The organism is Microbacterium sp. MYb72 (assembly GCF_002979415.1).
GTDB lineage: Bacteria > Actinomycetota > Actinomycetes > Actinomycetales > Microbacteriaceae > Microbacterium > Microbacterium natoriense.
In genome coordinates this window covers 113065-170735 of the sequence record NZ_PCOT01000003.1, presented here as the reverse complement: position 1 = coordinate 170735, position 57671 = coordinate 113065, and the positions used below count along the sequence as shown (strand labels likewise).

The following is a 57671-nucleotide window of genomic DNA, read 5'->3' as shown; positions in this document are numbered from 1 at the left end:
AAGAGCACCGGAAGGTCCTTCGACAGCATCGTGACCTCGGCGCTGAGCGCGGTCGGGTCTGAACCGAACGTGCTCGCCTCGATCAGCGCGTCGGCCTCGGGGTTGCTGTAGCTGCCCAGGTTGAAGCTGCCGCCCGTGTTGAAGGCGTTGTTGCTGGTCGGGTACGCGGTCTGCACGAAGGCGCCGAAGTCCTGCATGGCCCACTCGTCGGCGTTGTCCGGCGCGTAGCTGTTGCCGTAGTTCTCGTACATGTAGTTCAGCGACTTCGTCACGATCTTCGCCTCGATGCCGAGCTTCTTGAGCTGGGAGACGAACGCGAGATCCCGAGCGCCCACGTAGGCGGGCTCGTTGGCGGAGGCGATCGTGAAGGTGATCTTCTGCCCTTCGGGGATCCCCTCTCCGCACTCGTCGTCACCGGTGCCCGGCTTGACGCAGGTCGTGCCCTTCTCGGCATCCACCTTCCAGCCGTGATCGGTGAGGAGCTTCTCCGCCGCCTTCGGGTCGAAGGGGTACGTCGCCTCGTCGCCGAACTCCGGCGGGTACGCCGAGTTCAGACCGCCCGTGCTGTAGTTCTCCGTGGCGGTGCCGCTGTGGATGCCGCGGCTCTTGATGTACCCGGCCTGGTCGATCGAGTGCTGCAGCGCCTGGCGGATGTAGAGCTGCGCGATGACCTTGTCGAAGTTGTCGACGGTGTTCGCGAAGTTGAGGACGAGGCCGTCGAACCGGGCCGGCGACGGGGCGCCGTACACGTTGTAGCCCTTCTTCTTCAGGTCGTCGATCTTCGAGGCGTAACTGGCGTCCAGTCGGCCGACCGTGAGCGTGCCCGCCTCGTACTGGTTGTAGATCGCCGCAGCCGAGGTGAACGCCTTGAAGTCGACGCGCTCGATGGTCGAGTCCCCAGGGCCCGCGTACTCCTCGTTCGGCGTCAGGGAGAACGACCCCGTCGTCGGCTCGAACGCCGACAGCCGGTACGGGCCGTTCACGACCTGCCACAGCGGGTTCGTGGCGAACGTCGACTGGTCGGACGACTGCGCGGTGAGGTAGTGGTAGATCGCCGTGGCGTTCGCGGGGTCGCGGAAGTCGAGCACGGGCCCGCCGGTCTCGGCGATGCTCCAGTCGGCGGACGGCATGACGTAGAGCAGCTGCAGGAGCGACACCAGGTACGACGGGTTGTACGGCGTCTCGAAGGTCAGGGTGAGTGTGTGCGCATCCGCCGCCGTCGCCGTGACGCCGTCGGGGAACTGCCCCGGCGTGTAGAAGCTCCAGTTCGCGGGGCTGTCGGCGATCGCCGCCTTGAGGAGGTCGAAGGAGAACACGACGTCGTCGGCGGTGACGGGCTTGCCGTTGGACCAGGTGTAGTCCTTGAGCGTGATCGTGGCGGTGTGACCGTCGTCGCTGACGACCGGCGCCTCGGCGAGGCTGGTCGCCTCGTCGAAGGGCTCCCCCTCGAGGCTCGTGCGGTACAGCGCACGCCACATGAGGTCGTAGCCGATCACCGTTCCGCCGGCCTCGGCGGGAGGGAACGGGTAGATGTAGTTCGGGGTGAGGCCCGGCGTCAACGCGATCGTGACGACGCCCCCGTCGACGTGCGAGCTGCTCGCCTCGGGGATCTTGTCGTACGTCGCCGTATCGACCTGCGAGCTCGTGCCGGTGCAGCCGGTCAGTGCGAGCACCCCGGCCGTGGCCAGGGCGAGAAGGAGGCGTCCTCGCCTCCGCGGAACCTGCGACATGTGCGGTGCTCCTCGTTCGGGTTGAGATGATGGTCGGACCGATCGGGTGGTGCAGAGGTCCGATGCTCCGAGAGTGCAGCATCCCCGATGTCGGCCGTTCAGGGATCCCGACAGAATCGCGGGGCGTGATCCGTCGAGGCCTACACAGCCCCGCCGGGGTTCACAGGGATCGGTGCTCGATCGCGTCGCGGAGCGCGTCGCCGAGCAGGTTCAGCGCCAGCACGGTGAGCACGATGCACACGCCGACCGGGTAGATCAGCCACCAGTAGTCCGCCGCGAGGAACGTCACCCCGCTGGAGAGCTGACTGCCCCAGTCTGTCACCGGATAGCTCAGGCCGAAGCCGAGATAGCCGAGAGCGGCGAGCACGATGATCGAGTCGGCGACCTGGAAGGTCAGGTTCACGATGATCACCCCGAAGGTGTTCGGGATGAGGTGGCTGAAGATCAGGCGCCGGTTGCTCGCACCCATGAGGCGCGCGGCCGACACGAACTCCCTGACGCGGAGCGACAGCACCTCGCCGCGGATCAGCCGCGCCGCGACGAGCCAGGAGAAGCCGCCGATCACGAGGCTGAGGGTGAGCGGCGTGGCCGTGAAGCGCGCAGCGATGATGAGCACGAAGAACAGGAACGGGATCGACAGCAGCACGTCGACGACGCGCATCATGATGCCGTCGACGACGCCGCCGACGAGGCCCGCGACCGCTCCGTAGATCGTGCCGAGCGTGGTGGCGAACAGCGCGGCGAGCAGTCCGATCTGCAGCGACACCTGGCCGCCCTGCATGAGCCGGCCGAGCACGTCGAAGCCGTTGCTGTCCGTGCCGAGCGGGAAGCCCTCCCCCGGGGCGAGCGCGGCGTTGAGGAGGTCGACGTCGGTCTGGTTCGTGGGGTACACGAGCGGTCCGAGGTAGCAGAACAGCACCAGGCCGACGAGGATGAACACCCCCGCCATGCCCGGCTTGTTGCGCCACAGCGCCTTCAGCACCGCGGAGCGCGAGAGGGGGTTGCGCGTGGCGAGGACGGGGAGCTCCTCGGCCGCGATCTCCGCGCGTGCCGTGCTCATGCTCCCAGCTCGATCCGGCGGTCGGCGCGGGCGACGACGAGGTCGGCCACGAAGTTCCCTGCGACGGTGAGCGCACCGCCGATGAGCGTGTATGCCAGCAGCACCGGATAGTCCTCTCGGTGGAGGCTGTTCAGGAAGAGCAGCCCGAGTCCCGGGTAGTTGAAGACCGCCTCGACGATGAGATTGCCCGCGAGGAGGGTGGGGATCAGCACGCCGACGAGCGTGATGATCGGGGTGATCGCGTTGCGCAGCAGGTGCCGGGTGAGCACGATGCGCTCGGATGCGCCCTTCGCCCGCGCGACCTTGATGTAGTCCATGCCGAGCTGCTCGAGGGCAGAGGAGCGCTGGTACTGCGCGAACACCACGATGTTCGTGATCGCGAGGGTGATCAGCGGCAGCGCCATCGCCCTCGTGTCGGTGAACACGACCCACGGCGAGGTCGACTGCGACGCCTCGGCGGGGAACAGCGGGACGGTCTGGCTGAAGACGCCGATGAGCACCAGGGCGATGAGGAACGACGGCGTCGCGTACAGCAGGTACGACACCGACGTCGCGGCCCTGTCGACGAAGCGTCCACGACGGACCGCCTGCAGGATGCCGAGCGGGATCGCGATCACGAGGGCCAGCACCAGACCGCACAGCGAGAGCATCGCGCTGCGCGGCGCGTTCTGGAGCAGGAGGGTGCCGACCTCCTCGTTGAGCTTGTACGAGCGTCCGAGGTCGCCCTTCAGCAGCTGCAGCAGGTAGTCCCCGTACTGGATCAGCACGGGGCGGTCGTAGCCGTTCTCGCGGTTGAACGCGTCGACGGCCGCCTGCGTGGCCTGCTGACCGAGGACCGCGCGTCCGGGGCTGTCGGAGATCAGATGCAGCATGAGGAACACGACGAGCGAGATGCCCAGCAGCACCGCGAGGGACACCAGCACCCGGCGGGCGACGAACCAGATCATGCGTGCGCCTCCTCAGCGGGCGAACCGGTCTTCCGGAGCTTCGGCTGCAGGGGGAAGTGGCAGGCGACCCCGTGGTCGGCCCCGACGGCCTCGAGCGTCGGCTCCACGCTCGCGCACAGCTCCGTCGCCAGGGGGCAGCGGGTGCGGAAACGGCATCCGCTGGGCGGATCGAGCGGACTGGGCAGCTCGCCCCGCACCCGCTCGACCGGCGTCTCCACCAGGTCGGGGTCGGCAACGGGGACCGCGGCGAGGAGACCGGCCGTATAGGGGTGAGCGGGGCGGGCGTAGACCTCCTCGGTCTCGCCCACCTCGACCAGGGCGCCGAGGTACATCACGCCCACCCTGTCGACGAGGTAGCGCACGACGGCGAGGTCGTGCGAGATGACGACGCTGGAGAGGCCGCGCTCCCGCTGGATCGTGCGCATGAGGTTCAGCACCTGCGAGCGGATCGACACGTCGAGGGCGCTCACCGGCTCATCGGCGACGAGCACATCGGGGTCGAGCGCGAGGGCGCGGGCGAGGCCGATGCGCTGCCGCTGCCCTCCGGAGAGCTCATGAGGGTAGCGCTCCATGATCGAGGCGCCGAGGCCCACGCTCGCGAGCGACGCCAGCGCCTTCTCGGTGCGCTCGGCCGGAGTGCCGACGCCCTGGATGACCAGCGGCTCCCGCAGGATGTCGTCGATGCGCATCTTCGGGTCGAGGGACGCGTGCGAGTCCTGGAACATCATCTGCAGCTTCGCGCGACGCGGTCCCAGCTGCCTCGACCCGAGACCCGAGACGCGGGCGCCGTCGAGCAGCACCTCTCCCGAGGTCGGACGGTCGAGAGCCACGAGCATCCGCCCGAGGGACGACTTGCCGCAGCCGGACTCGCCGACCAGGCCGAACGCCTCCCCCGCTCTCACCTCGAAGCTCACGCCGGCGACGGCCTTGACGGAGCGCTTGCGTCCGAACAGTCCCTGGGCCGACACCGGATGCTCCTTGCGGAGGTCGACGACGCGGAGGCGCGGCACCGCGGTCTCCGTCCGCGGCTCCTGCGCGGCGAATCGACGCTGCACGGCCGTCTCCGACACGGTCGTCACCGGGTTCCAGCAGGAGAACACGTGCCCCTCCCCCGGGCCCGCGACGGAGACGGGCGTGTCGGTGCGGCACCGGTCGGTCGCCGCGGCGCAGCGGGCGGCGAAGCGGCATCCGACCTGCGGTTCCGCCGGGTCCGGAGGCGAGCCGGGGATGCTGAACAGCTCCACGTCCTTGTCCTGCGCCAGCGAGGGGATCGACGACAGCAGCGCGTGCGTGTACCGGTGGCGGGTGTGGTGGAAGAGATCGGGGGTGGCTCCGGTCTCCACCAGGCGCCCTCCGTACATCACGCCGACGCGATCGGCGTGCCGCGCGACGACGCCCATGTCGTGCGTCACGAGGATCATGGCCATGCCGAGCTGCTGCTTGAGCCCGCTCAGCAGCTCGAGGATCTCCGCCTGGATCGTGACGTCGAGGGCCGTGGTCGGCTCATCCGCGATGAGCACGCGCGGTTCGCAGATCAGCGCCATCGCGATCATCACGCGCTGACGCATGCCGCCGGACAGCTGGTGAGGGAAGTCGCCCATACGCTCGGACGGACGGGGGATGCCGACGAGTGCGAGCATCTCCTCCGCCCTCTTCCGCGCCGCCCTCTTCGAGAGCCCGCGGTGCAGCAGCAGGGGTTCGGCGACCTGGTCTCCGATGTTGCGCGTGGGGTTGAGCGAGGTCATCGAGTCCTGGAAGACCATCGAGATGTCGTTGCCGCGGATCGCCCGGTACTCGGCGGCGCCGAGACCGACCAGCTCGGTGCCGTCGAAGTCGATCGAGCCGCTCGTGATGCGCCCGCCGCCGGGCAGCATGCCCATCACGGCGAGACCCGTCATCGACTTGCCAGAGCCCGTCTCGCCGACGATGCCGAGGGTCTCCCCGCGGCTCAGCACGAGGTCGACGCCCGTCACGGGGCGCACGGTGCGACCCGACCGGTGGATCTCCACCGAGAGGTCTCGAATCGTCAGCATGCCGCGCTCCCTTGCGAACTACAGTGGCCTGCCCGCGGGGTCCAGGGCGGCCCTGCGTCATCCTCGATACTGCGGCAGAAGCCGCGCATGCCGTTCGTCGGAGCTGTCGAACGGAACCGGCCCCGTTCGTCGGGGCCGACGAATCAGGCGGGGCGTCCGGCGACGCCGAGCTCGGCGCGGAGCAGCCGCTGCACGTTCCCGCCGAGCACGGCGAGGATATCAGCCTCTCCCCACCCTCTGCCCAGCAGAGCCTCGGTCACCAGCGGCAGCCCTGCCGGGCCGTCGAGCCCCGGCAGGTACACGTCGGCAGGCACGCCCTCCACCGTGTCCTGCACGCAGCAGGGCGCCGTGGTGTCGGCCAGCACCTCGCGCACGAAATCCGGCCCCATGCCCACGTGTTCGACGCCTGCGACGCCGACCAGGTGCTCGAAGTGATCGAGCAGCGTGTCGATCGTGTACGCGCTCTCGTGCAGGTAGGCGGCGAAGAAGTTCACGCACACGACACCGCCCGTGGCCGCGATCCCCCGCGCCTGCTCGTCGGTGAGGTTGCGGTGGTGGTCGAACAGCGCCCGCGCAGAGGAGTGCGTGGCCATGACCGGTCGCGTCGCGAGCTCGAGCACGTGGTCGACGCCGCCGGAGCCGAGGTGGCTCACGTCGAACAGCATCCCGATGCGCTCCATCTCGGCGACCGCCCTGACGCCGGTCCTGGTGAGGCGGCTGCCCGCGGCGTCCTCGCCGCTGCCGTCGCCGAACGCGCTCCGGCCGAAGTGCGCGATGGAGCCGACGCGCACGCCGAGACGGTGCACGGTCTCCAGCAGCTCGACGTCGTCGCCGATCCCCGGCATGCCCTCGAGGGCCAGCACCAAGGCGATGCGCCCCTCCTCGATCGCGCCGTCGACCTCCGTGCCGGTGAGGCAGAGGGAGACGGCATCCGCGTTGTCCTCCGCGATCCGGTGTGCGGCCTCGATCATGCGGAGCGTGCGGCGCAGCGCCCCCTCCGGACGGTACTGGTCGTCGATGAACACGGGGAGGATCTGCAGATCGACGCCGCCGGCGTGCAGCTGCGGCAGCCACTGCGCACGGAAGTACTCCGACCACTCATCGGGTTCGCGGCTCGCGACGGAGCACAGCAGGTCATTGTGCGCGTCCGCGACGACCGCGCGGCGGTGAAGGTCCAGGCTCATGAGTCCATCCTCCTGTCTGCGCGTCCCGTATGCAGGTGCGCCGCGCGCCCCGTGCCGTCGTCGCCCAGGAAGGCGATGGGCTGGCGCACGCCGCCCTCCGGGTCGACGGGCAGCAGCACGTCGTCCCGCCAGGAGACGAGCTCGGTGCGGTAGGGCAGATCGCCGAGGTCGGCGACGACGCCCCGGGGTGTGCGGTCGAGCCAGAGCCGCCCGTCGTCGGTGCGGCTGATCGTCGTGATCGCCGTGCTGGACTCGTAGCGGCCCACGAAGCGCCCGGCGTCGTGCGGAGCGGGTCCGGATGCGGCGGGCGTCTCCTTCTGGCCGATGCCCGCGACCTCCCGCAGCACGTCATCGACCAGTTCGGCGAACACCGGATGGGGATCCCCTCCGTTCGCGAGCACGGCCACCGCGACTCCCTCCTCCGGGAGCAGACGGAGGCAGGCCGACTGACCGATGGTGTTGCCGTCATGACCGGGGAGCACGCGGCCGTCGCGTGCGAAGAGCTCCCAGCCGAGACCCCAGGCGACGCCCTGATCGATGTCCGGCAGCCGCACCTGGGGGCGGCGCATGTCCTCGACGGACGCCGTGGACAGCAGCCGGGATCCGTCCGCCGCGACGCCTCCGGCGAGATGGAGACGCCCGAAGCCCAGCAGGTCGCGCGCGCTCATCGCGAGTCGGGACCCCGCCGGGCTCCCCGAGCGCTCCATCGACCACACGGTCGTCGGAGCGATGTCTCCCGCCGCGGTGCGCAGATGTCCGACCGCCGTGCGGTGGAGGATCGCCTCCTCCGCATCGACGGCGGCGTGCCGGAGTCCGAGCGGATCGAGCAGGCGCTCGCGGAGCACCCGGTCGTACGGCGCTCCCCGCAGCACCTCGACGAGGCGGCCGAGGGTCGAGAACCCCGCGTTGTTGTACGAGAACATCTCTCCGGGGGCGAAGAGCTGCGGAGTCCCGGCGAGGATGTCGACGTAGCGCTCCAGGTTGTCGTCGCCCGCCCCCGTGTCGACGAACACATCGCCCTCGAAGCCCGAGGAGTGACTGAGCAGCTGGCGCACGGTGATCCGCGCCGATGCGTCGGCGTCGGCCACCCGGAATCCGGGCAGGATGTCGCGCACCGCCTGATCCAGCGCGAGCAGCCCCTCGTCGACGAGCTGCATGACGAGCGTGGCCGTGAACACCTTGGTGACGGAGCCGATCTGGAAGACCGCATCGGTCGTCGCCTCCACGCCGGTGTCGCGGTTCAGGATCCCGGTCGCGAACTCGATCGTCTCGTCGCCGAGGCCGATCGCGAGCGACAGCGCGGGGACCCGGTGCGCGGCGACGAGCTCCGGCATCCGCCGCTCGACCCAGGTTCTGATCGTCTCGACCTGCGCCATCGGCCCTCCTCGACCTCGTTTCTCGCGTCGAGCATACGAGCGGGGATACCGCGCCGGTTCGTCGCCGCGCACCACTCGCACGCCGCGGAGTCGTCGGATCGGCTCAACGAGCGGCGGCCTCCCGCGCCAGGAGGCTCTCCTTGACGTCGAGTCCCCACGCGAAGCCGCCGAGAGTGCCGTCCGTGCGGAGCACCCGGTGGCAGGGCACGAACAGCGCGGGGGCGTTGCGCGCGCAGATGGACGCGGCCGCCCGCACGGCACGAGGATTGTCGAGACGCGCCGCGAAGGTCGTGTAGGTCAGCGGCGCACCGGGGTCGATGCGGCGCAGGAGCTCCCATCCTGCGAGCTGCAGGGAGGTGCCGGTCTGCATCACGGCGACCGTGTCGATCGCGGCGAGGTCGCCCCCGTAGTAGGCGACCACGGCGGAGGCGGCGTCCGTCTCCCCCTCGAGGACCGACTCCGGGCGACGGGCGACGGCGAGCCGGTCGAGGATCGCCTCCTGATCGGCCGTCCACCCCGAGGACAGCACGCGCTGCCGGTCGTCGGCGAGGATCGTGAAGGGTCCGTCCGCGGTGTCGATGGTCTGGATGAGGGCGTTCATGGGGTCTCCTTCTTCGTCGTCTTCGTGCGCGCCGGCCTGACCGGCGCCGCGCGCCACAGATGCGCGCTGAGGTAGCTGCGCCAGGGCGCGACGCGCTCCGCCCAGTCCGTGAGGGGGCCGGGGTCTCCCGGCAGGCCGGAGGCCGCGGCGCCTGCGCGCAGCGCCACATCCCCGGGGAGCAGGATGTCGGGGTCGCCGAGCACGCGCATGCGCACGTAGTCGGCGGTCCACGGGCCGATGCCGGGCATCGCGAGCAGTGCGGAGCGCTGCTGCACCCCATCGTCGCCGACCGTGAGGGTGAGGGTGCCGTCGGCGAGCGCGGCGGCTGCTCCCACGATCGCCCTGATGCGCGCGGCGGGCCCGCGGAGCACCTCTGCCCCATGCGCGGCGATCGCCGACATCGTCGGGAACAGCAGCCCCGGCTCACCCGTTCCGTCGGGAACGGGGTGCGGCGTGCGCTCGCCGAGCGCGTCGGCCAGGGCCGTCAGCGCGGTGCGGGCCGCGACCACGGTGATCTGCTGCCCGATCATCGCGCGAATGAGCATCTCGTGCGGGTCGGCTGAGCCCGGGACGCGGATGCCGGGGGTGCGGGCGACCAGCGGCGCGAGCTCGGGGTGCGCGCTCAACGCGTCGTCGACGGCGAGCGGGTCGGCGTCGAGATCGAAGATGCGACGGACGGTCGCCACGAGCGGGGCGAGGTCGCCGAGCTGGGTGACGCTCGCGCGCAGACGGAGCCGCGAGGAGGCGTCCTGCCGCACCTCGAACCACGCAGGACCTCCTGCCAAGCGCAGATGCCGAGCGAACGAGTTCGGTGCGACCGTCTCGATGCCGGGCACGGCTCGCGCGGCCATCCACGCGAACACACCGGCCGCGTCGAACGGACCGCGATACGGAAGCACGAGGTCGATCGCACCGGGGGTGGGATCCGCCGCCGCGTCCCTGCGTCGGCGCGCGCGCAGCTCCCCCGGGGTGAGTCCGAACACCTCGCGGATCGTCTCGTTGCCCTGGCGGATGCTGGCGAACCCGGCGGAGAACGCGACGTCGGAGACGGGCATGTCGGTGCCGACGAGGAGCATGCGAGCCGTGTGGGCGCGATGGGCCCTGGCCAATGCGAGCGGCCCGGCACCGAGCTCGGCGGCGAGGAGGCGGGTCAGATGACGGCTGGAGTACCCGAGACGCGAGGCTAGCCCCGGCACGCCCTCGCGCTCCACGACCCCGTCGGCGATCAACCGCATCGCCCGCGCGGCGGTGTCTCCCCGGATGTCCCATGCCGGTGAGCCGGGCGCGGCCTCCGGCAGGCAGCGCTTGCACGCACGGTAGCCGGCCTCGTGCGCCGCGGCGCTGGTCGGGTAGAACGTGACGTTCTCGGGCTTCGGGGTGCGTGCAGGGCAGCTCGGTCGGCAGTAGATCCCGGTCGATCGCACGGCGGTGACGAACTGCCCGTCGAAGCGGGTGTCGCGGGCGCTGATGGCGCGATACCGCTCGTCGAAGTCGATCACGGGGAGGCTCATGGCTCCATGCTGTCACGCCCCGCCGACACGCACTGGCGGAAATCGGACATCGCTGTGGTCCCGCCTCACCGCGCCGGCGTCAGCGGTCTCGTCTGATCATCCGGCTCGCCGCGCGCAGCGGCGCGGTGACCGCCCAACTCGTGCTGCCGTGCAACGAGGCGATCGAGCGATCCTGGGCGGCGATCACCTCGGTGAGGCGCAGACGCTCGGTCTGCAACATGTCCACGACGTCGTGCAACGAGGCGACCTCGGCCTCGAAATGCGGGATGCGCGCCATCTCGGCGATGACCGCCCCGAGTCGTTCGAAGTCGGTCCTGATACGGTCGGCGACGCCGGCATCGGCGTCGAAGAGCACGCGAAGCGGTTCCTGCGCGATGTCGCCGACGGCGAGCACGCCGAGCCCGTGGCCGTGCTCGAACGTGAAGGAGCGGCCGGGCTCGGCGATCTCCTCCCAGAGTCTCCAGACGCCGAAGCCCTCGCGCCGCTCGGCGATGTCGTGGAAGAGGATCACCCCGCCGTCGCGGACCGTGTCACGCCACTGCTCGTAGTCCTCCCTGGCATCCTCATAGCCGTGGCGTCCATCGATGTGGAGGAGGTCCGCGGAGGCTGTGGCGAACTCCGGACGCGTCTCGGAGAAGTAGCCGCGATGCAGCACGACCGAACCGGCGTAGTCGCGCTCGGCGGTCGCGCGCACCGAGAGGTAGACGGAGTCGTCGTAGAAGCCCGCCTGATCGTCGCCTTCCCAGCTGTCCAGCGCATGGATCGTGATCGGGTGGCCCATCCGCTTCGCCGCCTCTGCGAACGCGAAACACGAGAAGCCGTTGTGGGTGCCGAGCTCGATGACATCCCGCGGTCGCAGCACGTCGACGATCCAGGCGGCGAACGACCCGTGAGTGGACCAGGCGGAGTCCACGAAGTGGGCCGGCAGCCAATAGGACGCGGGAGTCAGCCACGACGGCATCGACGTGCCGTCACCCGAAGTCGCACTCGTCTGTGCTGTCATACCGTCGCCCCGTCGCCCCAGTGTCCGTCCAGTATAGATTCCGCGGACGTGACCTGGAGCGACGGGGCCGGAGATCAGTGGAAGAAGTGGCGCTCCCCGGTGAAGAACATGGTCACGCCGGCCTTGCGGGCCGCATCCACCACCTCTTCGTCGCGCACCGAGCCGCCGGGCTGGACGATCGCCTTGATGCCCGCATCGATGAGCACCTGCGCGCCGTCGGCGAACGGGAAGAACGCGTCGGATGCCGCGACCGATCCGGTCGCGCGGTCGCCCGCCCGCTCGACGGCGAGACGGCAGGAGTCCACGCGGTTGACCTGGCCCATGCCGACGCCGACGGTGGCGTTGTCCTTCGCGAGCACGATCGCGTTCGACTTCACGGCGCGGCACGCCTTCCACGCGAAGATGAGGTTCTCCATCTCGGCGTCGCTCGGGCGCTCGCCCGAGACGAGCTCCCAGTCCTTCGCGACCGACCAGATGTCGTCGGGGAACCGGTCGGCGTCCTGCAGCAGCAGGCCGCCGGACACCAGGCGGACGTCCATGCGCTCCTGCTGCCAGTCCTCCGGGAGCTGCAGCAGACGCAGGTTCTTCTTGGCCTTGAAGACCTCGAGCGCGGCGGGCTCGAACGAGGGAGCGACGATGACCTCGGTGAAGATGTCCTTGAGGTTCTCGGCCATCTTGAGGGTGACCGTGCCGTTCGCGGCGATGACTCCGCCGTACGCCGACACCGGGTCGCACTCGTGGGCCCGCAGGTGCGCGCTGGCGATCGGGTCGAGGGCGTTCGGCGCGGTGGTGGCGATGCCGCAGGGGTTCGCGTGCTTGATGATCGCGACGGCGGGCAGCACCATGTCGTAGGCGGCGCGCAGGGCGGCATCCGCATCGACGTAGTTGTTGTACGACATCTCCTTGCCCTGCAGCTGCGTCGCCTGGGCGATGCCGTGGCCGCCGGCGCGCGTGTAGATCGCGCCGCGCTGGTGGGAGTTCTCGCCGTAGCGGAGGGTCGCGAGACGCTCGGCCTGGATCGTGAGGTGAGCCGGCAGGTCGCCCTGGTCGATCAGGGTCCCCTCCGCGAACCACGAGGCGACCGCAGCGTCGTAGGCCGCGGTGTGCGCGAAGGCGCGCGCCGCGAGCTCGCGCCGCTGCGAGAGGGACGTGCCGCCCTCCTTGATCGCGCCGACGATCGCCGGATACGACTCCGGCGAGACGACGATGGCGACGTTGGCGTGGTTCTTCGCCGCGGCGCGCACCATGGCAGGGCCGCCGATGTCGATCTGCTCGACGACGTCATCGCCCTGAGCGCCAGAGGCCACGGTCTCGACGAACGGGTACAGGTTCACCACCACGAGCTCGAACGGCGCGATGCCGAGGTGCTCGAGCTGTCCTTCGTGATCCTCCAGCCGCAGGTCGGCGAGGAGGCCGCCGTGGATCTTCGGGTGCAGCGTCTTGACGCGGCCGTCGAGCATCTCGTCGACGCCGGTGACGGCGGCGACGTCGGTGACCTCGAAGCCCGCCTCTCGGATCGTCGCGGCGGTGGAGCCCGTCGACACGATCTCGGCGCCGGATTCGGCGAGCGCCGCGGCGAGGGCCAGCAGCCCGGTCTTGTCGCTCACCGAGACGAGCGCGCGGCGGATCGGGACCGCATCGCGATCGCGGTACAGCGAGGGGTCGTGGCGGGGGCCGGCCATGGAGGGCTCCTTCGTGCGAGGGTGAGGGGTCAGGAAGCGGAGGACAGCGCGAGCTCGCCGGTCGCGATGCGTCGCACCACGTCGATGAGGAGTCGGCGCTCGACGGGCTTGATGCGCTCGTGCAGCGTGTGCTCGGTGTCGCCCTCGACGATCGGCACGCGCTCCTGCGCGAGGATGGGGCCGGTGTCGACGCCGTCGTCGACGACGATCACGCTGGCCCCGGTCTCGGCGGCTCCGGCGGCGAGCGCATCGCGCACGCCGTGCGCTCCGGGGAACTCCGGCAGGTAGGCCGGGTGGGTGTTGATCAGACGCGGCGAGTACGCGGCGACGAGAGACGGCGGCAGCAGGCGCATGAGTCCGCTGAGCACGACGAGATCCGGCTTCCAGACGTCGAGCTGACGGCCGACCTCCTCGCCCCAGTGCTCGCGGCTCTCGTGCAGGTGCCACGGCACCGTGAAGCTCGGGATGCCGAACTCCTCCGCGTGCGCGAGCCCGTCGGCTTCGCGGTCGGCTCCGACCACGACGACCCGCGCGGGGAAGTCGGGGTGACGAGCAGCCTCGAGGAGGGCACGAAGATTCGAGCCTGTGCCCGAGATGAGAACGGCGACCGTGAGCACGCGCCCAGTCTACCGGGGCGCCGCGGCGCGCCCGACCCGCATGTCAGCCCCCGGAGCCGCGCGGAGGGAGATCGTCCAGCGGCGTCGTGTCGAAGGAGGAACCGGCATCCGGCGCATCGTTCAGCGGCAGGTCGGATGCCGCCATCTCGGCGATCCACCGATCGGTGCGCTCCTCCGCGAGCTCGTCGCGGTGACGGGGCGCGAGCAGCAGGATCGCGGCGCCGATCAGCACCTCGCCGCCGAGCGCCATCGCGAAGGGCAGCGCCGCTGGTCCGACCACTCCGAGCCGCCCCGGACCGATCGATCCGTTCGCGACGACAGCGGCCGTCGCAGCCACGCCCGCGGTGAGCACGGCGATGCCCAGCGCGATCGCCCCACGCTGGGCGAGACCGAGCGGCGTGCCCTCCCAGACGAGACGCGAGCGCACCGCCCAGCCGGCGAAGGCGCCGGCCGCGATGGGGACGAGCACGACCACCAGCATCCACATCGAGCCGTTCTCGGGCAGCAGGCCCAGCACCGGGATGCCGGGCACCACGCCGAGCTGCGTGCCCGCCGGCGACACCGCCGTGCCGGCGCCGACGGCGAAGCCGGGACCGGCGAGCCAGGAGGCGGCCCAGACGATCAGCGTGGGGAGGTAGGCGAGATGTCCGAGGGTGAGCACGGTGGCGCCGAGCACGTCGACCCTGGCGGCTTCGAAGAGCGCCACGACCTGCCCTCCGCGCAGCATGGTCATCACCGCGACGGCGAGCGCGGATGCCGCGACCACGCCGACGACCGCGAAGGCCGCTCCCCGCACCGCTGCGGCGGGCACCGGCCCCCACTCCCCCCAGGAGTCGACGGCGTCGTGAACACGGTCGAGGATGCCGCCGTCGCCGTCCTCCCACGCGATGCGCACGGCTCCGCACACGGCGCCGACGAGGTAGACGGCCGGCGGCAGCAGGATCGCGAGGGCGAGAGGCGTGCGGGCGACGCCGAGGCTCGAGGTCAGCGCGACGCCGACGGAGATCAGCGCGAACGCGGCGGATCCCGAGAGCGCGCCGAGCAGCCAGGTGCCCGCGCGAGCCGCCCGCGCACCGGATCGCGCGGCGAAGAGCAGCGTGAAGACGAGGAAGGCCAGGGGCGTCACCGACAGTGTGAACGACGCCGCCTCCGGGGCGATCCCGGCGGCGGTCAGCACCTCGGTGGGGATCGTCAGATCCAACGGCGCCCCGTGCCCGAACTGCCACAGGGTTCCCGTGAGAGGCCACAGGGCGCCCCAGTCGGCGCCGACGCCGAACGCGAGCGTCCAGAGCAGGGTGAGGGGCGCCAGCAGCACGGCGAGACCGATCGCGGCCGCGATGGCCGCGTCGACGGCCGCGAGGAGCGCGACGAGGAGGCGTTGCATATCCCTTCGAGACTACGACGAGAACCTGCGGCTCCCCTCGGGGCGCGCGCGACTCGGGCGACACGATATCGTCTCCACGGAGGTTCCCCCGATGACAACTGCCCCGTCCCCTGCCCGCGCGAGCGCAGAGCCCACGAACGCTCTCGACCGCTTCTTCGAGATCAGCAAGCGCGGATCCACGATCGGCACCGAGGTGCGCGGAGGTCTGGTGACCTTCGTCACGATGGCCTACATCGTGATCCTCAACCCGATCATCCTCGCCACCCCCGACGTCGACGGCCACGTGCTGTCCGGCCCCGCAGTCGCCGCAGCCACCGCACTGACCGCCGGGATCATGACGATCCTCTTCGGGCTCGTCACCCGCCTGCCGTTCGCCTTCGCCGCCGGCCTCGGCATCAACGCGTTCCTCGCCTTCACGGTCGTCGGCACCGTGACCTGGCCGGAGGCCATGGCGCTGGTCATGATCAACGGCGTGATCATCGTGCTGCTCGCGGCGACCGGTCTGCGCAAGCTGATCTTCGATGCCGTCCCCGTGCAGCTCAAGCTCGCGATCACGGTCGGCATCGGCCTCTTCATCGCCTTCATCGGCTTCGTGAACGCCGGGTTCGTGACCTCGACCAAGAACGCCTCTCCCCCGGTCGATCTCGGCATCGGCGGCTCCGTGGCATCCATCCCCACCCTGCTGTTCGTCATCACGCTGCTGATCGGCGGCGTGCTCATCGCCCTGCGCATCAAGGGCGCCATCCTCATCGCCCTGGTCGGCGGCTCCGTGCTCGCAGCGCTCGTCAACCTCATCTGGCCCTTCGGCCAGGACTTCGGATTCAACGGCAGCATCGTGGGGCTCCCCGACCTGAGCCTGATCGGCCAGGTCGACTTCGGCTTCGACTTCGCGAAGGTCGGCGGCGTCACCCTGGTGATGTTCGTCTTCACGCTGCTGTTCTCGAACTTCTTCGACGCCATGGGCACCATGACCGGTCTCGCCAAGGAGGCCGACCTCGCCGACGAGAAGGGCGACTTCCCCCGGATCAAGTCGGCCCTCGTGGTCGAGGGCGTCGGCGCGATCGTCGGAGGCGGCACCTCGTCGTCGTCGGCCACGGTGTTCGTGGAGTCGGGCGCCGGTATCGGCGAGGGCGCCCGCACGGGCTTCGCGACGGTCATCACCGGCGCGATGTTCCTGCTCGCGATGTTCTTCACGCCGCTCACGTCCCTGGTGCCCAGCGCCGTCGCCGCCGCCGCCCTCGTGCTCGTCGGCGCCATGATGCTCTCGCAGATCAAGAACATCGATCTGAGCGACTTCCGCGTGCTGCTGCCGGTGTTCCTCACCGCCACGGTGATGCCGATGACCTACTCGATCGCCAACGGCATCGGGGCGGGCTTCGTCAGCTGGATCGTCGTGAACGCGTTCTCCGGCAAGGCCAAGACGATCCACCCGCTGCTGTGGGCGGTCGGTGTCGGCTTCGTGCTGTTCTTCGCCCGCGGCCCGATCGAGGCGCTGCTCGGCGCCTGACACCCGCACGACAGAGGGGCGGATGCTGCAGCATCCGCCCCTCTGTCGTCTCTGCCGCCCCCTCTGCCGTCTCTGCCGCCCCTCTGCCGTCTCTGCCGCCCCTCTGTCGTCTCACCGCCCCTCGGACCGTCGCACGTTCATCGGACGATCGCACGTTCCTCGGACGATCCGCCGCCGATCATCCGAAAAAGCGACAACCCTCCGAAAACACGAGGACGAGCATCCGCCCGAGTGCACGAACGGGCGAGCGGATGCCGCGAGCGGATGCCGCAGCCGGACATGCAAGAAGGCCCCGGGGTGGAGCCCGGGGCCTTCATGTCAAGCGTAGCTCAGATCAGAGAGCTTCCACGATCGCGCGCATCAGGTCGGCGGTCTCGGACGGCGTCTTGCCGACCTTGACCCCGGCGGCCTCGAGGGCCTCCTTCTTGGCCTGAGCGGTGCCTGCCGAGCCCGAGACGATGGCGCCGGCGTGGCCCATGGTCTTGCCCTCGGGGGCGGTGAAGCCCGCGACGTAGCCGACGACCGGCTTCGTGACGTTCGCCTTGATGTAGTCGGCCGCGCGCTCTTCCGCGTCGCCGCCGATCTCGCCGATCATGACGATGGCCTTGGTCTCGGGGTCGGCCTCGAACGCGGCGAGCGCGTCGATGTGCGTGGTGCCGATGATCGGGTCGCCGCCGATGCCGATGGCGGTCGAGAAGCCCAGGTCGCGCAGCTCGAACATCATCTGGTAGGTCAGGGTGCCCGACTTCGACACGAGGCCGATCGGGCCCTTGCCGGTGATGTTCGCCGGGGTGATGCCGACGAGCGCCTCACCCGGCGTGATGATGCCGGGGCAGTTCGGGCCGATGATGCGGGTCTTGTTGCCCTTGCTCTGCGCGTAGGCCCAGGCCTCGGCCGAGTCGCCGACGGGGACGCCCTCGGTGATGACGACGAGGAGCGGGATCTCGGCGTCGATGGCCTCGATCATCGCGTCCTTCGTGAAGGCGCCGGGGACGAAGGCGATCGACACGTCGGCGCCGGTCTCCTTCATGGCCTCGGCAACCGAGGCGAAGACGGGGAGCTCGACGGCGTTGCCGTCCTTGTCCGTGTGCGCGACAGTGGTGCCGGCCTTGCGGGCGTTGACGCCGCCGACGACCTGGGTGCCGGCCTTCAGCATGAGCGCCGTGTGCTTGGTGCCCTCGCCGCCGGTGATGCCCTGGACGATGACCTTGGAGTCCTTGTTGAGGTAGATCGACATTTCTCTAGTCCTTGTGTCTCTCTGCGATCAGGCGTTGGCGAGCTCGGCGGCCTTGTCGGCGCCCTCGTCCATCGTGGCGGCCAGGGTGACGAGCGGGTGCGCGTACTCGGCGAGGATCGCGCGGCCCTCGTCGACGCGGTTGCCGTCGAGGCGCACGACGAGGGGCTTGGATGCCGCGGCGCCCAGCGTCTCGAGGGCGCCCTTGATTCCGTTGGCCACGGCGTCGCACGCCGTGATGCCGCCGAAGACGTTGACGAACACGCTCTTGACCTGCGGGTCGCCGAGGATCACGTCGAGACCCGCGGCCATGACCTCGGCCGAGGCGCCGCCGCCGATGTCGAGGAAGTTGGCGGGCTTGACGCCGTTGTGGTTCTCACCGGCGTAGGCGACGACGTCGAGCGTCGACATGACCAGGCCTGCGCCGTTGCCGATGATGCCGACCTCGCCGTCGAGCTTCACGTAGTTCAGGCCGCTCGCCTTGGCCTTGGCCTCGAGCGGGTCGGCTGCGTCCTTGTCCTCGAGCGCCTCGTGCTCGGGGTGGCGGATCTCGGAGGCGTTGTCGTCGAGCGTGACCTTGCCGTCGAGCGCGATGATATCGCCCTCTTCGGTGCGGACCAGCGGGTTGACCTCGACGAGCGTCGCGTCCTCGCCCTTGTAGACGTCGAAGAGCTTCACGAAGACGTCGGAGACCTTCTCGACGAGGTCCTCGGGGAAGTTCGCCGCGCGGGCGATCTCGACGGCCTTCGCCTTGTCGATGCCCGTGAGCGGGTTGACCTCGACGCGGGCGAGCGCCTCTGGGCGCTCGACGGCGAGCTCCTCGATCTCCATGCCGCCCTCGACCGAGCAGAGGCTCAGGTAGGAGCGGTTGGCGCGGTCGAGCAGCACGGAGAAGTAGAACTCCTCGGCGATGCGGGCGCCCTGTGCGACCATGACGCGCTTGACGATGTGGCCCTTGATGTCGAGGCCGAGGATGGCCTTGGCCGCCTCGTACGCCTCTTCGGGGGTCTTCGCGACCTTGACGCCGCCTGCCTTGCCGCGACCACCGGTCTTGACCTGTGCCTTGACGACGACGACTCCGCCGATCTTCTCAGCGGCTGCCTTCACCTCCTCGGGGGTGTCGGCGACGATGCCGGCGAGGACCGGCACTCCGTACTTCTCGAAAACGTCTCGTGCCTGGTACTCGTACAGATCCACTGTGGTTCCTTCACTGGGATGCGGCTGGTTTTTCTCTCGATGTCGAGACATCGACCAGTCCCCCAGCTTACTACCTCGCTCTGAGCGCCCCGTGCCGGGAAGCCGCCTCGCAGTTCGCCCGCGAGGTTCTAGGCTTTCGTCATGCGAGACTTCCCCGAACCGCGCTCCGCCGTCGTCGCCGCAGCGCTCGAACTGTTCCAGACCCAGGGTTTCGACCAGACGTCCGTCGAGCAGATCGCCAAGGCCGCCGGCGTCTCGCGGTCGACCTTCTTCCGCCAGTTCGGCGGCAAGGAGGACGTGGTGTTCGCCGATCACGAGGTCCTCATCGAGCAGCTCAGGGAGTTCCTCGCCGAGGGGCACGAAGACCCGTGGGGCGCCGTGTGCGCGGCATCGGAGTCCGTCTTCTCGCACTTCGCGAACGATCCGGAGCTCGCTCGTCGTCGCTACCAGATCGTGCGGCAGGTCCCCGTGCTGCGTGAGCGGGAGATCATCACCGTGTTCCGCTACGAGCGCCTGTTCGACGACTACCTGCGCACGTCCCTCCCCGGCATCGACCCGCTGGACGCGGTGGGCTTCGCCGCCCTCGTGACGGCGGTGCACAACCACGTGCTGCGCCAGCTGCTGCGCGGCAAGAAGAAGGTGCCGCTGTCGACGCTGCAGTCGGCGCTGGCCGATGTGCGGCGCCGCTACGGCGTGCCCGCCGAGGCACCTGCGGAGGCTCCGGACGACGTGGTGGTCGCCGTCTTCCCCCGTTCGATGCCGATCGCCGAGGTCACCCGCCGCCTGCGCACGCAGCTCGACTGAGCTCCCGGGCTCGCGCCCCTCACCCCGCGTCGCGACCCGTCGCGAACGGCGGGTTCTCGGCGCACGCACACGCCGTTCGCGACGGCTCGGCGGTCTCGCGCGCCCGGGCTCGTGAAACTGAGTATCGAGGAGTACGATACTTGGTGCCACGAAGGAGCTTCCCATGAGCACTGCAGCTTCCCCCTTCCCCGGCGAGCGCGTCTCGTCGTACGACATCACCGGTCGCCAGGACAGCGACTACTACGCCGTCTTCCTCGACATCCCCGCCGCCGACCGCGAGGCGTGGGATCGCGCACGCGCGTACATCGACGAGGTCGGCCCGCAGATGGCGGATGCCTGGGACCGCGCGGAGTACCCGCTGGATGCCGCCCGCCGCATGGGCGAGATGGACCTCGTCGTCGACGGCATCGAGCATCCGTCGCTCACCCGCCTGTCGCCGCTGGCCGCGGGGCTCGTGAACATGGAGATCTCCCGCGGAGACGGATCGCTCGGCACCGTGCTCGCCGTGCAGGGCGGTCTCGCGCTGCGCACGCTCGCGCTGTTCGGCTCCGACGCGCAGCAGGAGAAGTGGCTGACGGGCCTCGCCGACGGCTCCGTCCTCGGCTCGTTCGCCCTCACCGAGCCCGATCACGGCTCCGACTCCGTGTCGCTCGAGACCGTCGCCCGTCGAGACGGCGAGGAGTGGGTCATCCGCGGCGCCAAGAAGTGGATCGGCAACGGCGCCTCCGGCGGCATCACGTTCGTGTGGGCGCGCGTCGACGACCCGGATGCCGCCGAGCACGGCGCCGTCCGCTGCTTCCTCGTCGAGCAGGACACCCCCGGCTACGTCGGCACCGTCATCCGCGGCAAGGCCTCACTGCGCGCCATCTACCAGGCGCACATCGCCCTGGACGACGTACGGGTGCCCCTCGACGCCGTGCTCCCCGGCACCCACAGCTTCAAGGACGCCTCGACCGTGCTCTACGCGACGCGATCCGGCGTGGCCTGGTCGGCTCTCGGGCACGCGACCGCCTGCTACGAGGCCGCACTCGCCTACGCGAAGGAGCGCGTGCAGTTCGGCAAACCGCTCGCGAAGTTCCAGATGGTGCAGGAGCGGCTCACGCACATGCTCGAGGACCTCACCGCCATGCAGCTGTACTGCCGTCGCCTCGCCGACCTGGAGACGGCGGGCGAGCTGCGGCCGACGCAGGCGTCGCTCGCCAAGTTCCACAACACCCGCGCCGCCCGCCGCATCGCCTCGACGGCCCGCGACCTGCTCGGTGGCAACGGCATCCTGCTCGAGAACGGCGTCATGCAGCACATGGCCGACATCGAGGCGATCCACACGTACGAGGGCACCGAGAGCGTGCAGGCCCTGCTGCTCGGCCGCGACATCACGGGGATGAGCGCCTTCGCCTGAACGGAGGCCGCCGGTCGCGCTCAGCCGCGCACGTGGCGATCGCGCCCCGCCGCGGCCCCCGCCACCGTCTGCACCGCGAGCAGCAGGAGCAGCGCGACGACCGGCACGACCCATCCGCCGACCAGGGCGTGCAGCAGACCGAGCCCGATCGGCCCGAACCCGGCCAGCAGGTAGCCCATCCCCTGCGCCATGGTCGACAGGTGCGCGGTGTGGGCGGCATCCGGAGCTCGCAGCACGATGTAGTTCAGCGAGAGGGTGATCGAGGCGCCCTGACCGAACCCGAGGAGCGTCATCCATACCCACGCCAGGGGCTCGAACGGGGCGACGAGGAGTCCCACGAGGCCCGCCGCGCACAGGAGCGAGGCGATGAGGACGGGCAGCCAGCGGGGGCGGATGCGACGCGCGAGCGTCGGGGTGAGAAGAGCCGCGGCGATGCCGGGCAGGCTGGAGTACGACAGCAGCAGTCCCGCATCGGATGCCGCGACCCCGGAGTCCTGCAGCAGGGTCGGGATCCAGGTCAGCGCCGCGTAGTAGCTGAGGCTCTGCAGCCCCATGAAGGCCGTCACCGCCCACGCCACCGGGTCGCGCAGCAGCCGTGACAGGCGGGGTTCGTCTCGCGGCTCGATGATCGCATCCGCCTGCGCCGCTCCGCGCACCTGTGGAGCGCCCGCTCCCCGCAGCGCACGCGGAAGCCAGAGCAGCAGAGCGAGCACGGCGGGAATCGCCCACACTCCCAGCGCACCCCGCCACGAGCCGTCGAACGCCGTCATGAACGGCACCGTCAGCGCCGCAGCCGCGGCCGCGCCGACGAACAGGGCCGTGGAGTACAGGCCCATCATCAGGCCGACGCGGTGGGCGAAGTCCTGTTTGATCACCGCGGGCATGCACACGTTGGCCACGGCGATGCCCGCGCCGATGAGCACCGTCCCGCCGAAGAGAGCGACGGGCGACGGCAGGAGACGGATGCCGATGCCGATCGCGACGACCGCCATCGTGAGTGCGAGCAGCCGGTGCAGCCCGATCCGCCGGGTGAGCGCGGGCGTGAGGAACGCGAACGCCCCGAAGGCGAAGACGGGGATCGTGGTCAGCAGACCCGCCGCCGCGGACGGGAGACCGAGATCGGCCTCGATCGCCGAGAGCGCCGGCCCGACCGAGACGACCCCCATGCGGAGGTTGAGGGCGATCAGGAGCAGTCCTGCGCCGACGTAGGCGCCGAGGAACACACCGCCCCGCCGGTGAGACGGCACCGCCAGAGGCGTGGAGGCGGTGTCGGGATGCTGGTCGATCGTGCTCATGAGTCCACTCCAGCAGTGACACCGGTCGTCGCGAAACACTTAGACTGCCGTGTGATGTCGGATACCCGCCAACCTCGCCGCCTCGTCGATCTTCACCTCGTCGACTTCACGGCCGACGACCCGTTCCCCTCGGAGGGCGCGTACCGATTCGCCCACGCGGAGACCTCGCCTCGCCACTCCCATCGCCGGGGGCACCTCGTGCACGCGGCATCCGGAGTGCTGTCCCTGATCACCGACGACGGCACCTGGATCGCTCCCTCGTCGCGCTTCGCCTGGGTGCCGGCCGGCGTCGAGCACCGCCACCGCGCACACGGCCGCACCGACATGCGGATCGTCCATCTCCCCGACGAGCTCGCCGCCGCGCTCCCCGCCGGCCCCGCCGTCGTCGTCGCCACGCCGCTGGCCCGCGAGGCGGTCCTGGCGATGACGGTCGGCCGACCGCGCAGCGCCGAAGCGCTCGATCACCTGCGCCGCGTGATCGTCGACGAGACCGTCGCCGCGCCCGAGCAGCCGCTGCATCTCCCGGAACCCCGCGACCCTCGGCTCCAGCGCGTCGCCCGCATCGTCGAGGACGAGCTGTCGGCTCCCGTCGGGCTCGGCGAGCTCGGGCGGCGCATCGGCGCATCGGAGCGGACCCTGAGCCGGCTGTTCCCGCACGAGACCGGCATGGGCTACCGGCAGTGGCGACTCCAGCTGCGGGTGCACCGCGCGCTCGTCCTGCTCGCCGACGGAGCCTCCGTGACCCACACCGCCGCGGCGTGCGGATGGGCGACGAGCAGTCAGTTCATCGAGCAGTTCACCCCGCTGGTCGGCATGACCCCCGGCAGGTACCGGCTCTCACAGCATCCGGAATGACCCTGCGGCTGACCGGTTCCGTCGCAGGCGCAGCTCCGAGAGCGGGCCCCGACATCACGGAGATGAGCGCCTTCGCCTGCTCCCGGGGTTGGTCACACTGAGAAGCTCTCCGCGCCGATGACGGAGAGCAGGCGCAGCTTCTCCCGACTCTCGCTCCCCGGAGCGGCCGTGTAGACGAGAAGCGCGTGGGACTGCTCCGGTTCGAAGAGCGTCTGGCATTCCAGCTCGAGAGCACCCAGTTCCGGGTGGACGAAGTGCTTGACCGCTCGCGGACGGAGCCCCACCTCGTGCAGCCCCCAGATCCGGGCGAACTCGTCGCTGCGGTCGAGGAGTTCCCTCGTCCACCGCGCGGCGCGCGACGAGGGTCCACGGCGCGTCACGACGTCGCGAAGGCCGGAGGCCCAGAGCCGGGAGAGGAAGTCGTGCTCCTCCTCCGCATAGATCCGTCGCGACGAGGGATCGACGAACCACCGGAACCCGATGCTGCGTTCCGGCCCCTCGAAGCGTGTGAGGTCGCCGACGAGCGCTGCGCCGAGCGCGGTCTGTCTGAGGGTCTCGCCGAGCTCCGTCACGACCTCCGCCGGGGTGTCGTGCAGGCGGTCGAAGATGCGCAGCATGCCGGGACTGATGTGACGACTCTCCCCTCCTCTCGGAGGAGGAGCGTGCCCGGCGAGAACGAAGAGGTGATCCCGCTCGGCCAGCGTGAGATGAAGCCCCTGGGCGATCGCCGCGATCATCCGCGGCGAGGGCTGAGGACCCCGCTGCTGCTCGATCCGTGCGTAGTAGTCGGTCGACATGTGGCTGAGGCTCGCGGCTTCCTCGCGCCTCAAGCCGCCCGTCCGCCGGCGTCCGCCTCTGGCGAGGCCCACGTCCTCCGGCTGCAGCGCCTCGCGGCGCAACCGGAGGAACTCCGCCAGCCCTGCCCTGTCGATCTCCATGCGCACCCCCGTCCCGTCCTTTGTACCAGCAGCCTTCGGGCGCATCCACGGACGGACGATCCCTGGATGCCGCACGGCGTGCGGAGGAGAGTCGGAAGGTCAGAAACGAGGAGACCATGCCCCGCACACCATCCATCGACATCCCCCACCTCGACGGCCGGCGCGCCGTCGTCACCGGCGCCAGCGACGGCATCGGCATCGGCATCGCCGCACGGCTCGCCGCCGCGGGCGCCGAGGTCGTCATGCCCGTCCGCAACCGGGACAAGGGACGTGCGGCGATCGAGCGCATCCGCACGACGGTTCCCGACGCGCGGATCTCCCTCCGCGATCTGGATCTCTCCGCGCTCGACTCCGTCGCCGCTCTCGGCGAGTCGCTGCGCGCGGAGGGGACACCGATCGGCATCCTCGTCAACAACGCGGGCGTCATGACGCCGCCGGATCGACGCACCACGGCTGACGGCTTCGAGCTCCAGTTCGGCGCGAACCACCTCGGACACTTCGCACTCGTCGGCGAACTCCTCCCGCTGCTTCGAGAGGGCCGCGCACGAGTGGTCTCCCAGATCAGCGTCGCCGCGAATCAGGGCGCGATCAACTGGGACGATCTGCAGTGGGAGCGCGCATACGACGGCATGCGCGCGTACAGCCAGTCGAAGATCGCGTTCGGCCTCTTCGGGCTCGAACTCGACCGTCTCAGCCGATCGCGCGACTGGGGCATCACGAGCATGCTCTCGCATCCGGGCGTGGCCCCGACGAACCTGCTCGCCGCCCGTCCCGACCTCGGCCGGGAACGCGAGACGAACGGCCGCCGCGTCATCGGGGCGCTCTCACGGCGCGGAATCCTCTTCGGCACCGCGGAGTCCGCCGGCCTTCCTGCGGTGCACGCCGCGACCTCCTCGAAGGCCGTGAGCGGCGGGTTCTACGGCCCCCGCGGACCCGGCCACCTCGGCGGCGCCCCGGGACCGCAGCGGCTCTACTCCCGACTGCGCGACGATGATGCGGCACGCAGGATCTGGGAGGTCTCCGAAGAGCTCACCGGAAGACCGTTCGCACGCCGCCCGTGACGAGACGCGGCACCGCGGTGACGCAGACGGGCCGCGTCGACGGGTTCAGTCGCAGGCGCAGCCGCCGGCGGCGGTCTTGACCATGAAGCACACATCGCACACGCCGTAGTCGCGCTCGATGGGCTTCGGCGTGCGCTCCGTGCGCGGAGAGGTCGCAGTGCGCGGAGCGCTGACGCGCGGGGTGCTCGGCCGCATCGACCGCGCGGTCGTGGTCACCTGGGGGTACTCGCTCGGGTGCGTGACGAAGAAGTACGGCTCACGCCCCTCGCTCGGCTGGAGCCGCAGCGGGGTGGAGCCGATCGTGATGACCTCGCCCTCCCCGAACCCGTTCGTGTACGTGCGTCCGATGTGCAGGGATGCGCCCTCCCCACGACGGATGGCCTCGATGTACCGACCGCGGTCGATGAAGGAGGAGATGCCCACGGCATCGGTGACCGCAGTGATGAACTCGTAGTTCTCCAGGGCGACCCGGTGCGCACGAAGCGCCTCCGTGAGCGAGCGATACGGACGGGAGGTGCCAGTAGGGGTGGGACCCTGTACTTCAGTCATCTCCTCAATGGTCTCACCCCGGAGGCGGCGCGAATACCACTTGTGCCGTGGAAGACTGGGCGCATGGCGCGCGCGACGATCATCGGCTCCGGTCCCAACGGACTCGCGGCGGCCGTGTCGCTGGCCAGAGCGGGGTACGAGGTGCGCGTCCTCGAAGCCGCGGACACGATCGGCGGCGGCGTGCGCACCGCCGAATCCACGCTCCCCGGCTTCCTTCACGACGTGTGCTCCGCCGCGCATCCTGCGGCCCTCGCATCCCCCTTCTTCCAGGCCTTCGGCCTCGCCGAGCGGATCGACTGGATCCACCCCGAGATCTCCTACGCGCATCCTCTCGACGGCGGCCGCGCCGGGATCGCCTGGCGCGACATCGAGCGCACGGCATCCGCACTCGGCGAGGACGGCAGGGCGTGGCTGTCGCTGCTGCGCCCACTGAGCACGCACATCGACGGAGTCGTCGACTTCACCGGCAACCAGATGCTGCGCTTTCCGCATGAGCCGATCACGGCCTTCCGCTACGCGATGCGGATGCTGGAGCAGGGCACCCCTCTGGCGCGGCGCACCTTCCGCACCGACGAGGCGGCAGGCCTCCTGTCCGGGGTGCTGGCGCATGCGAACACCCCGCTCCCCTCCCTCGCCGGAGCGGCGGCGGGGCTCCTGCTCGCCGCACAGGCGCACGCCGGAGGGTGGATGTATCCGCGCGGAGGCGCGCAGGGCATCGCCGACGCCCTGGTGGCGGATCTCGTCGCCCACGGCGGCGCGGTCGAGACCGGCGTGCACGTCACCGACCTCTCGACCCTGGACTGGGGCGACCCCGCACGCGGCGATCTGCTGATGCTCAACACCTCGCTCCGGTTGGCCCTCACTCTCCCCGATGTGCCCACCCGCTACGCGAGCGCCCTGCGGTCGTACCGGTACGGCCCCGCCGCCGCGAAGGTCGACTTCGCCCTCGACGGACCCGTGCCCTGGACGAACGACGAGGTCGCGCAGTCGCCCACCGTGCACGTCGGCGGCACTCAGACCGAGGTGTGGGCCAGCGAGAACGCGGTCGCGCGCGGACGCGTCAGCGAACGCCCCTACGTGCTCACCGTCCAGCCCTCGGTGTTCGATCCCACGCGTGCGCCAGAGGGCAAAGCCGTGCTGTGGGCGTACATCCACGTCCCGCAGGGCTCGGATCTCGACGCCACCGATCTCATCACGCAGCAGGTCGAGCGCTTCGCCCCCGGCTTCCGCGACCGCATCCTCGCGCACCACTCGGTGCCGGCATCCGCCCGCGAGGCGATCAACCCCTCGGAGATCGGCGGGGACATCCTGGGCGGGGCCTTCACGATCCCCCAGGCGCTGCGTCGCCCCGTGCTCGGCACGAAGCCGTGGCGCACCCCGACGCCCGGCGTGTACCTCGCCTCCGCCTCCACCCCGCCGGGGCCCGGTGTCAACGGCATGGCAGGGTGGCACGCGGCGCGCACGGCACTGGGCGACGCCGGCATCCCGGCGACCCTCGCAGACCTGTTCTGATCGGAACCCGGGTCGCTACCTCCCCGCCCCCAGGTCCACAACTCCTCAAGAAACGCGCGCCTCGACGCCTCGTCGCCCGCCGATCGGCGGTTTCCGCGTTCCGGAGCAGCCGAACGTGAGGAGTTGTGTACCGCGACCAGCGCCGCAACTCCGGAGAACCGGCCCCCTCCGGAGTGAAGAGCCACGCGCGTCCGCGGATCGTCCGCCGACGTCCTCCGATTCTCCGGAGTTCTGGCGCGTGTCCCCGCCAGTCGCCAGGATGGACCCATGCGCTACGACATCCCCGCACCGATGCTGGCGAAGGCCGCGGCATCCGTCCCCGACCCCGCGAAGAGCTCCGGCGGGCTCCTGTTCGAACCCAAGTGGGACGGCTTCCGCGGTCTGATCGCGTGGGACGGCGAGACCGTCGAGATCGGCTCCCGTGGCGCGAAGCCGCTGACCCGGTACTTCCCCGAGCTCGTCGAGGCCATTCCGAGCCTGCTGCCGGGGCCGTGCCTGCTCGACGGCGAGATCGTGGTCGCGACCGGCCCTGCGGGGGCGCAGCGGCTCGACTGGGAGGCCCTCAGCCAGCGCATCCACCCCGCAGCCTCCCGCGTCGCGAAGCTCTCGACCGAGACTCCCGCGATGTTCATCGCGTTCGACCTCCTCGCCGAGGGCGATGAAGACCTGCAGTCGTCACCGTTCTCCGTGCGTCGCGAGCGGCTGGAGCGGATGCTGGCCGGAGTGGCGCATCCGCTGCACATCACGCGCACGACCCGCGATCGTGAGGCCGCCGTCCGCTGGCTGGCCGAGTTCGAGGGCGCCGGTCTCGACGGCGTCGTCGCGAAGCCGCTGGACCAGCCCTACGCGCCGGGCAAGCGCACCCTGATCAAGATCAAGCACGCGCGAACCGCCGACGTCGTCGCGCTCGGCTACCGCATCCACAAGTCGGGGTCGGGAGTCGGATCACTGCTCGTCGGGCTCTACGACACCGACGGCGTCCTACGCCAGGTCGGCGGCGTCGCGGCCTGGAGCGACGTGCGACGACAGGAGCTCGTCGACGAGCTCGCGCCCCTCGTGGAGCGCGACGAGTCCGGCGGCGCCGTGACCGGGGAGGGCGAGCGCTCCCGATTCAGCGGCTCGAAGGATGTGTCGTTCGTGCGGCTGCGGCCCGAGCGGGTGCTCGAGGTGCGTTACGACCAGCTCGAGGGCGCGCGCTTCCGCCACACCGTGCAGTTCGAGCGGTGGCGCCCCGACCGCGATGCTCGCTCCTGCACCTACGACCAGCTCGACACCGTCGCCGGCTACGACCTGGCCGACGTGCTCGGCTGAGCCCCGCGCTCTCCCGGCTCGCTCACTGCGCGGAGGGCTTCCCCTCCTCATCCCAGTTCGCCGCGACCTTCTTGCTCGGCTGCACGCGCGGGGGCTCCCCCGGCATCTTCGGGAACTCCGGCGGGAACGGCAGCTCGCCGAGGCCGTCCGCCTTGTCGCGCTCCCACCACTCCAGCAGAGTGTCGATGCGGCCGGGACTGCTCTGCTTGCCGGCCCACGGGTCGCCCACCTCTTCGAGCCGCTTCGGGATGCTGCGCACCGTGAACCGCGCCGGGTCGAGCCCGTCGAGCTCCTCCCAGTGCACGGGGGTCGACACGGTCGCTCCGGGGAGGGCGCGCGGACTGTAGGCGCCTGCCATGGTGCGGTCGCGGTTGGCCTGGTTGAAGTCGATGAAGATGCGCTCGCCGCGCTCCTCCTTCCACCAGTTCATCGTGACCTGCTCCGGCATCCGCCGCTCCAGCTCTCGCCCCGCGGCGATCACCGCGTGCCGCACGTCGAGGAACTCGTGGCTGGGCACGATGGGGGCGAACACGTGCAGTCCGCGGTTGCCGCTGGTCTTCACGAAGGCGTCGAGCCCCGCCTCGCGCAGCACCTCCCGCAGCGCGTGGGCGGCGGTGACGGCATCCGCGAAGTCGGTGCCCGGCTGGGGGTCGAGGTCGATGCGCAGCTCGACGGGGTTATCGGGGTCGGACGCCAACGACGCCCACGGATGGAACACGATCGTGTTCATCTGCGCCGCCCACACGATCGCGCTGGGCCTGTTCAGCACGATCTGCGGATGCTGTCGCCCGCTGTTGTAGGTCACCATCACCGCGTCGACGTAGTCGGGCGTGCCCGCCGGCGGGTTCTTCGAGAAGAAGCCGCCGCCCTTGCCGACGCCGTCGCGGAAGCGCTCCAGCGACACGGGGCGACCGCCGTTCGCCTCGAGGAACGGCCCGCTGACGACCTGGAAGTACTCGGCGAGCTCGGCCTTCGTGATGCCCGGAACCGGCCAGACCGCCTTGTTCGGACTGGAGAGCACGACCTCACGCTCTCCGTCGGGGTCGACGATGGTCAGTGTCACGCGCTCGGAGGCCATGACTCGACCCTAGAGGCAGCCCCGGACGCGCGGAAGCCCCGCCCCTCAGGACTCGATGTCGACTCCGAGCACCAGCACCGGGGCGAGCGCGTCACGCTCGACGAGAAGGGTCGGTCCCGCCGGATCGACGATCACTCCGGCCATCTCGGCATGCCCCGTGAGCACCTTGGCGAGCTGCGTGGGCTCGAACGGGAGCGGGCGGTCGCCTCGTCCCATCGCGATGACCTCGAGCGGGTGCGAGAACAGCTGGAGGAACCTCTTGCCGTCGGGCGTCTGCGCCTCGGCGATGCCCACGGGCGTCCCGTTGCTGCCGTCGTTGACGGCGACCCACATGCGCGTGGAGGCGAGAGCCTCGGCGACCCTGGCCGCCGAGTCCTGCTCGCGCGGGGCCGCGAGGATCGTCTTGACCGTCATCTCGGGGTCGCCCTGCTCGAGTGCCTTCTGCAGCAGCTCTGTCGGGAAGACGACGCGGTGCGGCGCGGAGGCGTTGTCGACGATGAGACCGGCGAAGTCGCCAGCGACGACCTGCTGCAGCACGGAGGTGACGGGCTGGGCGACCGCAGTGGTCGCGGCCGGGTCGGCCTCGAGCTGCACCGAGTCGCGCACGGCACCGGCCGAGCTGAACGCGAGCATGAACTGACGGTCGCCGTCGCGCACCACGGCGACGGACAGCGGCTTCCCCTCGCTGATCTGCGCACGGGCATCGCCGTTGACGCGGATGTACAGGTGCCCCTGCAGCGCCTGACGCATCACGCCGAGCAGCTGATCGTTCGACGCGCCCTGCTCGATCTCTTTGAGCGCGTCGCGGAGGAGGACGTTGTCCTTCATACCGGCGACGGTCTCGGTCTGCTCCGGAGGCAGCGCAGGAGCGAGCGGAAGACGACGTTCCTGAGGAGCGGGCAGCGCTGCCGGGGGTGCGGACTGCGTCGGAGCAGGAGCGACCGGGGCTGCAGGCGCGGGAGCAGCGGGCTCGTCCAGCGACACCTCGGGGCCGGCCTCGGCCCCCACTCCGCGGAACGCCTGCACCGAGATGCCGATCGTCGGGGCGGGAGCGGCCTCGACCGGGGCGACGGACTCGGCGCCGGTCGACTCGGATTCGACGTTCTCGGAGGAGATGTCGGATGCCGGGACTACAGCGTCAGCGGACTTCTTGCGGCGGGAGAACAGGGCCATAATGTGCCAGCCTAACCGGCGACGACGGCGGTTCCGTGCGCAGGACCCGCCGTTCGGGGTCGGCTCTCAGCATCCGCCCCCGGGCGCTGCTCGCCGCGCGGGCTGCGGCGTCGCGCCTCCTGGGCGCCGGAGCGTCGATGCGGCTCAGATCTTCTCGATCGGCGCGACCTTGATCAGGAGCTTCTTCTGCCCGGCGGTGTCGAAGCGCACGTGGGCGATGCGCTTCGCGCCCTCGCCGGTCACGGCATCCACACGCCCCTCGCCGAAGTCGCTGTGGCGGATGCGGTCTCCGGCCGTCAGCTCGAGATCGCCGTTGTCGCGCATCTTCGCGGTGACCCGGTTGGGGAACTTGTCCATCGCGGTGGAGAGCGGCGTGAGCGAGTCGCGACCGGGGAGCGGCTTCACCGCGAACCTGTCGTTCGAACCGGATCCGCCGAATCCGCCGGAGCCACCGAACCCGCCGGAGCCCGAGCGGCGCGCGTTCAGCGCGCGCGACTGCATGCCGCCACGCGAGTTCACGTCTCCCGGCGACTGGCGCCAGTCGATGAGCCCCGCGGGGATCTCCTGCAGGAAGCGACTGGGCATGGCGACCGAGACCTCGCCGAACTGCGCCCTCGTCATCGCGAGGGAGAGGTGCAGGCGCTTGCGGGCACGCGTGATGCCCACGTAGAAGAGCCGCCGCTCCTCCTGCGGGCCTCCGGGCTCTCCTGCCGAGATGCGATGAGGGATCAGATCCTCTTCGACGCCCGTGACGAACACCGCGTCGTACTCGAGCCCCTTCGCCGTGTGCATCGTCATCATCGACACCGAGCCCGACTCGTCGTCGAGGTCGTCGGCGTCCGAGACGAGCGCCACCTCGGTGAGGAAGTCGACGATCGTGCCCTCAGGGTTGTTGCGCGCGAAGTCGCGGGCGACAGCCACGAACTCGTCGAGGTTCTCGACGCGCGCCTCGTCTTGAGGGTCGCGGCTGGCGCGCAGCGAATCGAGGTAGCCGCTCTTCGACAGCAGCACGCTGAGGCCGTCGGCGACCGTGGTCGGGGCGGGCACCTCGCCCGTCGCGGGCAGCATGATCTCGGTCGCCTCAGCGAGCACGGCGTCGAGCTGGGCGATCGCCGCCTGGATCTTCGGTCCGAAGCCGAGCTGGTCGGGCACGGACAGCGCCTGCCGGAAGGTGATGCCATGCTCCTCGGCGAAGCGCGCGATGGCGGTCTCGGTGACGTCGCCGATGCCGCGACGCGGCTTGTTGAGGATGCGTCGGACGGCCATCTCGTCTGCCGGATTCGCGACGGCCACGAGGTACGCCAGCGCGTCCTTGATCTCGGCGCGCTCGTAGAACTTGGTGCCGCCCATGATCTTGTAGGGCACGGCCGAGCGGATGAAGATCTCCTCCAGCGCACGGGACTGCGAGTTGGTGCGGTAGAAGACCGCCATCTCGGAGTACGGGTAGCCCGCACGACGCAGCGCCTCGACCTCGTCGGCGACGAACTGGGCCTCGTCGTGCTGCGAGTAGCCGGTGAACCCGATGATCTTGTCGCCGTCGCCCTTGTCGCTCCAGAGCTTCTTGTCCTTGCGGTCGAAGTTGTTGCCGATGACGGCGTTCGCGGCCGAGAGGATGTTCTGCGTCGAGCGGTAGTTCTGCTCGAGGAGAACGACGCGCGCGCCGGGGAAGTCGCGCTCGAACTCGCTGATGTTGCGGATGTCGGCGCCGCGGAAGGCGTAGATCGACTGGTCGGAGTCGCCGACCACGGTGAGCGATGCGCCCTCGAGCTCCGGTGTCGTCTCCGGCTCGAAGATCATCATGCCGTTCGAGGCATACGGGTCGGGGGCGTCGCCCGAGACGGGGCGGGTGAGCTCGTGGATCAGTGCGTACTGGGCGTGGTTGGTGTCCTGGTACTCGTCGACGAGGATGTGCCGGAAACGCCGGCGATAGGTGTCGGCGACCTGCGGGAACGCCCGGAACAGGTAGACGGTCTGCCCGATGAGGTCGTCGAAGTCGAACGCGTTCGCCTTCTGCAGCTGGCGCTGGTAGTCGGCGAACAGCTCCACGAAGACGCGCTCTGCGGGGTCGCTCATGTTGGCCTGCCGCGCGTACGCCTCGGCATCGGACAGCTCGTTCTTGAGCTTCGAGATGCGCGACTGCACAGATCCCGGGGTCATGCCGTAGGCATCGGCCTCGTGCTCCTTGACCAGGCGCTTGATGAGCGCGCGCGAGTCACCGGAGTCGTAGATGGTGAACGACTTCGTGAAGCCGAACTGCTCGGCCTCGCGCCGGAGGATGCGCACGCAGGCGGAGTGGAACGTGGAGATCCACATGCCTCGGGCTGCATCGCCGACGATCGCCTGGACGCGCTCGCGCATCTCGCCGGCGGCCTTGTTGGTGAAGGTGATCGCGAGGATCTGGCTCGGCCATGCCTCTCGGGCGCGCAGCAGGGAGGCGATGCGACGGGTGAGCACGCTCGTCTTGCCCGACCCCGCCCCCGCGACGATGAGCAGCGCGGGGCCGCGATAGGTGACGGCCTCGAGCTGCTGGGGGTTGAGTCCGGCGAGGAGGTCGTCCTGCCCCTCCGCCCCAGTGGAGCGGGGGCCGACGGATCCGGGGACGATGAGAGGTGCTTCGGTCATGGCCTTATGAGTCTAGGCGTCACCACCGACACCGCAGACGGGGTGCGAGCGGGCACCGGATGTTCAGGCCGCGAGTGCGAGAATCGAGCGGTGCGCACGATCCTGAACGTCATCTGGCTGATCTTCGCCGGCTTCGCCCTCTGGCTGGGCTACATGCTCGCCGGCATCCTGCTGTGCATACCGATCGTGACGATCCCGTGGGCGATCGCGTCCTTCCGTATCGCGGGCTACGCGATCTGGCCGTTCGGCCGAGAGGTCGTGAGCAGGCCCACCGCGGGCGTCGGATCCTTCCTCGGCAATGTGCTCTGGGTGATCCTCGCTGGCTGGTGGCTCGCCATCGGGCACATCGTCTCGGGCATCGCCCTGTGCATCACGATCATCGGCATCCCGATGGGGATCGCCGACTTCAAGATGGTTCCCGTGTCCCTGATGCCGCTGGGCAAGGAGATCGTCTCGACGAAGAAGGGCGCGTTCGACCGGACGCTGTGAGACGCGCCTAGACTGGCGCGGATGGATGCCGACCGCCTGATCGCCTGGGACGCGGAGCTCCGCAGCGCCCACGCTCGGCTCCGCGCGGCGCTCGCGGCCACGCGGGAGGCTCTCGATGCGGGGGCAGCGGCGCCGGATGCGGCATCCGACCTCCTGCTGTACTGCATCGGCTTCTGCTCGGCGCTGGACGGTCACCACCGGGCGGAGGATCGGAACCTGTTCCCCGCCCTGCGTGAGGAGCACCCCCGGCTGGGCGGCATGATCGACAAGCTCATGCAGGACCACTCGATGCTCACCCACCTGCTCTCCGGGCTCCGGCACGCGGTCGAGAGCGGCGAGAGCCCCGACTCGATCTCCCGTCATCTCGACGGCGTCGGCGCGATCATGGAGTCGCACTTCCGGTTCGAGGAGCGCGAGATCCTCGAACCGCTGCGCACGATGCGCCTCGACGCCGAGGTCGCGGACGTGCTCGGCCCCCTCTGAGCCGCCGTCCGTCAGCTGCGGAAGAAGCTCACGCCGAGATCGGGGTGGTCGACGAAGACGCCGTCGACGCCGGTCTCGGCGATCACCCGCCACTCCGACTCGTAGTCGCCGTACGCGCCCTTGCCGCCGCTCCCCCGGTACTCCGCCGCGAGGAACGCGTTCTCTGGGCGGCAGGTCCAGGTGAAGACCTTGAGGCCCCGCGCGTGCGCGTCGGCCACGATCGTGTTGCCGCGGACGAGCAGCATCTTCTTGCTCACGCTCACGCCGTCGACCCTGCCCACGAGGGCGTCGAGGCCCTGAGGGGTCACCGTCGACGCGTAGGTCGGGGCCTGCTTCCCCTGCGCGACCAGGAGGTCGTACGGACGCCCCGCGGCCTCGATCAGGTAGACGTACGACGCCGGGATGCCGCGCTCGCGCAGCTCGCCGAGGATGGTCGACTCGAAGCACTCGATCACGAGCGGCAGCTCGCCATCGGCCCAGCCCGCCGCACGGAGGTCGCGGGCGATGAGAGGGGCGAGATCGATCCCGATGCTCGCGAAGTAGGTGGCGTGCTTGACCTCCAGCACGACGCCGATCTCCCGGCCGTGCTCGACCGACCCCTCGCGCACGAGATCCAGCACGTCGACGAGCCGGAGGATCCCCTGCGCGTCGTCGAAGCTCGCGCTCGAGACGCGCACCGCGGGAAGGCGCTCGCGCGTGCGCAGCACCGACAGCTCCTCCCACGTGAAGTCCTCGGTGAACCAGCCCGTCAGCGCCTGCCCGTCGACCCGCTTGGTCGTCTTCCGGTCGGCGAACTCCGGATGCAGCGCCACATCGGTCGTGCCCGAGATCTCGTTCTCGTGACGCACGACCAGCACGCCGTCCTTGGTGGCGACGACGTCGGGCTCGACGGCATCCACCCCCATGGCGAGCGCGAGCTCGTAGGAGGAGCGGCTGTGCTCCGGACGGTAGCCGGGCGCACCTCGGTGCCCGATGACGAGAGGGGATTTCCTGGGCACGCTCTCAGCGTAGAACACCCAGGTGACGCGCCCATCCGGGTATCGTGGAGGGAAGCGACCTACAACCACTTCGGAGTGAGGCCCACCATGAGTAATTTCGCATTCAACAATCCGGCGTTCCAGCAGCAGGATCCGCGCAACGTCGCGACCTACCCCGGGGCACCGCAGGCGGCTCAGGGTGCTCAGGCCGCCTCGTTCCAGCAGGCCGGTGTCGACGCCGCGGTCAACGCGCAGCTGGAGGGCATGTACGCCGCTCCCCCGGCCGGCGCGATCGAGACCGACCGCATGTCGGTCGAGGACACGGTGTGGAAGACCGCCGGTCTCTTCGGCATCCTCCTCGTCACCGCCGCGATCGGCTGGGTGTTCACGCTCGGCGGCATCGCCGCGCCCGAGCGCGACCCGTACAACAGCTTCGCGCCGAACATGCTCCCCTGGATCATCGGCGCGCTCGGCGGCTTCGTGCTCGCCATGGTCATCACGTTCACCTCGCGCAAGAAGGTCCGCCCCGCGCTGATCTTCGCCTACGCGGTGTTCGAGGGCCTCTTCATCGGCGGCATCTCGGCCTTCTTCGAGGTGCTGTGGCCCGGCATCGTCATGCAGGCCACGCTCGCGACCGTCTCGGTCGTCGCGGTGACGCTGGCCCTCTTCGCGAGCGGCAAGATCCGCGCCTCGGCGAAGATGACGAAGATCGTCATGATCGCGATGATCGGCTACCTCGTCTTCTCGCTGCTGAACGTCGTCCTGATGTGGACCAACGTGCTCCCCGAGGGCCAGGCCTTCGGACTCCTCAGCGCGAAGGTCGCCGGCATCCCGCTCGGTCTGATCATCGGCGTACTGGTCGTCTTCATGGCGGCGTACTCGCTCGTGCTCGACTTCGACCAGATCCAGCAGGGCGTCCGCAACGGCGCTCCCCGCAAGTACGGCTGGCTCGGCGCCTTCGGCATCATGGTCACGGTCGTCTGGCTGTACGTCGAGATCCTGCGGATGATCGCGATCGCGCGCAGCAATTAGACGCAGAACACGCTCGTCCGAAGAGGCCCGTCCCCCTGGGGGCGGGCCTCTTTGCACACTCCGGCGGTCCTGCGCAAGGGGGTGTCGGATATGCCCCTATGGGCGGATGGTGGTGTCTACGAGCCCTGGCACCCCGGGGCTCCTGACACAAAGGAGCTGACCATGAGCTTTCTCGGCTTTCTTCTTCTCGGTCTCATCGCCGGAGCCATCGCGAAGCTGATCCTTCCCGGCCGCCAGGGCGGAGGATGGTTCATCACCCTTCTTCTCGGCGTCGTGGGAGCGCTGCTCGGCGGATGGCTCGGCAGCCTGATCCTCAACCGTCCGCTCACCGAGTTCTGGGACCTGGGCACGTGGCTGCTCGCGATCGCAGGCTCGATCGTCGTGCTGCTGATCTACGGCCTCGTGGCCGGGCGTGGACGTGCTGTCCGCGACTGACCCGCGCTGATACGTGCGCCCGTCCCCTTCGAAAGCCGAGGCTGTCGAAGGGGGCGGGTCTTTCAGTCTCCGGCGGCCTTCGCCTGCAGCAGCGCCCGCTCGCGATCGTTGCCGGCGAGCGAGGCGGCCGTCGCGAACTCGCTCCTCGCCTCCTCGTCACGTCCGAGCCGCAGCAGCAGCTCGCCGCGGGTGGCGGGCAGCAGGTGGTATCCGCGCAGCGCACCCGACTCCGCGATCCGGTCGATGATCCGGAGAGCGGATGCCGGCCCCGTCGCCATCGCGACCGCGGCGGCACGATTCAGCTCGACCACCGGTGACGGCGCCAGGCGCCCCAGCGCCTCGTAGAGCACGACGATGCTCTCCCAGTCGGTCTCCTCGACGGAGGGCGCGACCGCATGGCGTTCGGCGATCGCCGCCTGCAGCCCGTACGCGCTGCGTCCCCCTCCCCGCGCGTCAGCGGCGGCGAGAGCGGCGCGTCCGCGCGCGATGCGTCCGCGATCCCAGCGCGACCTGTCCTGATCGGCCAGCAGCACGGGATCCCCGTTCGCGTCGATGCGCGCGGGGAACCGGGCCGCCGTGAGCTCCATGAGCGCCAGCAGACTGTGCACGTCGCGCTCGCGCGGCATGAGAGCGGCGAGCACGCGGGTGAGCCTGATCGCCTCCACGCTGAGCTCCGGACGCATCCAGTCGGATCCGCTCGACGCCGCATGCCCCTCGTTGAAGATCAGGTACAGCACGCCCAGGATGCCCCCGAGCCGCGCCGCATGCTCCTCCCGCGACGGCATCTCGAAAGGGACGTTCGCCGCCGCCAGCGTCTTCTTCGCGCGCACGATCCGCTGCTGCACGGTCGCCGTGGGCACGAGGAAGGCGCGCGCGATCTCCTCGCTCGACAGGCCGCCCACCACCCGCAGCGTCAGCGCGACCTGAGCCTCCCGCGACAGCACGGGGTGGCAGGAGATGAAGATCAGGCGCAGCACGTCGTCATCGACGGCGTCCGGGTCCCATGGCAGCGCGTCGGCCGCCTCCTCCTGCTCGCGCTCCAGGTTGTGGGCGAGCACGGCGATGCGGTCGTCCAGCCGCTCGCGCCGACGCCAGCCGTCGATCGCCTTGCGCTTGGCGACCGCGGTGAGCCAGGCGGCGCCGTTGCGAGGCACGCCCTCGACCGGCCACTGCGCGAGTGCGTCGAGCAGCGCCTCCTGCGCGAGGTCCTCCGCGAGGCCGAAGTCTCCGACCAGACGCGACAGCGTCGCGACGATCTTCGCCGACTCGATGCGCCACACGGCCGCGACGGCGCGCTCCGCCGCTCCCCTGTCGGGTGCGGAGCGCGCCATCGCCTCACCGGTCATCGTCGGCATCCCGCCCGGTTCAGGCCTCGGCGGCCTTGGCGGCGGCGTCCTCGATCCACTGCTTCTCCTTCTGTACCCACTCGTTGTCCTGGGGGAAGTCCTCGACACCGTGGATGCGACGGATCTCCAGCTTCGAGCCGGGTCCGAGCGGGCAGCGCTTCGCCCACTCCACGGCCTCCTCCTTGGACGAGACCTCGAGGATCCAGAAGCCGTTGAACAGCTCCTTCGTCTCGCCGTAGGGGCCGTCGGTGACGAGGGGCGGCTCGCTGGAGAAGTCGACGACGACGCCCTCAGCGGCGTCCGTCAGACCGTCGCCGCCCGCCATGACGCCGGCCTTGATGAGCGACTCGTTGTAGCGCCCCATCGACTCGATCATCTCCTCGAAAGGAATCTCCTTCGACGCCTCGAGTGCCTCGTCGGTCGCGCGCATGATGAGCATGTACTTCATGATGTTCTCCTTGATCGTGGGGCCGTCTCTCGACCCTCTCATTGAAGACGTCGAACGGGAACGCATCGGATCGACATCCTCGCGAAAAAGTTCCCGAGATCCGTCGCAGGTCCGCTCTAGACTCGCTCCGTGACCGCCGCAGACCTCGTCGACAGCATCCGCCAGGCCCTCCGCGAGAGCGCGGATCCCGCGATCGCGCCCGGTCAGCAGGCGTACATGAAGTCATCCATGCCGTTCCTCGGCGTGAAGGTGCCGCAGGCGCGAAGGATCGCGCGACAGGCCGCCCGCGGACGGAAGGATGCTGCGGAGCTCCGTGCCGCCGCGCTGGAGCTGTGGCGCGGGGCGACGCACCGCGAGGAGCGCTACGCCGCGACCGAGATCATGGGGCTGCGTCCGCTGCGCGGGCGGCTGGACATGCTCGACGTGCACGAGGAGATGATCCGCACCGGCGCCTGGTGGGACCACGTGGACGAGGTCTCGCACCGGCTGGCGGAGACGCTGGACGCCCACCCGGAGGACCTCACGCCCGTGCTCGTCGCCTGGGCGCGCGACGAGGACTTCTGGGTGCGACGTGCCAGCATCATCTCCCAGCTCGGACGGCGGGGCGACACCGACCTCGCGCTGCTGGTGAGCGCGATCCAGCCGAACATCGCCGACACGGAGTTCTTCATCCGCAAGGCGATCGGCTGGGCCCTGCGCGAGTACGCGAAGACCGACCCGGAGTGGGTGCGCACATTCGTCGCCGCGCACGAGGGCGAGCTCAGCGGACTCTCACGGCGCGAGGCGATGAAGCACCTGGGCTGAGCCGCACCGCCCGCAGCGCCCGGGGACGCGAAAGGGCACGGACCGCGATGGCCCGTGCCCTTTCGTCGTCAGGCGAGTGGGAGCGACGGCGTCACTCCCACTCGATGGTCCCCGGCGGCTTGGAGGTCACGTCGAGGACGACGCGGTTGACGTCGCGCACCCCGTTGGTGATGCGGTTCGAGATCTTCGCCAGCACGTCGTACGGCAGGCGCGTCCAGTCGGCGGTCATCGCGTCTTCGCTCGACACGGGACGCAGCACGATCGGGTGGCCGTAGGTGCGGCCGTCGCCCTGCACGCCCACGGAGCGGACGTCGGCGAGCAGCACCACAGGGCACTGCCAGATCTCCTGGTCGAGGCCGGCCTTGGTGAGCTCCTCGCGCGCGATGGCATCGGCCTCGCGCAGGATCTCCAGGCGGTCCTTCGTCACCTCGCCGATGATGCGGATGCCGAGGCCCGGTCCGGGGAACGGCTGGCGGCCGACGATCGCCTCGGGGATGCCGAGCTCGCGGCCGATGGCGCGGACCTCGTCCTTGAACAGCGCCCGCAGGGGTTCGATCAGCTCGAAGTCGAGGTCGTCGGGGAGCCCGCCCACGTTGTGGTGCGACTTGATGTTCGCGGTGCCCGCGCCGCCGCCGGACTCGACGACGTCGGGGTACAGCGTGCCCTGCACGAGGAACTTGACCGGAGCGCCGCCCGCGGCCTTGGCCTCGGCGACGAGGTCGAGCTGCACCTTCTCGAACGCCCGGATGAACTCGCGCCCGATGATCTTGCGCTTCTCCTCCGGGTCGGTCACACCCTCGAGGTGGCCGAGGAACGTGTCGGCCGCGTCGACCGTGATGAGACGGACGCCGGTGGACTCGACGTAGTCCTTCTCGACCTGCTCGCGCTCGCCCTTGCGGAGGAGGCCGTGGTCGACGAACACCGCGGTGAGCTGATCGCCGATGGCCTTGTGCACGAGGGCCGTGGAGACGGCGGAGTCGACGCCGCCGGAGAGGGCGGAGATGACGCGGGCGTCACCGACCTGCTCGCGGATGCGCTCGATCTGCTCGGCGATCACGTTGCCGCTGTTCCAGTCGGACGCGAGACCCGCGCCCTTGTGCAGGAAGTTCTCCAGCACGCGCTGACCGTGGTCGGAGTGCTTGACCTCGGGGTGCCACTGCACGCCGTAGAAGCGACGCTCCTCGTTCGCGAAGGCCGCGACCTTGGTGGCGGACGTGGTGGCGAGGACCTCGAAGCCCTCGGGGGCCGTGGCGACCTGGTCGCCGTGGCTCATCCACACGTTCTGCTCCGCAGGCTGGCCGCCGAGCAGCGTGCCGCCGTCGCCGGAGATGACGGCATCCGTCGCGCCGTACTCGCGCAGGCCGGTGTTCGCGACCTCGCCGCCGAGGGTCTGCGCCATGTACTGGAAGCCGTAGCAGATGCCGAGGGTCGGCACCCCGAGGTCGAAGACCGCGGGGTCGAGGCGCGGGGCGCCCTCCTCGTACACCGACGACGGGCCGCCGGAGAGGATGATCGCGACCGGGTTCTTGGCGGCGATCTCCTCGGCGGTGGCCGTGTGCGGCACGATCTCGCTGTAGACGCCGGCCTCGCGGACTCGACGGGCGATCAGCTGCGCGTACTGCGCGCCGAAGTCGACCACGAGCGCTGGACGCTGCTGGGTCTCGGATTGTTCGGTCAACGGACACCTTCCGGGGAGGGGCGGGAATCGGGGTCTGCGGGGAGCGCATCGGGCTCCGGCTGCACGGTCGCAGCCTCCCTGGTGGAGAGGTACGTCTTCACCTCGCGGGCGACGATGCCCTCCATGAAGAACGACAGCAGCGGGATGACGCCGCCGAGCGCCAGGGTGATGAAGCGCAGGAACGGCCAGCGCATCAGGCTCCACATGCGGAAGCACGCGAAGAGGTAGACGACGTAGAACCAGCCGTGGGCGACGAGGATGCCGAGGGAGAGGTTGAGACCGTCGCCCGTCGACTCGAGGCCGTCCGGCCCCTCCACCACCGGCGCGAACCAGAGGAAACCGCCCCTTCCGCCCGCGAAGAGCTCGAGGTGGATCGGCGTGTACTTGAGCACCATCTCCGTGACCAGCAGGAGCAGCATGACTCCGGTGATGATCGACGCGATCTGATAGAACTTCAGCGCACCGCGGATCGCCGGAAAACTGGCGACTTTCGGTTCTGGCATGGAGTCCAGTCTAGCCGGGCCGGGATCGCATCCGTTCCGGCGCCCGGGCGCTCCGCGCTGCGGACCGCGACGCGCGATGACGGCCGCCGGGGCTTCCCGGCGGCCGTCGTCATGATCACTCCGCGTCGAGATCCGTCTCGAGCAGGGCGACGAGCTCGTCGAGCGCCTGCTCCGCGCCCTCGGCGTCGGATCGCAGGGTCACGACGGCGCCCTTCGAGGCTCCGAGTCCCATCAGCGCGAGGATGCTGCCGGCGTTGAGCTCGGCCCCGCCCGCGAGGGAGATGGTGATCGGGATGCCCTTCTCCTGCACCGCCGACACGAAGAGCTTGGCGGGGCGGGCGTGCAGCCCTGAGCTGCTGGCGATGGTGGCCTGGCGTTCGGTCATATCTGTTCTCCTTCGATGCGGTGTCGGGTGCGTGATCAGGCGGCGACGGCGACGGGGTCTCCCGCGCCGATGAACCTCTTCAGGGCGACGATGGCGAGCGCGCTCACGATCGTGCCCGCGGCGAGAGCGAGGAGGAAGCCCCAGATCGGATTGATCGCGAAGAACACGAAGATGCCGCCGTGCGGGGCCAGGGACTGCACGCTGAACACCATGCTGAGCGCGCCGGTGACGGCGCCGCCGAGCATGGACGCGGGGATCACACGCAGCGGATCGGCGGCGGCGAACGGGATCGCGCCCTCGCTGATGAAGGAGGCGCCCAGCAGCCATGCGGCGACGCCGTTCTCGCGCTCGACCGTCGTGAACCGGCGACGAGCCAGCACCGTGGAGGCGAGGGCCATCGCCAGCGGCGGGACCATGCCCGAGCACATGACCGCGGCCATGATCAGGTACGGCGCGGGGTTGTCCGAGGATGCGGAGGCGAGACCGGCCGTCGCGAACGCGTAGGCGACCTTGTTCACCGGTCCGCCGAGGTCGAAGCACATCATGAGGCCGAGGATCACGCCGACGAGCACGATGCCCGAGGTGCCGGCGAGCCCCGTCAGCCACTCGTTCAGGATCTGCATGAGCCCCGCGATCGGTCGGCCGAGGAACAGCAGCATCAGGCCGGACGCGACGATCGAGGCGAGCAGCGGGATGATCACGACCGGCATGAGGCCGCGCAGCCATCGCGGCGCGTCGATGCGTCCGATCGCCCAGGCGATGAACCCGGCGAGCAGACCGCCGACGATGCCGCCGATGAAGCCGGCGTTCATGAGCACCGCGATGGCGCCGGCGACGAAACCGGGGGCGATGCCCGGCCGGTCGGCGATCGCGAAGGCGATGTATCCGGCGAGCGCCGAGACGAGGAAGCCCATCGACGTGGCGCCGATGACGAAGAGGACCGATCCGATGTACTGGCCGAGGCCGCCGTCGGGCAGCGCCCACAGCGCGTTGCCGAGCACGATGTCGAACGCCTGATCATCTTTGTTGACGTTGAACCCGCCGAGGAAGGGCAGGAAGCTCAGTGCGATCAGCAGTCCGCCTGCGGCGACGAACGGGATCATGTAGCTGACGCCGGTGAGCAGGATGCGCCTGATCCGCGACCCCATGGACTGCGCCTGCGCGGGCGCTGCAGCGGACGACGACGACGCGGCGCCCGACACCCGGGCGGCCGACGGATCCTTCGACGCGGCGATCGCCTCGGCGATCAGGCGCGCCGGCTCCTCGATGCCCCTCTTCACCCCGGAGCGCACCACGGGCTTGCCGGCGAACCGCTCCTGGGCGCGCACGTCGACGTCGACCGCGAAGATGACGGCATCCGCATCGTCGATCACGCTCTGCGGCAGGGCCTTGTACCCGCTCGACCCCTGCGGCTCCACCACGAGGTCGACGCCTTCCGCTCGCCCCGCCGCGGTGAGGGCGTCGGCGGCCATGAAGGTGTGGGCGATGCCCGTCGCGCACGCCGTCACCGCGACGATGCGGGCGCGACGCGGTGCACCGTCTGCGGCGGGCGCTGTCGCCGATTCGGACGGTGCGACGGCGGCGGATGCCTCCGGCTGCGGCTCATCGCTGATCGCCGCGGCCACGATCGTCACGACCTCGTCGGCGGAGCGAGCCGCGCGCAGGGCGCCGGTGAACTCCTCCTGCATGAGGCTCCGCGCGAGCTTCGACAGCATCGCGAGATGCGCCTCGGCAGCCGTGTCCGGCGCGGCGATGAGGAAGACGAGATCGGCCGGCCCGTCAGGGGCGCCGAAGTCGACCCCCGGCGCGAGACGCGCGAAGGCGAGGGTCGGGATCGTCACCGACGCGCTCTTCGCGTGCGGGATGGCGATGCCGCCGGGCAGACCCGTCTCGTCCTTCTCCTCCCTCGCCCAGGCGTCGTCGAAGAGCCCCTGCGCGCTGTTCGCGCGGCCCTGTGCGGCGACGCGCTCGGCGAGAGCGCGGATGACGGCGGACTTGTCGGCGCCGAGGGCCGCATCGATGCTGACCAGCTCGGCGGTGATGGTGTCGGACATGATGACCTCCAGTGGTCGTCAGGGTTACAGAGAGCGGACGATGATGTCGTCGTCGCCGAGATCGGCGGATGACGGCACCTGGGTGCCTGGAAGGGATGCCGCCGCCGCCCCGTAGCGGATCGCGGAACGCAGGCGATCGGCCGGCTGCTCGCCGGCCAGGTCCGCGAGAAGGTAGCCGGCGAGGGAGCTGTCTCCCGCGCCGACCGTGCTCACGACGCGGATGCGCGGAGCCGCGGCGCACCAGGCGCCGTCTGCCGTCACCAGGACGGCGCCGGCCCCGCCGAGCGTGACGAGCGCCGCCGCGACGCGACCGGGGACGATCCCCCGCGCCACCGCGGCGACCGCGGCGTCGAGGTCGTTCTGATCGATCGGCCCCCCGACGAGATCGGCGAGCTCCTCGTCGTTGGGTTTGATGAGGTCGACGGCGGCATGCTCCACGACGTTGCGCAGAGCGGGACCGGAGGCGTCGACGGCGACCTTCGGAGCGCGCGTTCCCCATCGATCCCGCACCGCACGGACGACGTCCGCATAGAACATGTCGTCGAGCGTGTCAGGGAGCGACCCCGCGAGCACCAGCCAGTCCGCATCGGCGCTGGTCTCGACCACGGCGGAGAGCATCGCGTCGGCGTCGGCCACGGTGAGAGGGGCGCCGGGGAGGTTCAGCTTCGTCGTGACGCCGGCGGGATCGGTGATCGCCAGATTCGTGCGGGCGAGCCGTTCGACGGGGACGGGGCGCACCGCGAGGCCCGCGGCGTTGAGCGTGGCGCGGAAGGGATCGTCGGCAGCCAGCGGAAGCACCGCGCGCGTCCTGACGCCTGCCGCCGAGACGACCCGGGAGACGTTGATCCCCTTGCCGCCGGCGTCTTCCCGGGCGGACGAAGCGGTCTGCACCTCTCCGGGGCGCAGTGCGTCGCGGAGGGTGATGGTGCGATCCAGCGCCGGGTTGACGGTGAGCGTGACGATCATGCGACCCAGACTTCGACTCCGGCCTCGGCCAGCGCCTCCGCGAGCTCGGGCGACGGCTCGGCATCCGTCACGAGGATGTCGATGTCGCTCAGCGCGGCGAACGTGACGAGCAGCTCCCTGTCGTGCTTGCTCGAGTCCGCGACGACGACGACCTTCCGTGCCGAGCGGACGATGGCCGCCTTGACGGAGGCCTCGTCAGGGTCGGGCGTGCTCAGCCCGAATCCCGCGGAGATGCCATTCGCACCGACGAACGCGACGTCAGGGCGGAGACGGCCGATCGCGCCGACGGTCTCGGCGCCGACGGCCGCCGCGGTGATCCCCCGGATGCGACCGCCGATGACGGTGAGGGACATCCCCTCCGCCGCCGCGAGGACGGGCGCGATCGTGAGAGAGTGCGTCACCACCTCGATGTGCTCATCTCCGGCTGATGCGAGAGCGCTGCGCGCCGACAGGGCGTCGGCGACGGTCGCGGTCGTGGTGCCGGCGTCGATGAAGACGGAACCGCGGAAGCCGCTCCCCAGGGCGGAGAGGGCGCGGGCGGCGATGGCCTGCTTGGCCGCTCCATGCCGGTGCGTCCTCTCGAGCACCGTCGGCTCGTCGATGCTGTCGGCATCCCGTGCGACGGCTCCCCCGTGCACGCGGACGAGGGCGCCGGCGTCTTCGAGTGCTCCCAGATCGCGACGGATCGTCTCGGTCGTGACATCGAAGCGCTGCGCGAGCTCGATGACGGCGACACGACCCTCGTCGAGCAGAATGCGCTCGATCAGCTGCTGACGCTCCAGTGCATACATTGCCGACTCCGTTGTTGAGGGAAGATTCCCACACGATACAACAGATAACAACACAAACACAATGATGAATCTGCGATCACCTGTGTTTCGCGAGCTCGCCCGTCAGCTCGGATCACACACCTACGGCGCCGGCGGTCGGGCGATCAGCAGCTCGCCGCGCCCGTCGACGACGGCCTCTCCCTCATCGGCGGCGACGAGCAGAACGCTCCCCCGGTGAACGGTCTCGCCGCCCACCTCCATCCGCCCATCCGTCGCCACGACGACGGAGAAGCCCGCTGCGATACCGGTCACGCCGTCGACATCGACCCGCTCGAGCCGGAAGTACCGGTCGGCCTCCGCCGGGAACACCGAACCGGTGCGCGGGGCCCGATGCACGAACGACGCGATCTCGGGCTCCGAGCGTCTGACGGTGGAGACCGCGCTCAGTGCCAGATCGGAGCCGAGGCCGAGATGCCACACATCCGTCGCGTCCAGCTCGTACCCGCGCCACTCCAGGAGGATCGAGAGATCCTCTGGCTGCTGGAGCTCCAGCAGCAGGACGCCTGCACCGATCGCGTGCAGCTCCCCCGGCGGCACCCAGACCACGTCCCCCGGTGCGACCTCGATCTCGTGCAGCAGCGAGAGGAGTCCCTCGGGATCCTGCCGGGACACGAGATCCGCGAGCACCGCGGCCCCGGCTTCCTGGCGCAGTCCGACGTGGACGACGCCGCCCTCGAGGATGTACCAGGCCTCCGCCTTGCCGTGAGGCCGGCCGAGATGAGCCGCCGCGAAGTCATCGTGCGGATGCGCGTGCACGGGCAGGCGCTGACCGGCGTCGAGGAGCTTGACCAGCAGGCGGGCATCCGCACCCCACCTCTCTACGTGCGCCGCACCGAGCCAGGCGACGGGGTCGGCGGCGATCGCATCCCGCAGCATCCGCCCGTCGGGCAGGACCGTCAGGCCGAGGTCGCTCTCGCCACGGATCGTGGTGGTCGACGCGATCCAGTCCTCCGGCTCGCGTGCGGCCGCGGGGGCCTCACCGCGGAACCGCGTGATCCGCACCCCGCCACGGTAGAAGCGTTCACGAGGGCGGTTCGAGGGCAGGGCGATCGGCATCAGGATCGCCGCCCCGTCGCCCGCATGGGTTCGACGTGGCCAGCCAGGAAGCCGCCGACGAACGTGTCCCCCAGCCCGACCGTGGTCGGAGCGAGCACGTCGAGGTGGAACGCCGCGACGCCCGCCGCCTCGGGCAGAGAGCCCTCGACCGCCCTGACCAGCTCGCCGCCGCCCTCATGACGCGGGAGCCCTGTCGTCGCAGCCACGTCGTCGGCCGTGATGCCGTCTCCGAGCCGGTAGCGGGTCGCGGCGACGCTGACGGCGCTGTCGAGAGCCTTCCTGTGGCGCGCGGCCTGCGGGCCCACGGCGACGGCCCAGTAACGTGTGTGCACGACGAGAGCCGGGACCGGGATCAGCGCATGCACCTCGCGCAGCGCATCGGCGACCTCGTCCGCATCGAGCAGCCGCACGGAGCGGCCGACGTACTCCTGGAGCTCGTCCTCGTTCATTCCGTAGACGTCGATCCGCGGCAGCAGCCGCGCACGGACGGTCTCGGAGAACTCGCGCGTGTAGAACCCCGCGTCCTCGTAGTACAGCAGCGCGTCGGCGGGCAGCGTCCGCATCGCGGCCTGCAGCTCGCCGAGGCGCCGCTCCAGGAGAGCGTGGTCCTGCATGGTGTTGAACCCCGAGACCAGGAATCCGCCGGCATCCGTCAGCTCCGCGGAGAGCGCCGGGGAGATGGCCATCTCACGGTTGGGAGGATCGTTCGCGAAGATGAGACGGTTCGACGCGGGCGAGACGATATCGGCATCGACGAGCTGCACCTGAGCTCCGGCCGGGTACTGCACGATGAGGTGCGGGTCGCGGGTGTCGGCGTCGGCCGAGCACACGTACGAGACCGCGTCCGGCAGGAGCCTGCGCACCGTGTCGTCGATGCTGACCAGGTGCTGAGTGCTCGGGATGCCGAGGCCTGCGAGCGCGAGCCCCGCGCGCACCCCGGTGCCGCCGAGGGTCACGTCGTACGCGAAGTGCGCGCTGAAGCGCTCGATCACCGCCGAGTCGGACACGAACCGCTCCGCACCGGTCCCCGATGCGACGAAGGCGAGGATCGACACGATCAGCGACCTCTCGTCGACGATCGGCGAGGTGGAGGTCACCTCGTGCCTGCGGATCCCGTGAGCCCGCGCCAGCCTTCCGAGCACGGCGGAATCCCACCGCAGCTCGTAGTCGACGGTCCCGCCGAGTCCCAGTACGAGTCTTCGCCTGCCCACGTCGCCGATCATCCTCCTGTCGCGCCCGTCCTGCCGCTCAGTACAGCGGAGCCTTGCCGTCGGCCCCGAACAGCTCGATCTTCTCCGCCGCGGTGACCTTCATCGCCGCGATCGGCTCGGGCTGGATCGCGTTCGGCTCCCGAAGGCGCTCGTCCGTCCCCAGGATCTCGCGCATGCGGTTGTGGTACGACACCTTGATGTCGCTGGAGATGTTGATCTTGTTGACCCCCAGCTCGACGGCGCGACGCAGCTCCGCATCGGGGTTCGAGGATCCGCCGTGCAGCACGAGAGGGATGCCGACGGCGGCCTTGATCTCCTCCAGCAGGTCGTGACGCAGCTCCGGGTTCTTGTCGGCGGGGTAGAGACCGTGCGACGTTCCGATCGCGATCGCGAGGCTGTCGACGCCGGTCTCCTCCACGAACCTCACGGCATCCGCGGGGTTGGTGTAGATGATCTCCGCGGCACCCGACTCGCCGTAGCTGTCGTTGGCTCCGATCGTGCCGAGCTCGCCCTCCACCTGGATGCCGACGGCGTGCGCCGCCTCGACGACCTTGCGGGTGAGTGCCACGTTCTCATCGAAAGGCTGCAGCGACGCGTCGATCATGACCGAGGTGAAGCCGGAGCGGATGGCGGTGATGATCTGCTCGTAGGTGCCGCCGTGATCCCAGTGGATCGCGACCGGCACGCTGGAGCGGTGCGCCCGCGCATGCATGGCCGCGATGAGGTCGGTCGTGATGTGGGAGACCTCGTCGGGGTGGATCGCGATGATGACGGGGGCCTCCTTCTCCTCGCTGACGTCCATGATGCCGGTGAACATCGCCCAGTCGCTGATGTTGAAGGCGGGGATGGCGAAGTTGTTGGCGTTCGCGACGTCGAGGATGGACTTGCCGGTGTAGAGCACTTGATTCTCCTGTTTCGTGGTGGTGGGTGGCAGCGGCGGAAAGGTCAGCTCTTCACGGACCCGGCCGTGAGCCCGCTGATGAAGTACCGCTGGAAGAAGAGGAAGAGGATGAGGACGGGGATCGAGCCGAGCACGCTCATCGCCATGATCTGGTTCCACTCGTACGAGTGCTGTCCCATGAGGAGCTGGATGCCGATGGGGACGGTGCGCATGTCGATCGACTTTGTCAGCGTCAGGGCGAAGAGGTACTCGTTCCACGCGATCATGAACGTGTAGATCCCGATGGAGACGATCCCGGGCACGGAGATGGGGACGAGCACCCGCCACAGGGCCGTCATCGAACCGGCTCCGTCGACCCTGACCGCCTCGTCGAGCTCGCGGGGAAGGGTGTTGAAGTAGCCGGTCATCATGATGATCGCGTAGGGCAGGGTGAACACCATGTACGTGAGGATGAGCCCCGGGTAGGAGTTGTAGAGGCCGAGGGCGACCATGAGCCCGAAGTACGGGATCAGCAGCGTGATCGGCGGAACGGCCTGGACGCTGACGATCACCACGTTCAGGATGCGCTTGCCCCGGAAGTCGAATCGGCTGAACGCGTAGGCGGCCTGGATGGCGACGACGAGGGTCAGGATCGTGACGGCGCCCGCGACGATGTAGCTGTTGAGGAAGAACCTCATCGTCTCGGGGTTCGTGAAGATCGCGATGTACGCGTCGAACGAGAACGTGTCCGTGATCAGCCGGGGCGGCAGCTCGAAGATCTGCGTGTTCGACTTGAACGAGCTCGACAGCATCCACAGCACGGGGCCGGCGGCGAAGACCGCGCCCAGCAGCAGACCGAGAGTGACCGCGATCTTCGCGACCGTGCGTCGGCGGGTGGCGGTGAGAGCCATGATCAGTCCCTCGCTTTCTGATGACGGACATAGAACACGGCGAGCACCATCGACATCAGCAGGACCAGCACGGCGGAGGTCGCCGCACTCGAGAAGTCGTACTTCGCGAAGGCGAGCTTGTAGGTGAAGGTGCTCAGCACCTCGGTGACGTCGATCGGACCGCCGCCGGTCGTCATCCAGATGAGGGCGAACTGCTGCGACGTCCAGATGAGGTCGAGCAGCACGAGGCTGACGATGATCGGTCGCAGCTGCGGGATCGTGACGTTCCAGAAGCGCTGCACGGCGCCGGCCCCGTCGACCGTGGCCGCCTCGTTCAGCTCGGTCGGGATGCCCTGGAGACCCGCGAGCAGGCTCACCATGAAGAACGGGTACCCCGCCCAGATGTTGATGAAGATGATGGTGCCGAGGGCGAGCTGCGGGGAGGCCAACCACTCGATGTCGGTGTTGAGCAGGAAGTTGATCACGCCGTTCGGGGCGAGGAGCATGCGCCACAGCACCGCGATGACGGCGACCGTGAAGAGCCACGGGAGGATGTAGAGGGCTCGGAAGACCGCCCGCGACACCCGGCCCAGCAGCGGGCTGTTCAGCATCATCGCGAAGGCGAGGCCGAGCACGAGGTGGGCGACGACGCTCGCCACCGTGAACAGGACGGTGTTGCCCGTCGCCTTCCAGAACCGGGGGTCGGAGAGGATCCCCGTGTAGTTCTCGAGGCCGACGAACTCCGGCGACTTGTTCAGGATGACGTTGTCCTGGAAGGAGTACCCGATCACCATGACGATCGGCACGATCATCAGAACGAACAGCAGGATGATCGTCGGCGAGAGGAAGACGTAGGACTCGGAGGTCTTGCGCAGCTGCCGACGTCGACGCGACAGCGGGGCTCCGGTGACGATCACCTCGGTGTCGTCGGTTGTTCTCAGGCTCATGGGAACCGGTGCTCCTTGGTTGGTCGGGTGCCGCATCGCATCCTGTGCGATGCGGCACCCCGTTCAGAGGGGATGCGGGAGGGTCAGAACTCCGCTTCCCAGGCCTGCTGGGCCTTCTTGAGCGCGTCCGGAATCGACTGCTGCCCGTCGAAGGCGGACTGCAGCTGCTCTCCGAGCTGGCGCATGAGCTCCTCCGCCACGGGGAGTCCGGTGAACTCGTTCGCCGGGTAACCCGCCTGGTAGATGTCGAACGCCGTCTTGAACAGCTCGTCGTCGTTCACGAAGTCCGGGACGGACTTCGAGTTGCCGGGGAACGCCTTGGCCATCGTCGACAGCTCGGAGTTCGTCTTCTCGCTCATCAGGAACGACACCAGCTTGAACGCCGCTTCCTTGTGCTCGGAGTTCTCTGCGACGCCGATGCCCCAGGAGGCGTAGGGGATGCCGCGCTCGCCGTCGTATCCGTCCTCGGCGGGCAGTGCCGAGATCGAGAACTTCAGATCGGGGTTGGTCTCCCTGATCAGGTTGATGTGCGCGAGCGAGTCGATCATCATGCCGACGCGTCCGTTCGTGAACTCCTCGACCTTGTCCTGCTCCTTCATCGTGAAGGAGCCCGATGCGATCACCCCGTCGTCCCAGAGGCCGCCGATGTACTCGACCGCGGACGTGACGTCGTCGTTGGTGAGATCGGGCTTGCCGTCCTTCAGCATCGATCCGCCGGAGGCCCACACCCAGGACATGACGTCGTTCTGTACGCCGTTCGGCGCCTCGAGCGAGAGCGGGAGCACCCAGCCGGAGACGTCACCGCCCAGGGCCGAGACCTTCGCGGCCGCGTCGGCGAACTCGCTGCGCGTCGCCGGCGGTGCGTCGACGCCCGCCTGGGCGAGCAGGGTGTCGTTGGTGAACATCGGGTAGACGAAGTTCACCACCGGGATCATGTAGGTGCTGCCGTCGACCTGGATCTGGCTGGCGAGCTCGCTGTCGTCGTAGTCGTACTCCTTCATGAGCGCCGTGAGGTCGGCGATGACCCCCTGCGACGCGAAGTCGTTGACCCAGGCGCCGTCGAGACCGACGACGTCCGGCATGGTGCCGGATGCCGCGCCGGCGAACAGCTGCTCCTTCGTGGAGGCGTACGGGCCGCTGACGAGCTTGACGGTGATGCCGGGGTTCTCGTCCTCGAACTTGTCGATCAGCGCACGGAACTCGCCGTCGGGGAGTTCGGGCTCCCACCACTGGGCGAACTCGATCGTGACGTCTCCGCCTGCATCGCCGCCCGATCCGCTGTCGCCGGCGGAGCAGCCGGCCACGGCGAGAACGGTCAGGGTCGCGGTCACCGCACTGGCGAGCGTCAGAGCACGTCGCCGCCCTCGTCCCACTGTCATCATCACTTCTCCTCTTCGAGATCGTGCCGCATCACGCGCCTCAATGCTTGTTCATGCGGTTTTAAGCAATGTTATGCCGAGATATGCGGCCAGGTCAAGAGATTCTCTGCACGATTTCGCGTACAGCCCTGCCGACGCGCGGCGTCGAGGGCGCATGCACGCGTCCCCCTTCTTGCTGTTTTCTGCCGCAACATGCGGGAAAAAGCGCACCGTGTGCTAAGAAGACTGCATGGAAGCATCCGGAACCGGCCGCAGACGCCGCCTCCCCGCAGGACGAAAGGCCGATCTCGCCGCGTACGTCGAGCAGACGGGTCAGGTCACCGTCGCCGACCTCGCCGAGCACTTCGACGTCTCGATCGACACCATCCGACGGGATCTCGATCAGCTCGACCGGGAGGGCGTGCTGATCCGCACGCACGGCGGCGCGGTGAGCGCCGCCGAGGGGCAGCTGAAGGATCGCGCACTCGACGTGCGACTCCAGATGCAGACGGAGGAGAAGGAGAAGATCGCGCGCGTCGCCGCCGGCCTCATCGACGACGGCGCCGTCGTCATGATCAACGCGGGCACGACGACGCTCGCGCTGGCTCGAGCCCTCCGCAATCACAAGGACCTCACCATCGCGACGAACAATCTCCGCATCCCCGCGGAGATCTCCCCCTCGGCCTTCCGCGACCTCTACGTCTTCGGCGGGGCGGTCAGAGCGATCACCCAGGCGACCACCGGCCCGGTGACGTTCACCATGACGCCCGGGGGCCCCGAGGTCGACATCCGCTGCGACCTGGCTCTCATCGCGGTGGGCGCCGTGGACGAGGCGGGCTACTCGACATCGAACCTGGGCGATGCCGCCATGATGTCGGAGATGATCCAACGGGCGGAGCGGACGGCGATCCTCGCCGACACCTCGAAGCTGGGCCGTCGGCTGTTCGCCCAGGTAGCGCCCCTCGATCGTGCGGACTACCTCGTCACGGACGCGCTCCCGGAGACCGGCATGGCGGAGGCACTCGCCCAGGCTGAGGTCGACGTCCTCACCCCGTGATCGTCGCCGCACGCCCTTCCGCCGATCCGGTCAGGAATCGAGAAGCACGCAGCATGCCGCGTCCGTAGCGTCGAGGGCATGAACAGCGCAATCGAATCCCTCACCCTCGACGTCTCCGACGTCACCACCGCCCAGGCCTTCTACGACGCAGCTTTCGGGCTCGGCGACAGGCTGCGATTCCGTGCAGCCGATGCCGAGAGCTCCGGCTTCCGCGGCTACACCCTCTCGCTCGTGGTCGCCCAGCCCGCGAACGTGCACGCGCTCGTCGACGCTGCCGTCGCGGCGGGAGCCACGGTCATCAAGCCCGTATCGAAGTCCCTCTGGGGCGTCGGCGGCACCGTGCAGGCTCCGGACGGTGCGATCTGGAAGATCGCCACGTCGGCGAAGAAGGACACCGCTCCCCCGAGCCGCACCGTCGACGAGATCATCCTCTTGCTCGGCGCCGCGGACGTCCTCGCCTCGAAGACGTTCTACACGGAGCGCGGCATCGGCGTCGCGAAGAGCTTCGGCCGCAGCTACGTGCAGTTCGACACGGGGACGAGCCCCATCGGGCTCGGACTCTACCGGCACGCGTCGCTCGCGAAGGACGCGGGGGTCGCGGCATCCGGTTCCGGCTCGCACCGGCTCCGCATCAACGGCGTGCTCGGAGCAGCCGTCGACCCCGACGGCTTCGCCTGGGCCCCCGTCGAGGCCGGCGCGAGCCTCTGACCTGCGGGCATCCTCTTCCCCGCTACAGACGACGGAGGCCGCCGGGATCACTCCCGGCGGCCTCCGCGCTGTTGCTCCTGAAGGTCAGAACCAGCCCTTGATGATGTCCCAGAGCCAATCGAGGATCGCACCGATGATGCCGCCGATGCCACCCGCCTTGTTCACGGTGACCGTTGCGGTCGCCTTGTCGCCGTCGGCCTGAGCCACCGCGACCGTGTACTTGCCCGCAGGCACGCTCTTCGGCACGACGACCGACGTGCTGAAGGTCCCGTCCGCGCGCACCTGGACCGTGCCGAGCGTGAGCGGCTGACCCTTCTTCGGCTGCAGCTGAACCGTCACGGTCTCCCCGGGCTGGTAGCCCTTTCCGGTGATCGTGAGCTTCTTGCCCGCGGTGACCTTCGAGGAGTCCAGGGCGATGGTGCCCGCGAACACGGGCTGGCCCGCGATCGTGAACGGCACCTGCGCCGTGGTTCCGGTGCCCGCGACCGAGACCGTGAGCGACGTCGCGCCGTACACACCGGACGGAACCGTGAACGTGAGCGCCGCGCGGCCGACCTCGTCGAAGGTGTCGACGATGGCCGGGTCGATCGCGCCCGTCGCGAGCACGGTGTCGCCGAGCTTCAGCGTCACCTCGCCCGGCGCCTGCTCGCCCGCGCTGAACGCCAGCGAGGAGAGCGACACGGTGACCTGGTCGCCGGCGCTGTAGCCGTCGGCATCCGGAGCGCTGACCGCGACGCCGACCGCACGCTGCGCGAGGTCGGGGGTCGCCGTCTTGTTCGCGTCGAACCAGTCGACCATGGACTGCAGGTCGATCTTGCCGGTGTCGCGCTTGCCCGTGCCGAGCTTGAACGAGGTGAAGTTGTCTCCACCCGCCGCAAGGAACGAGTTCGCCGCCACCGTGTAGTTCGCCGCGGGATCGACCGGTGCGCCGTTCAGCGTCATCGTCGTGATCCGCGAGCCCTGGGCCGCCGAGGGGTCGTACGTGTACGACAGCTCCTTGGAGACGCCGAGCTTGAGGAACGGACGCGCCGAGCCGGCCGGCTGCCACTGCTCCTCGAGCACGCTCTTCAGCTGGGCGCCCGTGAGCGTCAGCGTGACCAGCGTGTTGGCGAACGGCTGGACCGTCGCCGCCTCGCGGTAGGTGACGTTGCCGTTCGGGTCGCTCGCCCCGCTCGACGCGTAGGTGAGGTTCGCGCGGATGCCACCCGGGTTCATCAGCGCCAGGTCGGCGCCGGTGGACCACTTCTGCACGTCGGCGACGAAGTTGCCGATGGTGGACTCGCCACCGCGGTTCTCCGTCTTGCCGTCGCTCTGGCGAGCGCGGTTGAGGTCGCCCGTGATGTCGCCGACCTTGACGGCGCCGAGGATGTCGGCCTCCGCCTTGGCCTTCGCGACGATGTCGGCCACCTCCGGCACTGCCGGGTAGAGCGGCTTGCCGGCCGCGGTGAGGGGCTTGATCTGGTTGGTGATCGAGATCAGGTCCTTCGTCTTCGGGTCGACCTTGATGTTCATCAGGCCGAGGTTCTCGCCGTACTGACCGGCCGAGACGACCGGACGGCCGTCGATGACGTGGTTGTAGGCGAGGTGCGTGTGCGCCGAGACGATGGCGTCCACGTCCTTGTCCACCCCGTAGACGATCTCCCCGAGCGGCGAGCCCGGCGTGATGCTGGACACGTCGACCGTGGCTGCGCCCTCGTGCACGAGGAGGATGACGACATCCGCCTCGCCGTTGGACTCGTCGCCGTCGCGCAGGTCGTCGGCCACGGCGTTCACCGAGTCGACGATGCTGCGGACCTCGAGGTCCTTGATGCCGTCGGGGGACACGAGCGAGTCGAGGTCCTCCGTCACGGCGCCCACGAAGCCGACGCGCACGCCGTCGAGCTCCTTGACCCAGGCCGGGGCGAGCGCAGGCTGCCCGGTCTCGGTGAGGAACACGTTCGAGGAGATGTACTCCCAGTTCGCACGCTCCTGCACGCGGTCGCGCAGGTCGGCCCAGCCCTGATCGAACTCGTGGTTGCCCGCGGCGCTCACGTCGAGTCCTGCGGCGTTGAGCGCGTCGATGGTGGGGTTGTCGTCGTTGATGAACGAGGTGAACGTCGAGGCGCCGATCAGGTCGCCGGCTCCGGCGAAGATCGTGTTCGGGTTCTCCGCGCGGAACTGCTTGACGGCGCCCGCGAGGACCGCGGCTCCGGCAGCGGCCCCGTCGGCCTCGATCCGACCGTGGAAGTCGTTGACCGTGACGACGTCGATGCTCACCGGCGGGGTCGTGGCCGAGACGCCGACGATGATCGGGTCGTGGTCGCTGGAGCGGTAGGGCGTACCCGACTCGGTGGCGCCGAACGCGTAGCCGCGGTCGCTCCACTCGGGCGAGTTGATGCTCCAGACGCCTGCTCCGGTGATCGACGAGGCGAGCGACGGCGAGGCGATGACGTGGTCGAGCGAGCCGACCTCCCCGTCGAAGCTGTACGTGTGCTCGTCCGCCGCCTTCTCACGCGCGACGTCGCTCCAGCCCGCATCCGTGAAGACCCGGATCGGGTCCTCCTTCGCGTAGGCGTTGAAGTCGCCGATGAGCAGCATGTCGGCGCTGCCCGTGGTCTGCTCGATCTTCTGCGTGAACGCGAGGATCGACTTCGCCTGGGCGACGCGGTCGGCGTTGAAGAAGCCCTGCTCGTCAGCCGGCACCGGGGTGCCGTCCTTGGGGTCGGACTTCGACTTCAGGTGGTTCGCGACGACCGTGACGACACGGCCGTCGACGTCGAACGCCTGGGCGATCGGCTCGCGGGCGTTGCCCCAGACGGTCTCATCCGTGACGGTCATGCTGTCGCCCACCGGGGAGACGGCGCCCTTCTTGTAGATGATCGCGCTGGTGATGTAGTCGGTCGTCGCCGCGTTGTTCAGCGCCGCCGGGGTGTGCACGTAGGCCCAGACATCGCTGCCCGCGGCCTCGTTGAGACCCGCGACCAGATCGGCGAGGGCCGAGTCCAGCGTGCCGCCGAGCTTGACCGAGTTCTCGATCTCCATGAGCGAGACGATCTCGGCGTCGAGGCCGTTGATGGCCGCCACGATCTTCGACTTCTGGATCGCGAACTCCGCAGCGGTCGCCGCTCCTCGCGCGTTCGAGTTCTGGCTCTTCAGCGTCGTGAAGTAGTTGTAGACGTTGAACGACGCGACCTGCACGTCGCCGCCGACGACCGGAGCCTTCGCGGGGCGCGGGTTCGTGGCGGTGAAGCCCACCTTGAGGTCGGCCGACGACGTGCTGTCGATCGGCACCACCGGCTGCAGACGCCAGTCGTCGAAGCTCCACTGCAGCACGTAGCCGTTGTCGCCGAAGTCGACGGTGTCGCCGTTGCGCACGACCGCGTCCTTGGTGAAGTACGGCTGGTCGTTCGGGTGGCCGTTGTTCGTGACCTGGATCGACCATCCGTCATCGAGGAGGATGCGGTTCGCACGGTTGGCGGCGGTGATCGCCGC

Annotated in this window: 50 protein-coding genes (2 of these 50 only partly in view); 14 read left to right on the top strand and 36 right to left on the bottom strand. The window is 69.7% G+C overall.

From position 1 onward, the window contains the following. The 12 genes from CQ047_RS02885 to CQ047_RS02830 form a co-directional block, all read right to left on the bottom strand. Positions 1-1730: the 5' portion of an ABC transporter substrate-binding protein gene (locus tag CQ047_RS02885; protein WP_105672767.1), read on the bottom strand. The gene continues 124 nt to the left of window position 1, outside the view; only the first 1730 of its 1854 coding nucleotides appear in the window; the start codon lies at positions 1728-1730; its stop codon lies off the left edge, out of view. 160 nt (positions 1731-1890) lie between these two features. Continuing rightward, complete coding sequence (locus CQ047_RS02880) at positions 1891-2790, bottom strand: ABC transporter permease (protein WP_105672766.1); 900 nt, start codon at positions 2788-2790, stop codon at positions 1891-1893. After that, complete coding sequence (locus tag CQ047_RS02875; protein ID WP_105672765.1) at positions 2787-3737, bottom strand: ABC transporter permease; 951 nt, start codon at positions 3735-3737, stop codon at positions 2787-2789. The genes CQ047_RS02880 and CQ047_RS02875 overlap by 4 nt, the downstream gene beginning before the upstream one ends. Further along, on the bottom strand, positions 3734-5770 hold the full coding sequence (locus tag CQ047_RS02870; RefSeq protein WP_105672764.1) for an ABC transporter ATP-binding protein: 2037 nt from the start codon (positions 5768-5770) through the stop codon (positions 3734-3736). Before CQ047_RS02870 ends, CQ047_RS02875 begins: the two co-directional genes overlap by 4 nt. Before the next feature lie 143 nt (positions 5771-5913). Next, positions 5914-6954 (bottom strand): dipeptidase, encoded by a 1041-nt coding sequence (locus CQ047_RS02865; protein ID WP_105672763.1) that lies wholly within the window; start codon positions 6952-6954, stop codon positions 5914-5916. Further along, positions 6951-8330 (bottom strand): serine hydrolase, encoded by a 1380-nt coding sequence (locus CQ047_RS02860; RefSeq protein WP_105672762.1) that lies wholly within the window; start codon positions 8328-8330, stop codon positions 6951-6953. Before CQ047_RS02860 ends, CQ047_RS02865 begins: the two co-directional genes overlap by 4 nt. Positions 8331-8433: 103 nt before the next feature. Continuing rightward, the gene (locus CQ047_RS02855; protein ID WP_105672761.1) at positions 8434-8931 is read right to left on the bottom strand and encodes a methylated-DNA--[protein]-cysteine S-methyltransferase; all 498 of its coding nucleotides are present in this window, start codon (positions 8929-8931) and stop codon (positions 8434-8436) included. Continuing rightward, a complete protein-coding gene (locus tag CQ047_RS02850) occupies positions 8928-10442 on the bottom strand; it encodes a DNA-3-methyladenine glycosylase 2 family protein (protein ID WP_105672760.1) in 1515 nt (504 codons plus the stop codon). The genes CQ047_RS02855 and CQ047_RS02850 overlap by 4 nt, the downstream gene beginning before the upstream one ends. Before the next feature lie 79 nt (positions 10443-10521). Continuing rightward, entirely contained in the window at positions 10522-11445 is a 924-nt protein-coding gene (locus CQ047_RS02845; RefSeq protein ID WP_223586919.1) for a class I SAM-dependent methyltransferase, read from the bottom strand. Positions 11446-11519: 74 nt separating this feature from the next. Beyond that, on the bottom strand, positions 11520-13127 hold the full coding sequence (gene purH, locus CQ047_RS02840; RefSeq protein ID WP_105672759.1) for a bifunctional phosphoribosylaminoimidazolecarboxamide formyltransferase/IMP cyclohydrolase: 1608 nt from the start codon (positions 13125-13127) through the stop codon (positions 11520-11522). A gap of 29 nt (positions 13128-13156) precedes the next feature. Then, positions 13157-13744 carry a phosphoribosylglycinamide formyltransferase gene (gene purN, locus CQ047_RS02835; RefSeq protein WP_105672758.1) on the bottom strand — a complete coding sequence of 196 codons (588 nt, stop codon included), beginning with the start codon at positions 13742-13744 and terminating at the stop codon, positions 13157-13159. 43 nt (positions 13745-13787) lie between these two features. Continuing rightward, positions 13788-15128 (bottom strand): DUF6350 family protein, encoded by a 1341-nt coding sequence (locus tag CQ047_RS02830; protein WP_105672757.1) that lies wholly within the window; start codon positions 15126-15128, stop codon positions 13788-13790. Between the two features lie 91 nt (positions 15129-15219). On the opposite strand from CQ047_RS02830, the gene CQ047_RS02825 reads away from it, so the two are divergent. Next, positions 15220-16635, top strand: coding sequence for an NCS2 family permease (locus CQ047_RS02825; RefSeq protein ID WP_105672756.1), 1416 nt, complete (start codon positions 15220-15222; stop codon positions 16633-16635). 334 nt (positions 16636-16969) lie between these two features. Here the strand turns inward: CQ047_RS02825 and sucD are convergent, their stop codons facing one another. Both sucD and sucC read right to left on the bottom strand, forming a co-directional pair. After that, a complete protein-coding gene (sucD, locus tag CQ047_RS02820) occupies positions 16970-17872 on the bottom strand; it encodes a succinate--CoA ligase subunit alpha (protein WP_105672755.1) in 903 nt (300 codons plus the stop codon). 27 nt (positions 17873-17899) lie between these two features. Further along, positions 17900-19066, bottom strand: a complete 1167-nt coding sequence (gene sucC, locus CQ047_RS02815; RefSeq protein ID WP_105672754.1) for an ADP-forming succinate--CoA ligase subunit beta — start codon at positions 19064-19066, stop codon at positions 17900-17902. 141 nt (positions 19067-19207) lie between these two features. On the opposite strand from sucC, the gene CQ047_RS02810 reads away from it, so the two are divergent. Together CQ047_RS02810 and CQ047_RS02805 are read left to right on the top strand one after the other, a co-directional pair. Further along, positions 19208-19870, top strand: a complete 663-nt coding sequence (locus CQ047_RS02810; protein WP_105672753.1) for a TetR/AcrR family transcriptional regulator — start codon at positions 19208-19210, stop codon at positions 19868-19870. Positions 19871-20033: 163 nt separating this feature from the next. Further along, a complete protein-coding gene (locus tag CQ047_RS02805; RefSeq protein ID WP_105672752.1) occupies positions 20034-21269 on the top strand; it encodes an acyl-CoA dehydrogenase family protein in 1236 nt (411 codons plus the stop codon). Positions 21270-21289: 20 nt separating this feature from the next. On the opposite strand, the gene CQ047_RS02800 is transcribed toward CQ047_RS02805, so the two are convergent. Beyond that, positions 21290-22564 carry an MFS transporter gene (locus tag CQ047_RS02800; protein WP_105672751.1) on the bottom strand — a complete coding sequence of 425 codons (1275 nt, stop codon included), beginning with the start codon at positions 22562-22564 and terminating at the stop codon, positions 21290-21292. A 54-nt stretch (positions 22565-22618) separates the two neighbouring features. On the opposite strand from CQ047_RS02800, the gene CQ047_RS02795 reads away from it, so the two are divergent. Then, positions 22619-23419 (top strand): helix-turn-helix transcriptional regulator, encoded by an 801-nt coding sequence (locus tag CQ047_RS02795; RefSeq protein WP_105672750.1) that lies wholly within the window; start codon positions 22619-22621, stop codon positions 23417-23419. Between the two features lie 92 nt (positions 23420-23511). On the opposite strand, the gene CQ047_RS02790 is transcribed toward CQ047_RS02795, so the two are convergent. Beyond that, positions 23512-24357: a helix-turn-helix transcriptional regulator gene (locus CQ047_RS02790; protein ID WP_105672749.1), complete on the bottom strand. Its 846-nt coding sequence runs from the start codon at positions 24355-24357 to the stop codon at positions 23512-23514. A gap of 116 nt (positions 24358-24473) precedes the next feature. Here CQ047_RS02790 and CQ047_RS02785 point away from each other — a divergent pair, with 116 nt between their 5' ends. Next, positions 24474-25418, top strand: a complete 945-nt coding sequence (locus tag CQ047_RS02785) for an SDR family oxidoreductase (RefSeq protein ID WP_105672748.1) — start codon at positions 24474-24476, stop codon at positions 25416-25418. Positions 25419-25463: 45 nt separating this feature from the next. Here the strand turns inward: CQ047_RS02785 and CQ047_RS02780 are convergent, their stop codons facing one another. Further along, positions 25464-25967 (bottom strand): hypothetical protein, encoded by a 504-nt coding sequence (locus CQ047_RS02780; RefSeq protein ID WP_105672747.1) that lies wholly within the window; start codon positions 25965-25967, stop codon positions 25464-25466. 63 nt (positions 25968-26030) lie between these two features. On the opposite strand from CQ047_RS02780, the gene CQ047_RS02775 reads away from it, so the two are divergent. Then, positions 26031-27479, top strand: coding sequence for an NAD(P)/FAD-dependent oxidoreductase (locus CQ047_RS02775; RefSeq protein WP_105672746.1), 1449 nt, complete (start codon positions 26031-26033; stop codon positions 27477-27479). Between the two features lie 267 nt (positions 27480-27746). After that, positions 27747-28790, top strand: coding sequence for an ATP-dependent DNA ligase (locus tag CQ047_RS02770; protein ID WP_105672745.1), 1044 nt, complete (start codon positions 27747-27749; stop codon positions 28788-28790). A 22-nt stretch (positions 28791-28812) separates the two neighbouring features. Here CQ047_RS02770 and ligD read toward each other — a convergent pair whose 3' ends face one another. The 3 genes from ligD to CQ047_RS02755 all read right to left on the bottom strand — a co-directional run bounded on the left by ligD (position 28813) and on the right by CQ047_RS02755 (position 33663). Beyond that, on the bottom strand, positions 28813-29868 hold the full coding sequence (ligD, locus tag CQ047_RS02765) for a non-homologous end-joining DNA ligase (RefSeq protein WP_105672744.1): 1056 nt from the start codon (positions 29866-29868) through the stop codon (positions 28813-28815). A 45-nt stretch (positions 29869-29913) separates the two neighbouring features. Next, positions 29914-31041 carry an SseB family protein gene (locus CQ047_RS02760; protein WP_105672743.1) on the bottom strand — a complete coding sequence of 376 codons (1128 nt, stop codon included), beginning with the start codon at positions 31039-31041 and terminating at the stop codon, positions 29914-29916. A gap of 144 nt (positions 31042-31185) precedes the next feature. Continuing rightward, a complete protein-coding gene (locus CQ047_RS02755; protein WP_105672742.1) occupies positions 31186-33663 on the bottom strand; it encodes an ATP-dependent helicase in 2478 nt (825 codons plus the stop codon). Between the two features lie 90 nt (positions 33664-33753). Between CQ047_RS02755 and CQ047_RS02750 the strand changes: the two genes are divergently transcribed. Together CQ047_RS02750 and CQ047_RS02745 are read left to right on the top strand one after the other, a co-directional pair. Further along, complete coding sequence (locus CQ047_RS02750) at positions 33754-34152, top strand: YccF domain-containing protein (RefSeq protein ID WP_105672741.1); 399 nt, start codon at positions 33754-33756, stop codon at positions 34150-34152. A 21-nt stretch (positions 34153-34173) separates the two neighbouring features. Further along, positions 34174-34635 carry a hemerythrin domain-containing protein gene (locus tag CQ047_RS02745; RefSeq protein WP_105672740.1) on the top strand — a complete coding sequence of 154 codons (462 nt, stop codon included), beginning with the start codon at positions 34174-34176 and terminating at the stop codon, positions 34633-34635. A gap of 11 nt (positions 34636-34646) precedes the next feature. Here CQ047_RS02745 and CQ047_RS02740 read toward each other — a convergent pair whose 3' ends face one another. Further along, complete coding sequence (locus tag CQ047_RS02740) at positions 34647-35633, bottom strand: glycerophosphodiester phosphodiesterase family protein (protein ID WP_105672790.1); 987 nt, start codon at positions 35631-35633, stop codon at positions 34647-34649. An 87-nt stretch (positions 35634-35720) separates the two neighbouring features. Here CQ047_RS02740 and CQ047_RS02735 point away from each other — a divergent pair, with 87 nt between their 5' ends. Next, positions 35721-36644, top strand: coding sequence for a Bax inhibitor-1/YccA family protein (locus tag CQ047_RS02735; protein WP_105672739.1), 924 nt, complete (start codon positions 35721-35723; stop codon positions 36642-36644). Between the two features lie 162 nt (positions 36645-36806). Next, complete coding sequence (locus tag CQ047_RS02730) at positions 36807-37079, top strand: GlsB/YeaQ/YmgE family stress response membrane protein (protein ID WP_105672738.1); 273 nt, start codon at positions 36807-36809, stop codon at positions 37077-37079. 62 nt (positions 37080-37141) lie between these two features. On the opposite strand, the gene CQ047_RS02725 is transcribed toward CQ047_RS02730, so the two are convergent. Further along, positions 37142-38425, bottom strand: coding sequence for an RNA polymerase sigma factor (locus tag CQ047_RS02725; protein WP_181155813.1), 1284 nt, complete (start codon positions 38423-38425; stop codon positions 37142-37144). A 19-nt stretch (positions 38426-38444) separates the two neighbouring features. Further along, positions 38445-38873 carry a YciI family protein gene (locus CQ047_RS02720; RefSeq protein WP_105672789.1) on the bottom strand — a complete coding sequence of 143 codons (429 nt, stop codon included), beginning with the start codon at positions 38871-38873 and terminating at the stop codon, positions 38445-38447. 129 nt (positions 38874-39002) lie between these two features. Between CQ047_RS02720 and CQ047_RS02715 the strand changes: the two genes are divergently transcribed. After that, complete coding sequence (locus CQ047_RS02715; RefSeq protein ID WP_105672736.1) at positions 39003-39677, top strand: DNA alkylation repair protein; 675 nt, start codon at positions 39003-39005, stop codon at positions 39675-39677. A gap of 91 nt (positions 39678-39768) precedes the next feature. On the opposite strand, the gene guaA is transcribed toward CQ047_RS02715, so the two are convergent. The 12 genes from guaA to CQ047_RS02655 form a co-directional block, all read right to left on the bottom strand. After that, positions 39769-41355 (bottom strand): glutamine-hydrolyzing GMP synthase, encoded by a 1587-nt coding sequence (guaA, locus tag CQ047_RS02710; RefSeq protein WP_105672735.1) that lies wholly within the window; start codon positions 41353-41355, stop codon positions 39769-39771. Further along, positions 41352-41858, bottom strand: coding sequence for a DUF3817 domain-containing protein (locus CQ047_RS02705; protein WP_105672734.1), 507 nt, complete (start codon positions 41856-41858; stop codon positions 41352-41354). The genes guaA and CQ047_RS02705 overlap by 4 nt, the downstream gene beginning before the upstream one ends. A gap of 115 nt (positions 41859-41973) precedes the next feature. After that, the gene (locus CQ047_RS02700) at positions 41974-42243 is read right to left on the bottom strand and encodes an HPr family phosphocarrier protein (RefSeq protein ID WP_105672733.1); all 270 of its coding nucleotides are present in this window, start codon (positions 42241-42243) and stop codon (positions 41974-41976) included. Positions 42244-42278: 35 nt separating this feature from the next. Then, on the bottom strand, positions 42279-44297 hold the full coding sequence (locus CQ047_RS02695; RefSeq protein WP_105672732.1) for a fructose-specific PTS transporter subunit EIIC: 2019 nt from the start codon (positions 44295-44297) through the stop codon (positions 42279-42281). Between the two features lie 24 nt (positions 44298-44321). Beyond that, a complete protein-coding gene (locus CQ047_RS02690; RefSeq protein ID WP_105672731.1) occupies positions 44322-45263 on the bottom strand; it encodes a 1-phosphofructokinase family hexose kinase in 942 nt (313 codons plus the stop codon). Beyond that, the gene (locus tag CQ047_RS02685; protein WP_105672730.1) at positions 45260-46054 is read right to left on the bottom strand and encodes a DeoR/GlpR family DNA-binding transcription regulator; all 795 of its coding nucleotides are present in this window, start codon (positions 46052-46054) and stop codon (positions 45260-45262) included. Before CQ047_RS02685 ends, CQ047_RS02690 begins: the two co-directional genes overlap by 4 nt. A gap of 120 nt (positions 46055-46174) precedes the next feature. Beyond that, positions 46175-47149: a class I mannose-6-phosphate isomerase gene (locus CQ047_RS02680; protein WP_105672729.1), complete on the bottom strand. Its 975-nt coding sequence runs from the start codon at positions 47147-47149 to the stop codon at positions 46175-46177. Continuing rightward, positions 47149-48360 (bottom strand): ADP-dependent glucokinase/phosphofructokinase, encoded by a 1212-nt coding sequence (locus tag CQ047_RS02675; RefSeq protein ID WP_258132446.1) that lies wholly within the window; start codon positions 48358-48360, stop codon positions 47149-47151. Before CQ047_RS02675 ends, CQ047_RS02680 begins: the two co-directional genes overlap by 1 nt. 37 nt (positions 48361-48397) lie before the next feature. After that, the gene (locus CQ047_RS02670; protein WP_105672727.1) at positions 48398-49261 is read right to left on the bottom strand and encodes a ketose-bisphosphate aldolase; all 864 of its coding nucleotides are present in this window, start codon (positions 49259-49261) and stop codon (positions 48398-48400) included. A 44-nt stretch (positions 49262-49305) separates the two neighbouring features. Beyond that, positions 49306-50151 (bottom strand): carbohydrate ABC transporter permease, encoded by an 846-nt coding sequence (locus tag CQ047_RS02665; RefSeq protein WP_105672726.1) that lies wholly within the window; start codon positions 50149-50151, stop codon positions 49306-49308. A 2-nt stretch (positions 50152-50153) separates the two neighbouring features. Beyond that, the gene (locus CQ047_RS02660; protein WP_105672725.1) at positions 50154-51077 is read right to left on the bottom strand and encodes a carbohydrate ABC transporter permease; all 924 of its coding nucleotides are present in this window, start codon (positions 51075-51077) and stop codon (positions 50154-50156) included. Positions 51078-51160: 83 nt separating this feature from the next. Next, positions 51161-52459, bottom strand: a complete 1299-nt coding sequence (locus tag CQ047_RS02655; RefSeq protein WP_105672724.1) for a sugar ABC transporter substrate-binding protein — start codon at positions 52457-52459, stop codon at positions 51161-51163. Positions 52460-52685: 226 nt separating this feature from the next. On the opposite strand from CQ047_RS02655, the gene CQ047_RS02650 reads away from it, so the two are divergent. Together CQ047_RS02650 and CQ047_RS02645 are read left to right on the top strand one after the other, a co-directional pair. Continuing rightward, positions 52686-53492: a DeoR/GlpR family DNA-binding transcription regulator gene (locus CQ047_RS02650; RefSeq protein WP_105672723.1), complete on the top strand. Its 807-nt coding sequence runs from the start codon at positions 52686-52688 to the stop codon at positions 53490-53492. Between the two features lie 78 nt (positions 53493-53570). Beyond that, positions 53571-54200 (top strand): glyoxalase, encoded by a 630-nt coding sequence (locus CQ047_RS02645; RefSeq protein ID WP_105672722.1) that lies wholly within the window; start codon positions 53571-53573, stop codon positions 54198-54200. Positions 54201-54284: 84 nt separating this feature from the next. On the opposite strand, the gene CQ047_RS02640 is transcribed toward CQ047_RS02645, so the two are convergent. Next, on the bottom strand, positions 54285-57671 hold the 3' portion of the coding sequence (locus CQ047_RS02640) for an ExeM/NucH family extracellular endonuclease (protein ID WP_105672721.1). It continues 1248 nt past the right edge of the window; the window shows 3387 of its 4635 coding nt (coding positions 1249-4635); its start codon lies beyond the right edge, outside the window — the gene reads right to left on this strand; it ends in the stop codon at positions 54285-54287.

Coding starts and splice junctions, on each gene's coding strand:
- CQ047_RS02880 (WP_105672766.1), bottom strand. CDS start 2,790: ATGAGCACGGCACGCGCGGAGATCGCGGCCGAGGAGCTCCCCGTCCTC.
- CQ047_RS02875 (WP_105672765.1), bottom strand. CDS start 3,737: ATGATCTGGTTCGTCGCCCGCCGGGTGCTGGTGTCCCTCGCGGTGCTG.
- CQ047_RS02870 (WP_105672764.1), bottom strand. CDS start 5,770: ATGCTGACGATTCGAGACCTCTCGGTGGAGATCCACCGGTCGGGTCGC.
- CQ047_RS02865 (WP_105672763.1), bottom strand. CDS start 6,954: ATGAGCCTGGACCTTCACCGCCGCGCGGTCGTCGCGGACGCGCACAAT.
- CQ047_RS02860 (WP_105672762.1), bottom strand. CDS start 8,330: ATGGCGCAGGTCGAGACGATCAGAACCTGGGTCGAGCGGCGGATGCCG.
- CQ047_RS02855 (WP_105672761.1), bottom strand. CDS start 8,931: ATGAACGCCCTCATCCAGACCATCGACACCGCGGACGGACCCTTCACG.
- CQ047_RS02850 (WP_105672760.1), bottom strand. CDS start 10,442: ATGAGCCTCCCCGTGATCGACTTCGACGAGCGGTATCGCGCCATCAGC.
- CQ047_RS02845 (WP_223586919.1), bottom strand. CDS start 11,445: ATGACAGCACAGACGAGTGCGACTTCGGGTGACGGCACGTCGATGCCG.
- purH (WP_105672759.1), bottom strand. CDS start 13,127: ATGGCCGGCCCCCGCCACGACCCCTCGCTGTACCGCGATCGCGATGCG.
- CQ047_RS02830 (WP_105672757.1), bottom strand. CDS start 15,128: ATGCAACGCCTCCTCGTCGCGCTCCTCGCGGCCGTCGACGCGGCCATC.
- CQ047_RS02825 (WP_105672756.1), top strand. CDS start 15,220: ATGACAACTGCCCCGTCCCCTGCCCGCGCGAGCGCAGAGCCCACGAAC.
- sucD (WP_105672755.1), bottom strand. CDS start 17,872: ATGTCGATCTACCTCAACAAGGACTCCAAGGTCATCGTCCAGGGCATC.
- CQ047_RS02810 (WP_105672753.1), top strand. CDS start 19,208: ATGCGAGACTTCCCCGAACCGCGCTCCGCCGTCGTCGCCGCAGCGCTC.
- CQ047_RS02805 (WP_105672752.1), top strand. CDS start 20,034: ATGAGCACTGCAGCTTCCCCCTTCCCCGGCGAGCGCGTCTCGTCGTAC.
- CQ047_RS02800 (WP_105672751.1), bottom strand. CDS start 22,564: ATGAGCACGATCGACCAGCATCCCGACACCGCCTCCACGCCTCTGGCG.
- CQ047_RS02795 (WP_105672750.1), top strand. CDS start 22,619: ATGTCGGATACCCGCCAACCTCGCCGCCTCGTCGATCTTCACCTCGTC.
- CQ047_RS02790 (WP_105672749.1), bottom strand. CDS start 24,357: ATGGAGATCGACAGGGCAGGGCTGGCGGAGTTCCTCCGGTTGCGCCGC.
- CQ047_RS02785 (WP_105672748.1), top strand. CDS start 24,474: ATGCCCCGCACACCATCCATCGACATCCCCCACCTCGACGGCCGGCGC.
- CQ047_RS02780 (WP_105672747.1), bottom strand. CDS start 25,967: ATGACTGAAGTACAGGGTCCCACCCCTACTGGCACCTCCCGTCCGTAT.
- CQ047_RS02775 (WP_105672746.1), top strand. CDS start 26,031: ATGGCGCGCGCGACGATCATCGGCTCCGGTCCCAACGGACTCGCGGCG.
- CQ047_RS02770 (WP_105672745.1), top strand. CDS start 27,747: ATGCGCTACGACATCCCCGCACCGATGCTGGCGAAGGCCGCGGCATCC.
- ligD (WP_105672744.1), bottom strand. CDS start 29,868: ATGGCCTCCGAGCGCGTGACACTGACCATCGTCGACCCCGACGGAGAG.
- CQ047_RS02760 (WP_105672743.1), bottom strand. CDS start 31,041: ATGGCCCTGTTCTCCCGCCGCAAGAAGTCCGCTGACGCTGTAGTCCCG.
- CQ047_RS02755 (WP_105672742.1), bottom strand. CDS start 33,663: ATGACCGAAGCACCTCTCATCGTCCCCGGATCCGTCGGCCCCCGCTCC.
- CQ047_RS02745 (WP_105672740.1), top strand. CDS start 34,174: ATGGATGCCGACCGCCTGATCGCCTGGGACGCGGAGCTCCGCAGCGCC.
- CQ047_RS02735 (WP_105672739.1), top strand. CDS start 35,721: ATGAGTAATTTCGCATTCAACAATCCGGCGTTCCAGCAGCAGGATCCG.
- CQ047_RS02730 (WP_105672738.1), top strand. CDS start 36,807: ATGAGCTTTCTCGGCTTTCTTCTTCTCGGTCTCATCGCCGGAGCCATC.
- CQ047_RS02725 (WP_181155813.1), bottom strand. CDS start 38,425: ATGACCGGTGAGGCGATGGCGCGCTCCGCACCCGACAGGGGAGCGGCG.
- CQ047_RS02720 (WP_105672789.1), bottom strand. CDS start 38,873: ATGAAGTACATGCTCATCATGCGCGCGACCGACGAGGCACTCGAGGCG.
- CQ047_RS02705 (WP_105672734.1), bottom strand. CDS start 41,858: ATGCCAGAACCGAAAGTCGCCAGTTTTCCGGCGATCCGCGGTGCGCTG.
- CQ047_RS02700 (WP_105672733.1), bottom strand. CDS start 42,243: ATGACCGAACGCCAGGCCACCATCGCCAGCAGCTCAGGGCTGCACGCC.
- CQ047_RS02695 (WP_105672732.1), bottom strand. CDS start 44,297: ATGTCCGACACCATCACCGCCGAGCTGGTCAGCATCGATGCGGCCCTC.
- CQ047_RS02690 (WP_105672731.1), bottom strand. CDS start 45,263: ATGATCGTCACGCTCACCGTCAACCCGGCGCTGGATCGCACCATCACC.
- CQ047_RS02685 (WP_105672730.1), bottom strand. CDS start 46,054: ATGTATGCACTGGAGCGTCAGCAGCTGATCGAGCGCATTCTGCTCGAC.
- CQ047_RS02680 (WP_105672729.1), bottom strand. CDS start 47,149: ATGCCGATCGCCCTGCCCTCGAACCGCCCTCGTGAACGCTTCTACCGT.
- CQ047_RS02665 (WP_105672726.1), bottom strand. CDS start 50,151: ATGGCTCTCACCGCCACCCGCCGACGCACGGTCGCGAAGATCGCGGTC.
- CQ047_RS02660 (WP_105672725.1), bottom strand. CDS start 51,077: ATGAGCCTGAGAACAACCGACGACACCGAGGTGATCGTCACCGGAGCC.
- CQ047_RS02655 (WP_105672724.1), bottom strand. CDS start 52,459: ATGATGACAGTGGGACGAGGGCGGCGACGTGCTCTGACGCTCGCCAGT.
- CQ047_RS02650 (WP_105672723.1), top strand. CDS start 52,686: ATGGAAGCATCCGGAACCGGCCGCAGACGCCGCCTCCCCGCAGGACGA.
- CQ047_RS02645 (WP_105672722.1), top strand. CDS start 53,571: ATGAACAGCGCAATCGAATCCCTCACCCTCGACGTCTCCGACGTCACC.